At 41.6% G+C, this 57,671-nt stretch carries 36 protein-coding genes and 1 tRNA gene (1 of these 37 running past the window's edge); 11 read left to right on the top strand and 26 right to left on the bottom strand.

The annotated features are described in order from the left end of the window. Window positions 1-19: 19 nt before the first annotated feature. From ACS5PU_RS20505 to ACS5PU_RS20485, 5 genes are all read right to left on the bottom strand, one after another. Window positions 20-667 (bottom strand): NAD-dependent epimerase/dehydratase family protein, encoded by a 648-nt coding sequence (locus ACS5PU_RS20505; protein WP_439461032.1) that lies wholly within the window; start codon window positions 665-667, stop codon window positions 20-22. A gap of 98 nt (window positions 668-765) precedes the next feature. Continuing rightward, the gene (locus tag ACS5PU_RS20500; RefSeq protein WP_439461031.1) at window positions 766-1,431 is read right to left on the bottom strand and encodes a DNA alkylation repair protein; all 666 of its coding nucleotides are present in this window, start codon (window positions 1,429-1,431) and stop codon (window positions 766-768) included. A gap of 286 nt (window positions 1,432-1,717) precedes the next feature. Continuing rightward, window positions 1,718-1,888 (bottom strand): hypothetical protein, encoded by a 171-nt coding sequence (locus ACS5PU_RS20495; protein WP_029275070.1) that lies wholly within the window; start codon window positions 1,886-1,888, stop codon window positions 1,718-1,720. Between the two features lie 34 nt (window positions 1,889-1,922). After that, window positions 1,923-1,996 (bottom strand) — tRNA-Cys (locus ACS5PU_RS20490). Between the two features lie 59 nt (window positions 1,997-2,055). After that, on the bottom strand, window positions 2,056-2,802 hold the full coding sequence (locus ACS5PU_RS20485) for a TrmH family RNA methyltransferase (RefSeq protein WP_439461030.1): 747 nt from the start codon (window positions 2,800-2,802) through the stop codon (window positions 2,056-2,058). Here ACS5PU_RS20485 and ACS5PU_RS20480 point away from each other — a divergent pair. Next, complete coding sequence (locus ACS5PU_RS20480) at window positions 2,793-5,216, top strand: BamA/TamA family outer membrane protein (RefSeq protein WP_439461029.1); 2,424 nt, start codon at window positions 2,793-2,795, stop codon at window positions 5,214-5,216. The two genes, ACS5PU_RS20485 and ACS5PU_RS20480, sit on opposite strands and share 10 nt — an antisense overlap. On the opposite strand, the gene ACS5PU_RS20475 is transcribed toward ACS5PU_RS20480, so the two are convergent. The 6 genes from ACS5PU_RS20475 to ACS5PU_RS20450 form a co-directional block, all read right to left on the bottom strand. After that, window positions 5,217-5,783 (bottom strand): 2'-5' RNA ligase family protein, encoded by a 567-nt coding sequence (locus ACS5PU_RS20475; protein ID WP_439461028.1) that lies wholly within the window; start codon window positions 5,781-5,783, stop codon window positions 5,217-5,219. 666 nt (window positions 5,784-6,449) lie between these two features. Then, window positions 6,450-6,980, bottom strand: a complete 531-nt coding sequence (locus tag ACS5PU_RS20470) for a hypothetical protein (RefSeq protein WP_439461027.1) — start codon at window positions 6,978-6,980, stop codon at window positions 6,450-6,452. Beyond that, window positions 6,977-9,241, bottom strand: a complete 2,265-nt coding sequence (locus ACS5PU_RS20465) for a patatin-like phospholipase family protein (RefSeq protein WP_439461026.1) — start codon at window positions 9,239-9,241, stop codon at window positions 6,977-6,979. The genes ACS5PU_RS20470 and ACS5PU_RS20465 overlap by 4 nt, the downstream gene beginning before the upstream one ends. Window positions 9,242-9,323: 82 nt before the next feature. Continuing rightward, window positions 9,324-9,797, bottom strand: coding sequence for a TspO/MBR family protein (locus ACS5PU_RS20460; RefSeq protein WP_439461025.1), 474 nt, complete (start codon window positions 9,795-9,797; stop codon window positions 9,324-9,326). Window positions 9,798-9,838: 41 nt separating this feature from the next. Continuing rightward, entirely contained in the window at window positions 9,839-11,188 is a 1,350-nt protein-coding gene (locus tag ACS5PU_RS20455) for a M28 family metallopeptidase (protein ID WP_439461024.1), read from the bottom strand. A 137-nt stretch (window positions 11,189-11,325) separates the two neighbouring features. Further along, a complete protein-coding gene (locus ACS5PU_RS20450; RefSeq protein WP_439461023.1) occupies window positions 11,326-11,943 on the bottom strand; it encodes a hypothetical protein in 618 nt (205 codons plus the stop codon). A 249-nt stretch (window positions 11,944-12,192) separates the two neighbouring features. On the opposite strand from ACS5PU_RS20450, the gene ACS5PU_RS20445 reads away from it, so the two are divergent. Both ACS5PU_RS20445 and ACS5PU_RS20440 read left to right on the top strand, forming a co-directional pair. Continuing rightward, on the top strand, window positions 12,193-12,888 hold the full coding sequence (locus ACS5PU_RS20445; protein ID WP_439461022.1) for a LytR/AlgR family response regulator transcription factor: 696 nt from the start codon (window positions 12,193-12,195) through the stop codon (window positions 12,886-12,888). A 10-nt stretch (window positions 12,889-12,898) separates the two neighbouring features. Then, entirely contained in the window at window positions 12,899-13,681 is a 783-nt protein-coding gene (locus tag ACS5PU_RS20440) for a response regulator (RefSeq protein WP_439461021.1), read from the top strand. 2 nt (window positions 13,682-13,683) lie between these two features. Here the strand turns inward: ACS5PU_RS20440 and ACS5PU_RS20435 are convergent, their stop codons facing one another. Beyond that, on the bottom strand, window positions 13,684-14,520 hold the full coding sequence (locus ACS5PU_RS20435) for an alpha/beta fold hydrolase (RefSeq protein WP_439461020.1): 837 nt from the start codon (window positions 14,518-14,520) through the stop codon (window positions 13,684-13,686). A 155-nt stretch (window positions 14,521-14,675) separates the two neighbouring features. Between ACS5PU_RS20435 and ACS5PU_RS20430 the strand changes: the two genes are divergently transcribed. Further along, a complete protein-coding gene (locus ACS5PU_RS20430) occupies window positions 14,676-16,754 on the top strand; it encodes a hypothetical protein (RefSeq protein ID WP_439461019.1) in 2,079 nt (692 codons plus the stop codon). Window positions 16,755-17,107: 353 nt separating this feature from the next. On the opposite strand, the gene ACS5PU_RS20425 is transcribed toward ACS5PU_RS20430, so the two are convergent. The 9 genes from ACS5PU_RS20425 to ACS5PU_RS20385 form a co-directional block, all read right to left on the bottom strand. After that, complete coding sequence (locus tag ACS5PU_RS20425) at window positions 17,108-17,614, bottom strand: hypothetical protein (protein WP_439461018.1); 507 nt, start codon at window positions 17,612-17,614, stop codon at window positions 17,108-17,110. Beyond that, the gene (locus tag ACS5PU_RS20420; RefSeq protein WP_439461017.1) at window positions 17,607-18,875 is read right to left on the bottom strand and encodes a hypothetical protein; all 1,269 of its coding nucleotides are present in this window, start codon (window positions 18,873-18,875) and stop codon (window positions 17,607-17,609) included. The genes ACS5PU_RS20425 and ACS5PU_RS20420 overlap by 8 nt, the downstream gene beginning before the upstream one ends. Beyond that, window positions 18,872-20,161, bottom strand: a complete 1,290-nt coding sequence (locus ACS5PU_RS20415) for a condensation domain-containing protein (protein WP_439461016.1) — start codon at window positions 20,159-20,161, stop codon at window positions 18,872-18,874. Before ACS5PU_RS20415 ends, ACS5PU_RS20420 begins: the two co-directional genes overlap by 4 nt. Window positions 20,162-20,433: 272 nt before the next feature. Next, window positions 20,434-21,636: a glycosyltransferase gene (locus tag ACS5PU_RS20410; RefSeq protein WP_439461015.1), complete on the bottom strand. Its 1,203-nt coding sequence runs from the start codon at window positions 21,634-21,636 to the stop codon at window positions 20,434-20,436. Window positions 21,637-21,646: 10 nt separating this feature from the next. Beyond that, the gene (locus ACS5PU_RS20405; protein ID WP_439461014.1) at window positions 21,647-22,849 is read right to left on the bottom strand and encodes a glycosyltransferase; all 1,203 of its coding nucleotides are present in this window, start codon (window positions 22,847-22,849) and stop codon (window positions 21,647-21,649) included. Beyond that, window positions 22,828-23,625, bottom strand: coding sequence for an alpha/beta fold hydrolase (locus tag ACS5PU_RS20400; protein WP_439461013.1), 798 nt, complete (start codon window positions 23,623-23,625; stop codon window positions 22,828-22,830). The genes ACS5PU_RS20405 and ACS5PU_RS20400 overlap by 22 nt, the downstream gene beginning before the upstream one ends. Beyond that, window positions 23,613-23,912 (bottom strand): acyl carrier protein, encoded by a 300-nt coding sequence (locus ACS5PU_RS20395; RefSeq protein WP_124560137.1) that lies wholly within the window; start codon window positions 23,910-23,912, stop codon window positions 23,613-23,615. The genes ACS5PU_RS20400 and ACS5PU_RS20395 overlap by 13 nt, the downstream gene beginning before the upstream one ends. Continuing rightward, the gene (locus tag ACS5PU_RS20390; RefSeq protein WP_439461012.1) at window positions 23,900-28,135 is read right to left on the bottom strand and encodes a beta-ketoacyl synthase N-terminal-like domain-containing protein; all 4,236 of its coding nucleotides are present in this window, start codon (window positions 28,133-28,135) and stop codon (window positions 23,900-23,902) included. Before ACS5PU_RS20390 ends, ACS5PU_RS20395 begins: the two co-directional genes overlap by 13 nt. 189 nt (window positions 28,136-28,324) lie before the next feature. Beyond that, the gene (locus ACS5PU_RS20385) at window positions 28,325-35,359 is read right to left on the bottom strand and encodes an SDR family NAD(P)-dependent oxidoreductase (RefSeq protein WP_439461011.1); all 7,035 of its coding nucleotides are present in this window, start codon (window positions 35,357-35,359) and stop codon (window positions 28,325-28,327) included. Window positions 35,360-36,157: 798 nt separating this feature from the next. Between ACS5PU_RS20385 and ACS5PU_RS20380 the strand changes: the two genes are divergently transcribed. From ACS5PU_RS20380 to ACS5PU_RS20370, 3 genes are all read left to right on the top strand, one after another. After that, complete coding sequence (locus ACS5PU_RS20380; protein WP_439461010.1) at window positions 36,158-37,486, top strand: rhamnogalacturonan acetylesterase; 1,329 nt, start codon at window positions 36,158-36,160, stop codon at window positions 37,484-37,486. 122 nt (window positions 37,487-37,608) lie between these two features. Then, entirely contained in the window at window positions 37,609-38,610 is a 1,002-nt protein-coding gene (locus tag ACS5PU_RS20375) for a virulence RhuM family protein (protein ID WP_439461009.1), read from the top strand. Between the two features lie 109 nt (window positions 38,611-38,719). Further along, entirely contained in the window at window positions 38,720-41,065 is a 2,346-nt protein-coding gene (locus tag ACS5PU_RS20370) for a beta-L-arabinofuranosidase domain-containing protein (RefSeq protein WP_439461008.1), read from the top strand. A gap of 263 nt (window positions 41,066-41,328) precedes the next feature. Here ACS5PU_RS20370 and ACS5PU_RS20365 read toward each other — a convergent pair whose 3' ends face one another. The 5 genes from ACS5PU_RS20365 to ACS5PU_RS20345 are packed head-to-tail and all read right to left on the bottom strand — an operon-like array spanning window position 41,329 to window position 48,746. Beyond that, window positions 41,329-42,303 (bottom strand): glycoside hydrolase family 43 protein, encoded by a 975-nt coding sequence (locus tag ACS5PU_RS20365; protein WP_439461007.1) that lies wholly within the window; start codon window positions 42,301-42,303, stop codon window positions 41,329-41,331. Between the two features lies 1 nt (window position 42,304). After that, window positions 42,305-43,240, bottom strand: coding sequence for a glycoside hydrolase family 43 protein (locus ACS5PU_RS20360; protein ID WP_439461006.1), 936 nt, complete (start codon window positions 43,238-43,240; stop codon window positions 42,305-42,307). 4 nt (window positions 43,241-43,244) lie between these two features. Continuing rightward, the gene (locus ACS5PU_RS20355) at window positions 43,245-45,182 is read right to left on the bottom strand and encodes a glycoside hydrolase family 97 catalytic domain-containing protein (RefSeq protein WP_439461005.1); all 1,938 of its coding nucleotides are present in this window, start codon (window positions 45,180-45,182) and stop codon (window positions 43,245-43,247) included. A gap of 6 nt (window positions 45,183-45,188) precedes the next feature. After that, complete coding sequence (locus ACS5PU_RS20350) at window positions 45,189-46,730, bottom strand: alpha-N-arabinofuranosidase (protein ID WP_439461004.1); 1,542 nt, start codon at window positions 46,728-46,730, stop codon at window positions 45,189-45,191. A gap of 12 nt (window positions 46,731-46,742) precedes the next feature. Continuing rightward, on the bottom strand, window positions 46,743-48,746 hold the full coding sequence (locus tag ACS5PU_RS20345; protein ID WP_439461003.1) for an alpha-L-arabinofuranosidase C-terminal domain-containing protein: 2,004 nt from the start codon (window positions 48,744-48,746) through the stop codon (window positions 46,743-46,745). A 366-nt stretch (window positions 48,747-49,112) separates the two neighbouring features. On the opposite strand from ACS5PU_RS20345, the gene ACS5PU_RS20340 reads away from it, so the two are divergent. The 4 genes in view from ACS5PU_RS20340 to ACS5PU_RS20325 are tightly spaced (at most 48 nt apart) and all read left to right on the top strand, a layout consistent with a single transcriptional unit that may run on beyond the window. After that, window positions 49,113-51,548: a glycoside hydrolase family 95 protein gene (locus tag ACS5PU_RS20340; RefSeq protein WP_439461002.1), complete on the top strand. Its 2,436-nt coding sequence runs from the start codon at window positions 49,113-49,115 to the stop codon at window positions 51,546-51,548. 1 nt (window position 51,549) lies between these two features. Further along, window positions 51,550-53,961 (top strand): hypothetical protein, encoded by a 2,412-nt coding sequence (locus ACS5PU_RS20335; RefSeq protein ID WP_439461001.1) that lies wholly within the window; start codon window positions 51,550-51,552, stop codon window positions 53,959-53,961. Window positions 53,962-54,009: 48 nt separating this feature from the next. Next, window positions 54,010-55,857: a rhamnogalacturonan lyase gene (locus ACS5PU_RS20330; protein WP_439461000.1), complete on the top strand. Its 1,848-nt coding sequence runs from the start codon at window positions 54,010-54,012 to the stop codon at window positions 55,855-55,857. A gap of 1 nt (window position 55,858) precedes the next feature. Continuing rightward, a protein-coding gene (locus ACS5PU_RS20325) for a rhamnogalacturonan lyase (RefSeq protein ID WP_439460999.1) crosses the window boundary here: on the top strand, window positions 55,859-57,671 show its 5' portion. 86 nt of this gene lie beyond the right edge of the window; the window shows 1,813 of its 1,899 coding nt (coding positions 1-1,813); the start codon lies at window positions 55,859-55,861; its stop codon lies off the right edge, out of view.

Genomic DNA, 57,671 nt, shown 5'->3' with positions numbered 1-57,671 from the left:
TTTTATTAGCGCACTATCGTTATTGTGCGGCCAATGCCTTAATGTCGGCAATTTCTAAAACCTGTTTCGGATAGCCTTTAAGTACCGTATTGATCATTGCCTGGGCAACTTGTTCGAGCGTTAGCGAAATTTTAGGTAAAAGGATTGGGAAAAGCCAGATTAATGGTTTAAACAAAGCCTTCACATTTTTTTGTTGTTTAAAGGGTTTCATAAAGCCCGGGCGGAAATTATACTGAGCCTTAAATGGAAGTTTCATTAAGGCGTTTTCGGTTTTCCCTTTTACGCGAGCCCACATCATTTTTCCTTTTTCAGTGCTATCGGTATGAGCACCCGAAACAAAATTGAAAACCATATTGGGATTCCATTTTACCAATTGTTGGGCAAATGCCATGGTTGTTTCGTAGGTAATGTAGTTGTATTTTTCTTCGTTCATGCCCACAGAGCTGATTCCGGCGCAGTAAAAACAAGCATCATAATTGGATAGTTGATCTTCAAAACCCTCGAGCTTGGTAAAATCGCCCACTATTAATTCTTTTAGCTTAGTGTGCTGAAGATCGTAATGCCTGCGGTTAACAATCAATATTTCTTTTACATCTGGGTTTTCTAAACATCCGAGCAAAACGCCTTCGCCAACCATACCGGTAGCACCTGTGATAATTACTTTCATGTTAATTTCTTAATTTATGCAAAGATGCGTATTAAAATGATCGGTTGCTTTGTTAAAAAGCTCGATTTTAATTGCTGAAAGGCTCAAAAAAAATTGATCTATTTCTGTCTTTTAACCATTTCATTAATCCAAATGGGTGCAAAGGGAGAGGTACAGCCTTTAGAAACCGGATAATCGCGGTATATGCCTAGCTTTTCGCCTATTGCCAAAGCCCTTTCCCTGTAAATGGGATGATTGATGCCGATCTGCGCAAGTGCCGTGTTCATTGTCCATTGCGTTTCAGGAGCAACCTTGGCCATTTCGCCTTCGATACGGTCGAGAATTGCAGGGATATCCAAACCTTCTGCATCCCTTGCTATCCGTCCGCTGGTTAAGCTCCAGCCTGCACGGGCCAACATTTTATCGTTTGCATTCATCCACTTTTGGCGGAACTGTTCTTTACCGGCGTATTCTTTAACCACGTAGTTGTAGAACCAATCGGCAGCCCAGGCAAATTCTTCTGAAGATACCATCTGTTCGATTTCTGCCGCTGATAATTCTTTAGGGTTGAGGATCAGGATGGCCAACATTCTGGCATCGATGTTTCCGGTTTCCCAAAGCTCTAATGCAAGTTGATGATCTGTTTTGATCTTTTTGGCCAAGGTTCTGATATCGCCCATTTTAACGCCAAATAGGTTTTCACGGGCGCCATTTTTAAGGTGCTGCTTGCGTACTTTTTCGTCTGCCAGCGTTTCGAGGGTAGAAAGTGTTTCGGTAAGGTTCATGTCTTCTGCTTAAAAATCTGATAGGATAAAGTTAGGGATTTTAAAAGAAGGAAGGAAGGAAGGAAGGTTGTTAACATAGGTCGTCACCCTGATCCGATAGCTATCGGATTTATTTCAGGGTCGATCTTTCAGGATGGATGCTGAAACAAGTTCAGCATGACGATCGAGTTAGGAAAGAGGCTAAGAATTAACCAATAAATACTTTGAGTAAAAAATACTAATGCATAAAAAAAGCATCCTTTGATCAGAAGGATGCTTTAAATCTTTTAGAAGAATTTTCTAAAAACTATTTTGCCAAAGCAGCTAAAACAGCGTTGTTTTTAGCTAATTGATCGTTTTTAGGTTGTGCAGAGCGGCTTCCTAACTCGATGTTAGTTGCTCTTTTTAAAAATGCTACCTCTTGGTGAGCTGTATTTTTATTTCTTCTGTCTTTTCTTTTTAATCTGGTAACTGCCATGGTAATAACCTTTTAATTATTTTATTTGTACAAATGGAGGTCGAGAGCGGATTCGAACCGCTGTAGAAGGTTTTGCAGACCTCTGCCTAGCCACTCGGCCACTCGACCCTTAAATTCAAGGCTGCAAAAATAGCAATTATTAGTTAGCCCGCAAATAATATCTCAATTTAATTTCGAACTCGCACTAATTCAGCGCAAAAGATTGCGGCACTTACCGCAACATTTAACGATTCGGCCTCACCAATCCTCGGAATGGTTACGGGCTTATTGATTTTTTTGATTACATCTGGTGAAATTCCTTTCCCCTCATTACCCAAAATCACCAATCCTTCTTTGCCCCACTTAGTGTTGTAAATCGATTCGCCATCTAACAGTGCTCCGAACACCGGTATGGCATTATCAGCTAGGAATAGGGGTAGATCGGTCTCAAAAATATTTACCCGTGCCAGCGAGCCCATTGTGGCCTGTACAGTTTTAGGGTTAAATACTTCTACACTATCGGGCGAGCAGATAATATTTTTAAACCCGAACCAATCTGCGGTACGGATAATGGTACCCATATTGCCCGGATCCTGAACGCCGTCCAAAACGAGGGTAAATTGATTTTTTAAATCGTTTAGGTTTAAATCCCTGTTTTTAGGGAGGTGTATGAGCGCCAAAAAACCTTGTGGGGTCTGCAGCGTACTAATCTTGTCTAATTCAGCGTTGTTTACTTCAAATAAGTTTATATTTGCAGGCAATTTGGGTAACAAATTGTGCTGTTCGCTGTTGTAAAATATGGTATGGATCTGGTAGCTTGACTGGATAAACTCTTTTATGGATTTTATGCCTTCAACAAGAAATAAACCATGTTCTTTACGGTATTTTTTTTGATGTAACGACTTTATAAAACTAATCTGTGATTTTGAAAGCATACCAATACTTAATAAATATAAAACTGAAAAGTACTGCAATATTACTATTTATTATTGTTTTAATTCAGGCCTGTTCATCAACTAAGTACATTGCCGATTATCAATCGATCGTGAAAAAAGTTACTATTGATAGCGTTGACGCGAAATTTGAAGAGCAGGCATATAATTATGTGCAGAAAGATCTTCGGCCGGCCTCTAAGCTGAGTATCCAGGTGCCTTTATACAACCTGTTTAATACGAAAGATGGGCGCTACAAAACCAGTGATATAAAGCCTTTTGGTACACCACCGGCTATTCTCGACAGCACATTGGTAGAGATTTCGAGAACGCAGATCCAGAAATTTTTGAAGAGCAAAGGTTACCGCCAGGCAGAAGTTACCTCTGCAATCAAAGTGGCCAATAAAAAAGCAGAAGTTATTTTTAGTGCTAAACCTGGTCCGGCGTATTTTATAGATAAACTTACCGATTCTATTCCGAACGGGAACATCAAAAGCCTTTACGAATCGAACAAAGGCAAAATAACGCATTTGCACAAAGGGATGCAATATGATGAAGATTCGTTAACCTATGAGCGCGAACAGATTTACCGCATTATGAAAGAGAACGGTTATTTTTACTTTTTAAGACCTTATGTAAACTTTGATGTTTATGGTGCTGAGGCCAGCTCCAAAACAAATAAAATTGATTTAAACTTGAATATAAACGATCCCAATGAAGGACCGCATAAACAGTTTAACATTGGTTATACCCACATGATTATTGCGCCAAATCCTGATGGTTTTCCTGATTCGGTGAGGTATAAATTGAGCAAGGATACCTTGAACGGGATTATATTTACCGATTTTTCTAAGCGCTACAGGAGAAATCCGATTGTGCGGTACGATTTTTTAAAGCAGGGCGAGCTTTATGATATCCGCAATGAAAACCTTACTTATGATCGTTTATATGAGCTTAATGTTTTTAAAAATGTGAAGATCGATTATTTCAGAAGGGATAGTACCTCTAATAAAGTTAATGCGGTAATCCAACTCATTCCGCAAAAGGTAATGAGCAACCGGGTAGAGGGAGAGGTACCGTTTAATGGTGGTACGGTTGGTTTTAACTTAAGCAACACCTACACCAATAACAATATTTTTAGGGGAGCAGAGCGCTTTGAATTACAAATAAAAGGTGGTTTGCAATCGCGGATTGGTAATGGGGCCAAGGTGTTTAGCGATATTTACCAGCGCGATTTTTCAATCAGTGCAAGCATTACGGTACCCAGGCTGATGATCCCCTTTTATAATCCCAACTTAGGCGGAAACGGGATGCCGCACACCACTTTTTCGAGCAGTTATATCTACGCCCTGCAGAAAGATGTTTCGGTAAGAAGGATTTTTATCAATTCGATTACTTATGATTGGGTTGAAACGAAATCGAAACTACACTCTTTTACCCCTTTAAACTTCGAATATCGTTTTGGTAATCTGGATCCAAATGTGGATGCTGAAACTATATTAAATAATCTTTATTATTCTACCTTATTGGGTAGGAAAGATTTGACTTTGGGGATGAAATACACTTATACCTTAAATGCCAATAAGCTCAATGAATACCGTTCTTTCGTTTATTTAAGGGCAGGAATGGATATTGCCGGTAACCTGTTGCAGGGTATATCCAGGTTATCAGGAAATAAGTACAATCCGGCAAATGGAGATCCGGCGAAGATATTGGGCTTACCGTTTAACCAGTATTTGCGTCCCGAGGTTGATTTAAGGTGGTATAAACATTTGGGTGGCGAAAGGCAGTTTGTTGCCCGTTTAAATGCAGGTGTGGCTTATGCTTACGGAAATTCAGTGTTAACTGGTATTCCCTTCGAAAAGCAGTTTTTTGCAGGTGGATCCAGTGGGGTAAGAGCCTGGCAGGCCAGAACAATTGGACCAGGTAACTACGATAGGGGGCTTTTAAGAAGCGATACCTTAAGGAGAGCATTTTATGGAGTTGACCAGCTTGGAACGATGCGAATTGAAACCAACTTTGAGTACCGATTTACGGTGGCCAAAAAGTTTTTTGGGGCTACTTTAAAGGGAGCTGCTTTTGTTGATATCGGTAATGTGTGGAATCTGCGCAAAGGCGAATCAATTCTACTTGCCACCCCAGCACTCGACGAACAAACTGTATTTAAACTAGGTAAACTTGCGCAACAGCTTGCTGTTGGCACAGGTTTGGGCTTACGTTACGATGTACAATATTTTGTGTTTAGGTTTGATGTAGGGTTGAAACTTAAAGACCCACAGTTTACGGGTTCTGATCAATGGGTAATCAGTAAATTTTTCTCCGGTGCAAGAGATTTTAAGAACAATTATAACTTAACACATGCTCCAGATACTTACCGCTTTTTGCAATATAACTTCGGTATCGGTATGCCATTTTAATCAATCGAATAGGCTTAAAACTTTGGGTTTGGTATCTGGATTTTTAAATGAAAATTCTCTAAATGGCTGCCATCTTTTATCCTGGTGTTTATAAACGAAAAAAGAATTAACAGGGAACTCCCGTTTAAATTTTTTGTCTTTGAATGCTTCAATAATCGATTTAAAAACTGGTTTTATATCCCTAAATGCCAAGGTTAGGTGCGGATTGAATTTCTCTTTTTTCTCGATCAACTTTAATGGCTTTAATGTTGTTGATATCTGTTTTTCGAGGTTCATAATTCCTTCGTTCTGTTCTGCGTCTAGATAAAAAGTATGCTCAGGAAAGGAATTAAAATTTCTTAATACCTGCGTAAAGGGTGTATTATGGGAAGCGTCTTCGAGTGCTTTGAAAAATCTTTTTTCTGTTTCCATTGAGGATAGCTTTACTGGTGGGTATAGCGTAATGTGGGCAGGCCGTTTTAAGGATTCGTACACATTAAATTTATTTGAGATATAATTCCTGATTTCATCAATATCTTCTACGATAGATATTGGAGGTATCAAACACACCAAAAATAGATTTTCCATAAAACAAATTTACTAAAAATATTAGTATTTTAAAGGGAATCGTTAGAAACGATTGATTATTTCCGCGCCCGTTAGAAACCAGCGCGAGCGTGTAAAACGGATATTTTCATCGCCGTGGTCTGTGTCCTCACAGACAACTTACGGTTATTTTCTTAAGCAAGGTTAAATGTTTACCTCGGAGACACTGGTTAAAAGGAATCATTACAAACGATTGATTATTTCCGCGCCCGTTAGAAACAAGCGCGAGCGTGTAAAACGGATATTTCCATCACCGTGGTCTGTGTCCCCACAGACTACTAATTATAGCTTTGCCAAGCGGAATTACGGGTTTCCCTCCGAGGCACAGATAAACAAGAAGAAACTTAAAATGGTCGACGGTTTGTAACAGCTGTCCATTGTTAAATAAACCCGACCGGCAGCGTTATCCCGATTTAAGTGTTATCTGTTTAATCGGTTTTTGATCGGGATTAAGCAAAGGGCGGGACTATCGGAACCGATGTACTACAGGCATTGCTTTTCAAAAAAAAAAATAGCTATTAAAGTATTGATTAACTTAGTAATCTAGAGTCAGATGGGAACATCTGACACCACAATTATAGTGATCAATTTTACCTTGTAGATTTCTCCATTCCGCTGCGCTTCAGTCGAAATGACGGAGCTGCGGTATCAGACCAGGTTCTTCAGCCCATCAAAAATGCTTTCGAAAAAGGTAGAGATGTTTAGTCCGTTACTGTGGTTGAAATAAACAAATACCAAAAATACGATGACTACAAATATGATAAGTTTGCGGAAAGCGAAGGCGATAATAACCAGCACAATCGGTATAATGAAAAGCCAAAGGCTGTTGATTGCGTAGGGGCTTAAATCGCTGTCTTTTTTATATACGTAAACCAGTTTGCTGTGTGTGCCGTTATCGTTCTGGTGTTTTATGTAAACAAAAGTAGATTTATCGATCGGCAGGGGCAGAACGGCAATACCATCGTTAAATTTTAAGATCTGGGTAAAACCACTTACGCTAAAAGTGTAGGTTCCGTTGATGTTTTCGTTGGGTACGTTTAGCGAATCGGCAGCAATAATGGCCAGTTTGTTGTTTTTGAGCAGGTTTTCTTTAACCAAGAAATTGTTGATCGCTGCGGTTTGTGCAGTGCCGGCAAAACCAATTAAACACAAGGCAAAAAATAGTAAGATCCGTTTCATTCGATAGAACGTTTATTGTAAATTAAATAACCGATATGCAATAATACACCATTTCTTTTAACTGCATCATTATATAAATTATAACTTAAACTTACCGGGCCAAGCGGCGAGTGGTAAACCAAGCCAGCGGTGCCGGCATAACGGATTTTCGTAATGGCCTTTGCATAATCAACCTGCTGAAAATTGTTAAGCTCAAATTCTTTATGCGGTAAAAATAAATAACCTTCCAGTCTAAAATCAAGATTTTTCCTGAAATTATAAATATTTTTTATTCCGCCCGCGGCATAAGTGGTTGCGCGGAACTTATCTAAAAAGAGTGACCGGCTGTCCTGCAAAGGATAAAATGCCGGGGCAACCAAAAGGGTAGAATAATAATTGCTAAACAGCGGCTGGTTAGAAATTACACCTTCGATGATATAGCCGAGTGTGTATTTTTTAATATGTAGGAAATAGTTTTCCTGGGTAAGTTTAATGCTTCCCCAATGGTGTAGCTGGCTACTGCCTGGAATTTTGACAAAGCCAGGTGTATTTCGGAAAATATTGCCCGGGTTATAGTTTTCGCGGCCTGTGGTATAGTTAAAGCTTAAAGAGAAACTTTGTCCGTTGGTGGCGTACTGTTTCCGGTTGAGCGAGTTTTTTTCTAGGTTAAGCGAGCCCCTAAAGCCATTAAATATAGTCTGGTCCAATACATCGCCAAGGGCAAAGGTATTGTTGGGGCTATAGCGGTCGTTGTTGTTGATAAAGGTAGAATGCAGAACGATTTTGGTATTGTAATTTAAGGGCATTCCTATCATCAGGTCGATTTTACGGTCTGACTGTTCTATGTAAATGGGGCGGGGGTTTTCGATGAAAATCTGGCTGGTATTGTAAAAGTTCCAGTGGTTATAGGTTAATTCGGCACCTAAAAAGAGGGGCAGTTTAGTTGGGTAATCAACCCGGCCGTTAACCTGGATAGATTCATAAAAGCGGCCCGAGTAAAAACTGGTGCCAAAAGTGTACGATTTACGGTTAAGGTAATTATACTCTACACCAAGAAAAACATTGCTGATGGGCCTGGTAGATATATTGCCGCCCAGTTCGAGCTTAAAACTTTTTTTCGGCTGTGCCACAACTTCAAAAGTATAGCTATCGGTAGCGGGTTGATAAGAAATTTTTGGGTACACGGTTTCAAAAGTCTGATCGGCAACCAATTTGTAATAACCTCTTTTAATGTCTTTTAAGTCAAAGGTAGATTTGTCGCTTTTAAAAAGCCTTTCTACGTATTTCTTCTGTTGAATGTTAACGCCCGAAACAATGATATTGCTAAACTTTAAATCTGGCTTTTGGGTATTGAATTTTTCCCTCCGCCTGGCCAGTTCCCGATCATCAACCCTTCTACTGATCAAGGCCTTGATGCGTGGCATATCGGCTATGGTAGCATCGTAACCTTTTTTGATCAACTCTTGTACAGGCGCGAAATTGGTTACACTGTAGTTCGCTAAATTGGGCTGGATGTAAACACCATTTTTACCGATCATGGTCGAATCGGATTTAGAAAGAAACATGTAAACCAAAAACCGGTTCATTAAACGGTCGTCGATGTTTTTTGGGTATTCGTTATAGGTTTTAGATGAAACATTTGCACCGATCACATAATCGGGTTTAAAATCCCTTTCCATTACATCTGCGGGAAAGTTGTTGTATAAACCGCCATCAAAAACATATTTTCCATCTAATTTTATCGGACGGTAAATAATAGGTACCGTCATGGTGGCCCTCACGGCTTCGGCCAAACTCCCTTTGCTTACCGTAATGCTTTTTTGCGAAAGTACATCGGCAACCATGCAACGGTAGGGTACAAAAAGATTGTCGAAATTATCTTTAGAAACTGCCGAAGCCTGCGAAAATAGCTCTAAAAAGGCAAAGTTAAGGGGGATGTCGTTAATAAGATTGGAGCGGAAACTGAAATGGAAACCGGTATCTATGGCCACTTTTGCGGTAAGCATGGATGCATTTGGGGCTCTTTTTTGGAAATAGTAAGTGTAATCGCTGGTATAACGCCCGTTTACCCAGTTCTGGAAGTCGTTGCTTAGGGCTATTTTCTCAATTTCTGCCGGACTATAACCAGAGGCATACATAGCACCCACTATGCCGCCCATTGAGGTTCCGGTAATGTAATCGATTGGGATGTGGTTTTCTTCAAGCGCCTTCAAGGTGCCAATATGAGCCAATCCTTTGGCACCGCCACCACTAAAAACAAGACCCACCTTTTGCGCTTGCAATTGGTTACAGCACACAACGAAGAGTATCAGCAAAAATCTTTTAAAAGCTACCACTCCCCTAAAATAAGGTTTTCTTTTAAAATTAATTCAATATGAGGATGTTGTATGTTAAAAATGATGCAAAACTTACCCAAAGGATGTAGGGGATGAAAATTAGCCCCGCCCATTTGTTTATCCGATAAAATATTGTAGCGTTTATGATGATCACGATAAGCAAGAGGATGATTTCTGCCATTGCAAAACCAATTTCGTGCAGGTAGAAGAAAATGAACGACCAGGCCAAATTCAGGATCAGCTGGATGAGGTAAATGGCTACGGTACGGGGGAAATGCACAATTTTATCGCGCCTGATCCACACCAGGTATGCGGCAATGCCGATTAGCACATAAAGTGTAGTCCAAACGGGGGCAAAGAGCCAATTTGGAGGATTAAATGAGGGCTTATTGAGCGTTGGATACCAAGTTTTAACAGATTGTGCCGTTGCCAATCCACCCAAAGCGCCAATACTGAGTGTAATGGCTATATTGATAATAAATGCTACCGGTTTAAATTTCATGCTGTAAATTTGAGTTTAAACAACTATAAAACCTAAAAGTTTTACCTTCCAATTCCCGGAACAATGGGTAAACTTTCATTGTCATCATTACCAACACTTTGTACTGCAAATAAATAATTGTCTTTGCTGTAAGGTAATTTCAGTTCGGTAGCTGTAGTGAAAAATTTCTTTTCCCAAACCGGGCTGCTGGTTTCGCGCATTAACACATAATAGCCTTTCACTGTACCGTTGGCAGGTGCTTTCCAGTAAAGATAGGTGGCATTGCTCAGGTTTTTTACATCTACCGTTATCGCTGTTGGTGCAGCAGGTGCTTTTGCCAGATTGGCCAGCACAGCAATATTTACACCTGTATTCTTACGCAGGTATTCAAAATCCATAAATTCCTGCAGGTCGCCATATTTCACCCCTTTTTCTGTGCGGAGATCTTGGTGCTGGTGGTCAAAGTTTTCATTCATTTCGGTAATGCGCACTGCCGTAAAACCGTTCTCTACAAATGGGGTATGGTCGCCACCGCGCAGAAAGCGGTCGTTCCTGTAAATCAGTTTCACTTCCAGCTGATCTACGTAACGTTCGCCAATTTCTTTTACATAGCGCGCCAATTGACGGCTTTTTCCATCATTTTCTAAACCAAACTGGCGGATGTTCTTCACATTTTTATCCAGTTCATAACTTGGTAAACCTTCGCTAAATACGCGCAGCCTGGTATTATCTATAATCTGTGTTTCGCTGCTGTTGTTGCTGCCTATCATGTCGTTGTTCAGCATGGCATCCACATTCCAGTTTTCTTTCTTCGCTTTTGCAGCCATAAATCCCGAGCCAAGTAACGATTGTTCTTCGCCGCTTACGGCTACAAAAATAATTGTGGCCGAAAACTTATACTGGCTCATAATCCTGGCCGCTTCAATTACGCCTGCTACACCACTGCCATCGTCGTTGGCGCCGGGGGCATCGCTGGTTCTGTTCATTACATCGGTAACACGGCTATCCAAGTGGCCACTTACTACATATACGCGTTTATCGTTTATGTCGGTACCTTTAAGTACGGCAATGGCGTTACCCAAAAGAGTTGGCTGATCTACCCTTTTGCCATCTGGTTTGAAGGTTGTGGTATCTAAATAGGCGGTAAGCTGGCCGTTGCTCTGTTTGGCAAACTGGTTAAATTTGCCCACTACCCAATTTCTGGCTGCTCCAATTCCTTTTGTTTTGCTTTTTATATCGCTTAATGTATTTCTGGTGCCAAATGATACCATTTTTGAGATATATGATTTTAAGGAATCCTGATTTACCGTTTTAACCATTTTATCAATATCGGGATTGCGGTTAACCAGGGTTTGTGCCCGTACGGATACTGTTAATCCTATAAGCAATAATACTGCGTAGCCTTTTTTCATCTCAAAACATTTTGTTAGCTAATATATCGATTGAAACCTTAAGAAACGGCAGGTAAATAAGGTTTTACGTAACATTTTGCACATAAAAAAGCCCCTTGATTTTGTTCAAGAGGCAGTTCTTATTGTATTTAGACGACTTATTTTGCTAATGTTGTGTTTGCATGTTGTTTTTCCCAGTTACCGAAAGCTTTCTTTACTGCAGCTTTTGCCGAGTTAAGTTCAACATTACCGGCAACGGTTAAAAAGGTTTTTTCAGGAGAGATCTGGTTGTAAAAGCTTTGTACATCAGCAAGTGTTAATTCGCCGATTGATTTTTCGTTAACGCTTTGATCGTAATCGTAATCCTGAAGTTTTAAACTGGTAATCAGTTTAGCTTTAGCGGTATTGAAAGTTTTTTGATCTAATGTGGCATGTTGGATCAATGCTGCCATTTTAGTTAAATCTTGATCTAGATCAGCGTTGGCTGTAGCCAGTTTGCCACTGTTGTCTTTAAAATTGATATTCGAGTTTTTAGCAACGCTTTCGTTCAATACAGCGTTCAACAATTCGGCCACCCCGTCTTTTTTATCCGCAAAAGCACTATTATCTAATGTAAAGCTCGAGTAAGCTTTAGGCGATAAGCTGTTTTCCGAAATAATGATGTTCATTCCGTTTTTAAGTTTATAGCTAACAGGTTCTTTAAAAGTTTGTGCATTAGCGGTATAAACGCCTAAAATGCTTAAGGTAAAAAGTGCGATGGTTTTAATTTTGTTCATTTTATTTTTTTATGATTAATTTTTGATTTTAAGTCTGCAAATGTACGTTTGCGCTACTATTTAAACTATTTGTATCCGTTGTAAAGGCTAAAATCCTAGACGAATGGGGGTATATACGGGATGAAATTATAAATGGTTTTCAGAAAATGTAAGATTTGTTCATTTTATTCATTCAGCTGTTCACGCCGTAATTTGAGGCCATATATGCTTAGTTTTAAGTGTAGATGCTAAACCGGATATAAGTGGTATATGAACTGTTTAATTGTAGATGACCATGCTATAGCCCGTAGCATTATAAGGCACCTTTTAAAGATTGAAAAATCGGTAAATGTGGTTGCCGAATGCGAGAATGCAGAAGAGGTGTACAAAAATATGGCCATCCATAAGATAGATCTGTTACTCCTCGATATTCAAATGCCCGAAACATCTGGGATAGATTTGGTAAAGAGCCTGGGCAGCAACAGGCCTCTTATTATTTTCATCAGTTCGCACAAAGACCATGCGGCTACCGCTTTTGATCTGAACGTAGTTGATTTTATAACCAAGCCCTTAATGCCCGAAAGGTTTTTGCAGGCCATAACCAAAGCCAAAGAGATTTATAAAGCCAAAAATATCATTGTTGCTTCCAATAGAGACGAGTTTATATTTATCCGCGATTCTGGAGTTATCAGGCGTTTAAATTTGGCTGATATCAATTACCTCGAAGCGAAAGGCGATTATGTGAAGATTTATCTATTTGACAAGAGTTACTCCATTTATGCTTCCCTGAAATCTGTTGAAGATAAACTTCCAAGCAATACTTTTATCCGTATTCACAGGTCGTTTATTATTAATGTTGGTAAAATAGATACCATTGAAGGCAATACACTGATTATCAATAAAAGCTTTGTTCCGATTTCGGATGCCTATAAAAACGTACTGAACAAAAGAATGCAAATATTATAATAGACCATAAATGATGGCCAATAGAGAAGAGGGTAAAATTTTGAGTACAGCTTTTGATGTTTTAGTGGTTGACGACCATAAGATAGACCGCCAGATCCTTTCCAACTACCTGAAAGAATATGATGTATGTTTCCTCGTTGCCGAGAATGGAGCAGAAGCTATAAAATGTTTGAAAAAAAAAGTATTCAAGCTGGTTATACTCGATGTTGAAATGCCTGAAATGGATGGCTATACGCTTACAGAAGTAATCAGGAAGGAATTGCTGATCAATATACCCATTGTTGCGGTTACGGATAGCCCAATTGAAGTGGTAAAAGCAAAATGTTTTGAAATCGGTATGAATGCGTGCTTTAGCAAGCCAATTTCAAAAATTGAGCTGGTGGGCATGCTTACCATGTTTTTACCAAATGAGCTATTTTCTGTTAAAGGCATGGAAACAGAAAGCAGGAGGGATGATTATGAAGTAATAGATTTATCTTATTTAAGAACAATTAGCCTGGGCGATGCGGGATATGAACGCGAAATAGCCGGTAAGTTTGTAGAAATGATTGCCCTGGAGATAGAACAGTTAAATACGGCTTTGAAAAACCAGCAGATAGAGAATTTGAAAAGTGAAGCACATAAATTGCGCTCCACCATTATGGTTATGGGCCTTGAAACAAAACTATCAGAGCACCTTAAGGCTATTGAATATGAAAACCTATCACTTGAACAGTTAAAAAACAAAGTAAAAATGATCAGTGCCATTTGCAAAAAAGCAAAAGAGGAGGCACTGAAATTTTTGTCCAATTAGCATTACGAAGCGTAAAGATGGCTGGCTGCCGATTTATGCTTGGTATCACCAATAAAATCTTTGATTTCGCGGATCGTTTCTTCTGGTTCGCTAATGTGCGGAAAATGTCCGGTAGCTTTCATTACCACCAAAAAATTTTCCGGTGTGTTTTTATGGATAAATTCGCCTGCCGAGAGGGGAGCCATGATATCGCTGGAACTTTGTAAGGTTAGGCTCGGTATTTCGATGTTTTTCAACCTTTCGCGGCAATCTGTTTTAAAAGTGGCCATGGCAAAGGCCAGTGCCACGCTTGGCTCTGTTGATTCGAAACATTCCTGTAAAAAATCTGCAAGCTCGGGTTTTGAAGGGCTATCCATCACCAACGGCGACATTACCTTACTCCAGCCAACATAATCTTCGGCAATATGTTCATATATCGTTTCTATATCTGCTGCTTCAAAGCCACCAATATAATCCCTGTCGTTCAGGTACTTAGGAGATGGTCCGATAAAGATTAATTTTTTAAAAGCTTCAGGCATCTGTAAAGCCGCTATCATGCCAATCATACTGCTTACCGAGTGGCCAACAAAAATAACATCCTTTAAATCCAGCGCTTCAATAATATCAATTACATCGCAGGCATAACCCTCAATCGTCGAATATTTTTGTTTATCGTATTGGCTCATATCCGATCGGCCAGAACCAACGTAATCGAACAATATTACCTTGTAATCTTCCAGGAAAGCATCAGTTACAAATTTCCATGAACTTTGCGCACAGCCAAAGCCGTGGGCGAAAATAATTACCTGACTGCCCTCGCCAAGTATTTTTACGTTATTTCTGATTAATATAGGGTGCAAAATAGTTTGGTTTTTTTAATGTTTTATTAAGATAAACAATGTTATCTGAACTTTCCAAAAAAAAGAAATAATGAACAATATGTAACGATAATGCATGAACAGGCCATATTCTATTTCTAATTATTATCTTGTCTTACTAAAACGATTAACCAAATATGAAGAATACTATTTTTACATTGCTTATTATCTGTTTTTCAGTTATTTATGCTTGTGGACAGGTAAATTTTAAATCATTCAAAAATAACGGGGCTACCTTTACTTCCAATAAAAATGAACTGGTTTTAACCTGGCCGGTTGGGAAAGGGGATGTAGGAAAAATGGTTTTAAACCTCGATAATGCCAAAGCTTTGTTCAGTAGTTTGCAGTTGGGTAAAAAAGGCGCTTTGAAAGAAATTGCGGCTAATCTGGATCCTGCATTTATATTGAGGGTAGGCAAACGTACGCTAAGCCCTTCGAGCGGCGGCTGGGATGTGTTTTTTGACCGCGTACCTACACGACCATATACTACCAACGCTGTAAAATTTGAAAAGGGAGCAGCCAGCGTCAGCACTCAGGGTAGCCAAACCATAATTAAAATAGCGGGCCTAAGTGCCGAAACTTTTAGAGGTGCTTTAGAAATTACGTTATATAACGGGAGTCCGTTGTTTAATGTAGCCGCCGTAGTTTCTACTGCAAAAGATTCAACAGCAATTTTGTACGATGCTGGTCTGGTTAATAAAAAAGACATGTGGGCTAATATCGCGTGGTCGGATGTGAAAGGACAGCTTCAGGCTGAGAAAGCCGTTGAAACAGATGCGGCTAAAAACTTAGAAGTAAAATACCGTACGGTAATCGGAGAAAATAAGGCTGGTAGTTTGGCTTTGTTTCCGGCTCCGCACCAATATTTTTATCCCCTGGATGAAGCCTTCAATCTTAAATTTACCTGGAAGGGCAGTAATTATTTAAATCTGATTCCAGGTTTTGGTATTGGTATCCGTCAGGATCCTTTGGGGGATAAGCGTTATGTGCCCTGGTTTAATGCGCCACCAAATACACAACAGCGCCTTAATTTTTTCTGTTTATTGAGCACTGGCAAAGCAGGTGCGGTTTTGGATGAAGTTAAAAAGTTTACACATAACGATTCGTATGTACCCTTGGCGGGATATAAAACTATGGCCAGTCATTTTCACAATGAATTTATTTCGGATGTGGTGCTGAGCGGGAAACCTGTACCAGAAAAACCTGAGTTTGTTGATGTACTTAAAAAAGCAGGCTTAAATATTGTTAAACTGGCCGAGTTTCATGGTCCGGGGCACCCAAAAGGCCCAGATTCTGTCCGTTTGAAAGAACTCGATGCGCTGTTTAAACAAACCAAAAGATTATCTGACCCAAATTTTTTACTGTTACCTGGCGAAGAAGCCAATAATTTTTATGGTGGCCACTGGTTGGCCTTTTTCCCGAAACCGGTTTATTGGATCATGTCGAGGAAAAGCGATAAACCTTTCGAGAGCAACGATCCAACCTATGGAAAAGTTTACCGGATTAATGATAAAGCCGAAATGCTGAAACTGCTGGAACAGGAAAAGGGTTTAGCCTGGACGGCGCATGCCAGAACGAAAGCATCAACAGGTTATCCGGATAAATATAAGGATGAAGATTTTTTTAAGTCAGAAACCTTTTTGGGCGCTGCATGGAAAGCTATTCCGGCCGATTTATCATTGCCTACACTAAGTAAAAGGGTATTGAATTTAATGGATGATATGGCCAACTGGGGATTGAAAAAACACGTTATTTCTGAAGCGGATATCTTTACCATTACGGAGCAGAACGAAATGTATGCGCATTTAAACGTAAATTATTTGCAGTTGGATAAGGTGCCGAATTATGCCGATGGATGGCAGCCGGTATTGGATGTGATGCGACAGGGGAAGTTTTTTGTTTCTTCGGGAGAAGTATTAATCCCGGCATTCAACATTAATGGGAAGGGTGCGGGAGAAATCTTGAAAACTGACGCTACCGGTAAAGCCAGCGTTAATATGCAGTTGAAATGGACTTTTCCTTTAAGCTTTGTAGAGATTGTATCGGGCGATGGGCAAAAGGTTTACCGTAACCGGATCAATTTAAATACTACGCAGGCATTTGGTCAAAAAGATTTCAAATGGCCGGTTAACTTAAAAGGCCGTAAATGGGTAAGGGTAGAAGCCTGGGATATTGCAACAAACGGAGCTTTTACACAGATGGTGTGGTTGGAGTAACAATTATTATCGTCCCGATTTGCAATCGGGATGTATGAGCATGGCGATTTTATCGCCGGTTGATGATCTAATTTGCATTAGAAATGCACTTCTCGTTAATGTCATTTATATTGATTTTTTTTGCCGACCTCCATGGACTTGCCTCAGCTCGGTAGATGATCAATTGTGCATTACAAATGCACTTCTCATTAATCCTCGTTACAAACGAGGACTAGGTTGTGGTAATTGATTAAATATTTTAGAAAGGATACACAGATAGGAAAAATACTAGATCTATCTGTGTTTATCTGTGTGCATCCGTGGCAAAGAAAAATAAAGATTCTTCATTACATTCAGAATGACAGCAAGAATTACTACACCGCATCAATCTTAAACTTCCTGATGGCGAGGTAGAAGAAAGTAATTGAATATAAACCGGCCAATAAACCTGCACAAACCGCAGATGGGGTTATGCCAAAATCGTGGTTTGGAGGAAATGAAAAATGCAGGGTAAGCATAAGCGCAAAAACAACGGCAATACTACAGAGGCCATTAAGGCCTGCCTTCTTCAGGATGAACGGATAGCCCGTTATTTTTTCGTCCACTTTATAATGAATGGCTTCCGAATGCTGTAATTCCTTTATCTTCTTCAAAATATCGAGGGTAATCATAAAAGGAAGCAGCAATGACATGGGCAGTAAGAACCGGGCTAAATTTTGCTCGCCACTAAATAAATGTACCGAATTTTGTGTTTTAAAGACAAAATAAGGCACAACAGTATTGAGCACCATATTGGGAATAAGGTGTATTAACAGGTTTTTGCGCACAAATTTGTGCCAGTTTGATACCTTGGCTTGCGCCTCTAATTCTACATCACACATTTGCCAATTCCTTTATATTTTCGCTAATCATTTTCATCGCCTGATCTTTTACCTGCCAGGCATCAAATTCCCTTAAAAAAGACTCGTTAGACATAAACGAGAAATCCATTTCACCATTAAATGTGCTCAGTACCAAGGTGTTTGCGTTGCGCCAGGGAAAAGCAACCGTAGGGCTGTAAATGGTAGCAATGCTAAAGTTTTTATAGTTTTTAGTAATGTTTATAAGCCCCATATTGCTTAGGGTAATATCATGCGTGCCTTTGGTTGTTTTCAAAAAGCCAATCATTTTATTTACCGATGAATGAAAATATTCGCTCATGTTTAAAAGATCGTGAACTTTCATTTCTGCAATCTTAGCTTCCAGATCGTTTTTTAACTTGCGCGCTTTGGTCCAAAAGGTATTTTCCTGCTGATCGAGCTTTAATTCTACAATCGGGGCAAAGGCAAACATGGTATCTTCCTTTATGGGTGCTACAAAGCGCCTGATATCAACCGGACAAATTACCTTGCCATGCGCTTTATCTTGCTGTAACTGTTTAAAGGCTTCCATAAAAGCTACACAGATTGCAGCATGCACCGAGGTTTTTTCAGCTTTACATTTCAGCAACAGGTTTTGGGTGTCTGAAGCATTTATTTTCCAGCTAATGGCATAGTTAAGCCGGTCGCTATTGTTGTAAGAAGTAGATTTAAAGAAGAAAAACAAGCGGCCCAGGGCTGCAAAAATTTTTCCTTTAAAGTGGCTTGTCTTGCTGGTATTAAAATCATCGGGAAGCAGTTCTTTAACTGAGGTAAAAGATTGGTAGGGAACCAGATCTTGTTCAGGGTTATCAATCAATGTCATTAACTCGCGCATTAAATTTAAAATGGTGGTTCCATCGCAAATACAATGTGGGAGTACCAATAATAGATCTGATTCGGTTTCGCCCTGTAGCCAAACCACCCTCGCCAAAGGTTCGTTAATGGAATTAAAGAGTTTATACCATTCTACTTTCGATTGCTGTAGCCAATCCTGATCTGATGAACGCACCGAAACCCTCACCGGGATTTTACCTATGTTTTCGTTTAATACAAAATAGGGCTCCTTGCCACTATTATCGATATTCATGCGCAGCAAGGGATGTTTTTGCTGGATTTTATAAAGTGCCTGATGCAGGTCTTCTTCGCCGATTTTGCCGGTAATTTTAGCTCCAAAAACACAGTTTAAAGGTGTCTTGGCATCAACGTGCATAATTCTTTCACCTAAAATTAATCTTCTTTTCATGCGCTTGCGCTTAAAATTTCAATGGGTTGTACAATCTGGCTTTTAAGGATGGATATTAACTGCTGTTTAATGGCTTCGGCTTCTACAAAAGGCACATAACCTTCGCTGGCCACAAAAGTAAAGTCCATCTGGTTGCGGTAGGTAGAAACAATCATGGTTGTGGTGTTGCCCAAAGGACCCATTACCGAAGGACTGTATATACTTTCTACTTCAAAATGCTGGTATTGGTGAGGGATGTCGATTTTTCCCAGGTTAGAAAACATGCAATCGTTACTCGATTTACCGTATTTTAAGAAATTGGTGAAGTTCTTAAGCGCCGGGTGACAGGCTTCCATCATCATCATCAAGCTGTATGGATTGAGTTTGGCCGATTTATCGTTCACCTCTTTTTGCAGCGTCTTCACATTTTCGAGAAAGTCTTTTTCGGGCAACAGGGAAAGCACGATCATTAAACCAAAGGCAAAAATATGGTCTTTTTTAATGATCGGATTAAAGTTTCTGATATCAACCGGAAGCGATATTTTATTGAATGCTTTTTCTTTTCTTACCGTTTTAAAGGCGGTTAAAACGGCAGCACTAAGCAGCGTGTTAACGGTAAACTGATTGGTTTTGCAGAACGTGATAATGGCTGCGGTAAATTCCTGATCAAACCGCCAGCGGATCATAAAATCTTTTTTACGTTCGACGGCTACTTTTTTAATCGGGATCATCCAAAGGGCAAGTGTGGCAATTTTACCGATCAGGCCGTTTTTGATGCGGTTGCGGTAACTGTTCAATACCCTTGCCGGTATTACATCTTTTACGCCCATAATGGGGATTTCCTTCCCAATATCGGTATCGGGATCATCCAAAAGCTGAAGCAACTCGGTTAAAATAGAAAGCGCTGCGGTACCATCGCAAAGGCAATGGTGGTACACCATCAGGATTTCTGAAACATGATCCCCTTTAATCCAGGTAATGCGGCAAAGCGGTGCGGCTGAGGCATCGAAAACTGTTTTCCACTCCGCCGTAGATTCCTGTTCCCAATGTTCATCACTTAAACGCTCTATAATGCGTACCGGAATTTTAAAAACCTCGGTAAGATTGGTTACAAACCAGGGCTTTTTATCTTCATCAAAACGTATGGCTGCAGTTAACCAGGGATGCTTTTTCTGGATTTTGAACAAGGCAAACCTTAAATCGTCTTCCTTTATTTCTCCTATGATTTTAAAAGGAAGTACAATGTTAAACGGGCTTTTGCCGTCTCCGTATAACATCCTTTCGCCAAATAGCAGTTTTCTTTTCATTTAGTTAGTGTTGTATTAGGTTCGTCATCCTTTTTTATGTGTTTCGTCATCCTGAATTTATTTCAGGATCTTTCCTGTAAGATAGACCCTGAAACAAGTTCAGGGTGACGGTCGCGGGGAGGACGATTACATCCAGGGTTGTCAACTTTTTTAATCGTCTCGTCATGCTGATCCGATAGCTATCGGATTTATTTCAGCATCTTTCTTACGAGATAGACCCTGATCCCGATGTTAAAATCGGGACAGGATGACGACCGCGTAAGGTAACTCCATTAAACTGTTTCAACAGCCTGTGCTGTTTTTGCAAAATCCTCCAGCAATTGCACCGCTTTATCATTGCCACCAGCTTCGATAAATGTTTCTTTTATTTTTTGTGCCGCGTTACGGTATTTCGGGTTTTCCAATAACTCAAAAACAGTGTTTCTCAAATCGCTGATGCGTAAACGTTTGTAGCGGATGCTCACCCCACAGCCTGCGTCTTCAATTAATTTAGCCGTATGGAAATGATCGTAGGCAATAGGTGTAATCAACATGGGTAAACCGTTGGTGAACGTATCGTTTACGGTATTAAAACCTCCGTGACAGATTACAGCATCCATGTGTGGCATCAGCTCCGACTGTGGTACAAAACCATTTACAATAAAGTTATCGGGCCATTTTTCAAAAATATCTGGGTTGGTTGCCGCCACAATGGTTACAGGTTCGTTTTCGAAAGCGGTAATCAGTTTGTGGAAAAATTCCTTACGGATATCAACCAACAATGTACCTAACGAGACAAATACTTTAGGTGTGGTGGCCTGGCTTAAACGTTCCCAATCGAATGGTGTTAAATTCGGCCTGCCTTTTACGGGGCCAACAAAATGCATGTGTGGGGGTTTTTCTTCAAAACCGGCAAAAGCCTGAGAGGTGAAAACCATGTTCAGCTCGTGCGAATGGATGTGGATATCATCACTGTAAATGCCTACTTCCCTTTGTAAACCTTTGATCAGGTTTTGTTGCCATTCGAATATTTTAGGTGCACTATTAGCAGTATCGCCCATCACATCTGGAGGAACAGGGGTAGTGGTAACCGATGGAATACCTTTTAAATGTGCACTTAATGCACCGGCAAAGGTAATGCAGTCGTTAATGATCACATCGGGTTTCCATGCATCTACAAAGTTGTTCAGTCCTTTCATCATCATTTTAGCAAAAGGCACATAAGTTTCTTCGAGGGCCAGTTTCATCACCTCCGGACCAGAACAGGCAGGTCCATCATCCTGACGTTTTAAAATGTGTTGTATTTCATCAGCATATTCCACCAGGTCTTCTTCGGGGTAAATAAATTCGCCCCCTTCGGGCAGATGCACCTGTGCAAGCGGAGTAATGCCAAGCCATTTTACTTCATGGCCGCGGGCCAGTAAACTTGCGCCAATACTTAAAGTTGGACTGATATGGCCAAAAAAGGGCGGGACAACGAAAAGGAATTTTGACATATTGTATAATTTAACTGATGAATACGTTTGAGGTTTTGTTGCTTAAAGCTTCCAGTAAATCGGCAGCACTTTCTGTTCCACCGGCCTGGATAAAGGATTGTTTGATCTGCTCTGCGGCAATTTTGTAGCTGTCGTTTTGCAGCACTTTGTTTACGGCTTCTTTAAGGTGACTGGCTTTAAAACGGTTAAAGTTTAAGCGTTCTCCGGCACCAACCCTGAAAACACGTCCGGCTACATGGCTTTGGTCGTAGGCAATCGGGATTACCACCATGGGTAGTCCGTTCATTAAAGTTTCGCAAACGGTATTGTGGCCGCCATGGCAAACCACGGCATCAAGGTGTGGTAAAAGTTCCAATTGCGGTACCTGGCGCTGCACGGTAAAATTAGCCGGCCACTCGTCAAATAAGGCAGGATCGGAAACCACCACGACATGCAGTTCTTCACTGGCAAACGCCTCGATTACCTTGGCAAAAAAAGCTTTTTTATGTTCGTGATCGAAGGTGGTACCAATGCTTACCAGTATTTTTGGCTGGGTAATGTTCTTAAATGCTTCCCAGTTAAAAGGAATAGCTGTTTTGCGGCGGTTAAAAACAGGACCCACAAATTTAAAATGTTCGGGTAGATCCATCTCGCCAAAGAAATCGCGCGAGGTAAACACTAATGTAGCCAAATCAGAGCAGGCAATAGAACCGCTTGCCGTAATGCCGAATTCTTTCTGCAGTTCCACAATCTGGTTTACTTCCCATTCGTGCACTTTTGGCAATTCGTCCATTACTTTTATCGCTGCCGGAGCCGTAACGGAAGTAACGTAAGGGTAGTTTTTGTTGGTTGCGGCAATGGCACCGGCAAACATCTGGTGATCGGTAATTACCAAATCTGGCTTAAACTGATCAAGCAGACCGGCAATACCTTCGTAACTGTGCCTGTTTAGCGGAATCAATACTTCTTCGTACAGAAATTTGATGCTATCGATGCCGTAAACAATCTTTTTGGTAATGATATCGAGGTATTTTTCTGAATCTTTTTTTTGCTGGTCGTTCTGGTCGTAGCTGATCACAAGCAACTCGCCTCCTTTAGGAAGTTTATCGTCCAGCGATTGATCTAAAGTAATCCACGCTACACGATGACCTCTTTCCAGTAAAGCTGCCCCCATACTCAAGGTTGGGTTGATGTGGCCGGTTAGGGGAGGAACTACAAAAACGAATTTTGCCATCTGTGTTTAATTTTATTTTTCCTGAAGAAGTTTAATAAGGTTTCTGCAATAACTAATGGTTGCTGGATCGGAATATTATGATCGCCCGGAACGGCAATTAAATCTGTATTTTCGATCAACCCATCAAGGTGTTTACCTGCGTTTAAACAATTTGAATCGGTGCCATATAATAACAGGGTAGATTTTTTTATGGTTCTGATTGCCGGGCTGCCGAAAAAGTCTTTTTCGAGTTCCATATCGGTTTTGATTGAGGTTTGATAAAAGAGGTACTCGTACATGCGGTGGTTACGTTCCATCTGCCTTTTACCCATTTTCACTTTGGTGGTATCGGTGAAATTTTCGACGTAATGCTCCAGAAACTCGCGGCTGTACTCGTCAATAATACCCCTTGTTTTATCATCGTTCGGATCGGGTGCCTCTATTACAGCCAGCTTGTTTATGCGCTCCGGAAAACGGATGGCCATTTTTAAAGCAATCAATCCGCCAAAACTATAACCGCCCAAATGCACTTGCTGCAGGTTTAATTCCTTCATAAGCGCAAGCAGGTCGTTGGTCATGCTTTCGAGATCATAACCGAGCAATGTTTTTTCGCTCATGCCATGGCTTTTCAGGTCGTAAAGTACCACATGGTATTTTGTGGCCAGCAGCGGTGCGATATTAAAATAATAGACAGAAAGGTTACTGAACATCCCGTGAACGAGCACGATGGTTTCAGCAGCCCCTTTGTTGAGCTCCTGAATGTGAACCGATTTGCCGTTTACCGTTATGACTGGCATTCTTCGATATAAGAAATGATCATACCCAGGTTTAAATTGATCAGCTGATCTAAATCCATTGATGATAACCAGCCTGTGAAATCGATTTGCTCACCAAAATGTGCCTTGATTTTTTCAGAAAAAGATACGATTTCGATGCTGTCCATTTCGAGGTCTTTGGTGAAAGAACTTTCGGGGGTGATATCCATTTCTTCAACAAATTCTTCGCCGATTACTTCGGTTATAAATTTTTTCATGAGGTCGAAAATTTCTTCGCTGCTCAGTTTCGTAGTTGCTATAGTGTCCATCCGATGATATAGTTTTTATGTTTGATTGTTTTAATTGTGATGTTATTGATGCGTAATTCTTCGCCATTTACCTCTGCTACGGTATAGGCTTTTGGGTTGCCTTTTAAGCCCTTACCCAGGTATTTTCCGTAAGCTTCCTTAGCTACCCAGAAACGGGTTGCCCATTCAATTTTATCGCGGTTTTGGAGCAGGGCCATTTCGTGATTGTTAAAAACGAGATCAAAAAAGCCTGCGCTGCGTTCTTCTATATGTTCGATATCGATTCCAACAGGTTCGTTAAAGCGGGCTATGCCAACGGCATCAGTGCCTTTATGCGCAATAGAAATGTTGATATTGTCGGTTAAACCGCCTTTAACATAAGGTTTTCGGTGTTCGTCTGAATAAATTTCGAAAGTAATAGGGTAGCAGGCCTGGTTTTTCTGCGTGTTCAGTAAATTCCTTACCGCATCTTTTGCAGCCACCCTGCTGATCATCCAGGTTCTTCTTTTATTGGGCAAAAGGTTGTTGTGGTGTTTCTTTTCCGTTTGGTTGAAATATCTTTTCAGGATGAAATCCCAGGACACCACACGTGTGTAGGCATTACCGAAAAGAAAAACACCTGGCGCAACCTCTTCCGATAAACGGTTGTGCAGTGGCGACATCGATACATTCCAAAGTGGTTCGTCGATTTCGAGTCTGCGGTTCTGCCAGCCTGAAATAATCAGCCAGGTTAGGCCATCCCTTTTCATCACGATATCGGCTGTGGCAAATTCATCATTGATTTCAGTAAGCACGCAGGTACATTCGAAGGTGCCTTTCTGATCAACCATATCGCCGAAAAATTCTATCTCCTGGATTTTAACCGGGAAAGCAATCCGGTCTTTTTCTAAAGTAAGTTGAAGCCATAAACCGAATAACTGGCCGGCATTATCCAGTAAAGAACCTTTTCCGCCTGCAGCTTCGATAATACCGGTAATTCCTTTATCACCAACTGCAACCAGTTTTTTGATGCCCTGATAATCCGGTCCGTGGAACATGTGCGCGTCGTAAATCTGCTCAGATGTACGGTCGATATCCAGTAACTTTCCGATATCGAAAGTGCGGTTTGGAGCAGGGCTTAACTGCGCTGCAAGCTGTACTTCTGCATTGGCAAAACGTTCGAGGTTGAGGTAAACCCTTTGTTCGTCTTTCCACTCGCCGGTTACGGTTTCCTGAAAAGGTTTAACCACATTCATCCATTGGAAAACGCGCATATTCATGATTTTTTGCACTTTTTCTCCAGGCGATTGGGCATTGGCTATTTCAGCAAACACCTCAAAAATCATGGTCATCGGAATCACCGGGTCCATATCTTCTACGGTTGGCCAACCTTTTGGCTGCCTCAACAACGAGTGATCGATGAGGTAAGGGCAGTTCTCCAAACTCACATCCAGCGTTTTACTAAAGGCTTGTCTAACTGGTTTTACCGGCGCAGCTGGTGCCCTGTTAACTGGCTGATCAACCTGCAACTCGGCATTTTCAAAAAGCCCGATCATTTCGCTTTGCATGTTGATCATTTCCATTACATTTTCGTTAAAAGCCTGTAAAACCGGATGTTTGGCTTCTACAAAAGTTTTGGGCTGCACAGGTTGATTTTGCTTAATGGTTAAACCTTTAAGCGTTTGCAGGTTATGGATAATCGGCGAACCGAGTTCGAGTTTAATGCCTTTGTTTTTTTGAGGTGGAGTTGACTTAATATTGCCCAGGTAATGAAGCCCGATTTCCTTTCCTTCAACAAAAAGTGCGGCCAAAACCCTTTGCAATTGTGTAATGCCCGAACGGATGGGCACGTTGGCGCTAATGGTGCTAAAATCTTTTCCTCTTAAAGTATCGTCGATAAAGCCTACCAAACCACCAGAACCTACCTGGATAAATACACGTGCACCCTCGGCATACAGTTTTTCGGTAAGCTCGCGGAAACGCACCGGTTTAATCAGGTGTTCTGCACTTAACTGGCGGATGGCCTCAAAACCCTCGGGATAAGTTTCGAGGGTTGTAGCCGACCAAAGTGGCGTTGTGGTTTTCCTGAACTGCATGTCCTGCATGCCTTCGAGGATCAATCCCAACTTATCGGCCACAAATGGTGAGTGGAAACCCGATTGAAAAGGCAGGATCTGATGAAAAATCTGTTTTGCTTTTAATATCGGTACTAGCTCATCGAGCGCATTTTTACTGCCACAGAGAATTACCTGTTGCGGACAGTTATCGTTCGATAGGTATAAATCAGCGATACTTTCTATAATGGGTTGAAGGGTAGCTAAACCTGCACCAACGGCAATAAAGCGCGAATCTTTGAGCTCAAAAGTTTCGGGGTTAAGTACATTCAATAAATTCATTACCGAACTTTCTTCGGCAAGTTCTGAAGATCTTGCTGCAAGCCATTCGCCAAGACTGTGGCCTGCGTTCATGTCTGATTTAACACCCAATTGTTTTAAGGCCTGGTCTAAAACGCTGCTTTTGTTCAGGATATTGAGCGCCTCGCTTAAAAGGCCATCCTGTTTGTTGTTTTCATCGATATTGATGTTGAAATAATCGGCTACCGATTTAATTTCGCCACTTGCAAGCCCATCTAAACCGGGGAAAACGAAGGCTATTTTGCCATCGTTAGCCAATAAAGGTGAATTGGTATACCAGATATCCTGTTTATTTCTCCAGGGAGTATTTTTAGCCACAATTTTTAGGGCTTTTTTAATCCTTTCTTCACTCGGATTAAACAGTACCAAACGGAAATTACCCTGCCCGATGCTGTAATCACCATTTTCGAGTGATTGAATCAAACCTTCATGACTAGGCCGAGCAAGCACCAAAACTTCGTCTTTTTTAGGACGATCGTAAGCGCTTAGTACCACGTGGGCATTGATTCCCCCGAAACCAAAGGCATTTACAGCAGCAAGTTTTGGTAAATCCGATTGGTTCCAGTCGGCAGCTTGTTGCACGGCTGAGAAGCGGGTTTCTGCTAGTTGGGCAAGCGGCTCATCACAATGTAAAGTAGGAGGGATGATGCCGTGATAAAGTGCTAAACTCGATTTAATCAGACCTGCAATTCCTGCTGCAGGCATGGCGTGACCAATGTTTGATTTAACCGAACCAATACCAGCTTTTGGCAGGTCTGTATCCTGACCAAAAAACTGTTTCAGGGTTTCTACCTCGGTTTTATCGCCAAGTGGTGTGCCCGTGCCGTGGGCTTCTAAATAACCAATATTTTTACTTTCCAATCCGGCATTTTTCCATGCTTCGGTAATGGCTTTTAGCTGGCCTTTAACCGAGGGACTCATTACACTGGTTCCGCTGCCATCGCTGCTAATGCCCACGCCTTTAATCACCGAATAAATTTTATCCTGGTCGCGGATGGCATCTTCGAGGCGTTTAAGCACCACAAAACCACAGCCTTCGCCAATAATCAGGCCATCGGCATGCTGATCGAAAGGTTTGATTTTTTCCTGTTTGGATAAAGCGCCCAGTTGTGAAAAAATACTCCAGAAAGCCGCATTCTGACCCAAATGTACACCTCCGGCAATAATCATATCGCAACGGCCGCTATTTAGTTCCTGCACACCGTGATCAACCGCAATGAGCGAACTGGCACAGGCTGCGTCTAATGTAAATGCCAAACCACCTAAATTAAGCCGGTTTGCCACTAACGAGGCCACTAAATTGGGGATCAGCCCCATTGCGGTATCGGCGCTGAAACGGCCTTTGCGCAATTGGAATTCGTGTTTTACTTTTTCAATTTCTGCCTCGCTCAATTGGGGCATCAGGTCTTTCAGTATGCTCGAAATCTGCTCGCCCGTGCGTACAATTTCGATGGCACGTGTTGCCCCGGGGCCAACGTAATTTCCTTTTCCGATAATGATCCCTGTTTTATCAAGGGAATATTTTTTTTCGAATACCGATGCATCTTCAAGTGCCTGGTGAACCAGATCGAGGGTTAACAGGTGATCTGGTTCGGTACCTTCAACCGCTAATGGTAAAATGCCGAAGCGCTGCGGATCGAACTGATGATCGGGGATAAAACCACCCCGGTTGCAGTAAAAACGATCAACGCCGCTTAAATTTTTGTCGAAATGTACCGGATCAATCCGATCGGCCGGAACCTGTTGTGTGGCATCTACCCGGTTGATGATATTCTCCCAAAAGGTCTGCATATCCTTCGCACCCGGAAAAATGCATGACATTCCAATAATTGCTACATCGCTCTTCTTCATCTTGTTCGCTTAGGGGATCTTTCTTAGTTCCATTAATATCTATTTGTACTAAAACTTTTAGGCTGCTTAATTAACGCGGTCGTCATGCTGAATTCATTTCAGCATCTTTCCTGCTAGATAGACCCTGATCCCGATGTTAAATCGGGACAGGGTGACGACCATGGGCTAAAAATATCAACATCGATCTTTCTATGTCCAGGTGTTTCCAGCCATGATCAATACCTGGCTTTCTTTACCATATTTTAGTTCGTTAAGGAAAGTTTCCATTCCATCCTGTAGTGGAATCAGTGCAATTCCCCTGCGCTGGTATTCTTTCTCCAAAGTTGGCGAAACCATACCTGCACCTTTCCAGGGGCCCCAGTTAATCGCCATTACCTTACCCTGTATTTTCTGTTTCAGGGCCCAGGCATATTTATCCATTACACTGTTTGCAGCTGCATAATCGGTTTGTCCACGGTTTCCATAAACAGAAGCAATGCTCGAGAAAAGGATTACAAACTGGGTTTCAGGTCGTAATTGCTCTGCAAGCACCCTTAATGGGGTTACTTTGGTATCGAAAACGCGACCAAATGATTCGGATGTTTTGCTGTGGAAGAGCTTATCTTCCAGTAAACCTGCACCGTGTACCACACCATCAATACGCCCGTGTTCTTCGTAAACCTGGTTAATGAGGCGGGTTAAAGCTTCTTCATCTTTAAGATCTAGCGATTCGTAAACCACGGTAGAACCGCCTTCTTCTAAAGTGGCAATGCAACGTAAAATCTGGTTGTTTTTATAAATCCTATTGGTTTCCTGTTCAATTTCTGCAGGTTTTTTAATTTCTCCCTGTTTAATCAGGTATTGCCTGATCTCATCTTTGGTTTTTAACGAAGCACTAGGCTCATTTGCAGAGGCAATCGGATTTGCCGAACGGCCCACCAGGATATATTTACAAGGATAATCTTTGGCAAAATGGATCGTTAGCTCGGCTGTGATACCTTGTGCGCCGCCCAGTACCAGTACCACCGCATCTTTATCCAAATGGATATGTGCATCGGTTTCGGTGCTTAGCTGGGTTGGGATCAGCTCCATAATGTGACGCTTATGGTCGTTGTAGATAATCTCTGAAGGTTTATCCGGGTTCAAAATTTCGTTCAGCGCCATGTTGGCAATTTCATCGGCCGACATTTTGGTTTCCAGACTAATGAAGCGGCATTTGGTATGCTCGTACTCCCGGTCCAGACTTTTAAAGAAACCCGAATAACCCTGGTAATTCCTTAAGAAAGAAATGTCAGATTGATCGTTAAAATAGCGCTTGGTATCAGCAATCAGGTACACCCATTTAACCGTGTCGAAATTGAGTTTTTTAATGGTTGCAAAATGATCCAGGATGCCCGATTTCTTTTGTGCTTCGAACATGTTCATGATGATGAGTCCCTGATAGCCATCCAAAGGATCTTCGAAATTGACTACATCGGCAATGGCACCATGTTTTTCTAAAAGCTTTTTGATTTTGACGGCTTGTCCGCCACCATCATCAGTTAAGGCAAAACGTTGTCCTTTTAAAATGGCGGCTTCGGTAACGGTTAAGGCCGCAGGAGTAAGCTCAAATCTCAAACGCGATAATTTTTCTTTAACGGTCTGATCGTCGATGCTCTCCTCAATAAGCTTTTTTGCTTCGATAAGCACCTCCGAGCTTTCAGCTTCTACATCTGCAATCCAATTTACCAGGCTGCTTAAGGTTTTAATCGCGGCCAGTTTTTCTGTTAAATCATCAGTCTGTTCGCTTGCACTGCCAAAATCAATTTTTTCTTTCAGGGAGGCAATAATTTCCATTCTTTTAATCGAATCGATACTCAAATCGGCTTCAAGGTCTAAATCCATGCCCAGCATTTCTTTAGGGTAACCGGTTTTTTCGCTTACCACATCTAAAATAATCGAGGTTAAGTCGTTTAAAGAAAGCTTAGCCGGTTCGGTTTGACTAACTGCATGGACAGTTTGTGGAGCGGCTGTTGCAGTGGTTTTGGATTGCGAATTTTCAGTAATCCAATTTACCAGACTGTTTAAGGTTTTTAGTCCGGCCAGTTGCTCCATTATTTTATCTTCAGGCAAATTAAGCTGGGCAAAACCACCCAGTTCGGCGCGAAGTGCACCGATAATTTCTACCCGTTTAATCGAATCGATACTTAAATCGGCTTCGAGGTCCATTTCCATACCGAGCATTTCCTGTGGGTAACCGGTTTTATCGCTCACAATTTGCAGCAACACCAGTTTCAGGTCTTTTTGCTCCGTAACCGGGGCAACCGGCTGGATAACAGGAGCAGGTTGTGCGATTTGTTGTGATACGGGAATGGCTTCTATATGGATGGGTTGAGGAGCCTGATAAGTATTTAAAGGCTGTTGGTAATGTGCTGGCAGGGCAGGTACCTGACCTAAAAAAGAAAGCATTACATCGCGTTGTGCCTGAATCATGGCTTTCATGCTTTGCAGGTATTCCTGCATCATCAGGTCTTTGGCAGAACCAAGAGCCTGTTGATTTTCTGTTGGGGTAATGGTGTTATTCATAAGCGTGATAGGTTTAGTAATAGGAGATGCACCGTAAGCCGGGAGCTTGCCGGTTGATGGAACAGCATGCTGGCCGTTTACCTGCCAGATGGCCGGGCTTTTTTTGTATAATGCAGGCTCATCGATTTTAATCAGTTTAGCCTCGCGGCCTTCAAAAAGTTTTTCGATCAATATTTCGCGACCTGTGGCCATATAGCCTGCCAGTGTGCCGAGCAGATGACTTAACTTGTTCTGTCCCTGATCTTCGGTATGTAAAATTACCTCATCCTGACCAATACAGGCTTTAGTGAGTCCACTTAACACTTTACCCGGGCCAACCTCAATAAAAATACGTGCACCTGCTGCATACATACCTTTTAATTCATCTACGAAAAGAACAGGCTGGATTAAATGATCGGTTAACCTTTCTTTAATGGCTGCAGCTTTGGTTGGATAAATTTTGGCTGTGGTGTTAGACCATACCGGAATTTTAAGATCGTTAAAGTTTACACCCGAAAGCACCTGTTGGTAAAGCACTTTCGATTTGCCAACCAATGGGCTATGGAATGCGCAGGCTACTTCGAGCGGACGGAAAGATATTTTAGCCGATTTTAAAACCGCTGCCAGTTGGGCAATGCCCTGAGTACTGCCTGCAATTACACATTGTGTTGGGGCATTAAAGTTTACGGCATAAACTCCCTCAATATCGTTTAGATATTGTGCAAGGTTTTCCTGTTTGGTACTTACGGCAAGCATGGTACCCGGATCGCCGTTTTCGACCGAATTTAAAATGGCTAAAGCTCTTTCGGCACTCAGGTGCACCAAAGCTTCTTCTTCGAAAGCACCGGCAAAACAAAGTGCAGGTAATTCGCCATAGCTGTGGCCGGCAACCATATCGGGTACAATATCCAGCGAGCGTAAAAAGTTGGCAATGGCCAGATCTACAATACCCAAAAGTGGTTGTGCCATGCGGGTATCTTTAATCTGTTCTTTTTGTGCTTTGGCATCAGCATCATTAAATACCGTATTAGGGAAAAGGACTTTTTCGTATTCCGGATAAGCTTTCAATAGTTTTCTCATCTCAGGGAAAACCACAAAAAGATCCCTTGCCATATTTACCCTTTGGCTGCCCTGACCAGGGAACATAAACGCCACTTTACCCTCCTGCTTCTTGGTGAGGTAAGTATCTTTGCTTTCTACGCCCGATAAAACAAGATCGATTTTCATCACCAGGTCTTCGGCATGGTTGGCCACAATACTCAGTTGAACCGGTTTTGCATCGGCAGTGGCTAAGCTAAAAGCAATATCTTTCAGCTCGATCTGATCGTTCAGTTCTAAAAGGTTTTTTACCGAAACGAGGCGATTTTTAGCTTCTTCGTAGGTGTCGCCCCTGAAAACAAAAAGTTCTGATGGCCACGATTTTAAGATCGGATTTTGATCTGCTGTATTTTTCGCACTTTCTAAAACGGCATGGAAATTTGTGCCGCCAAAACCAAAAGCGCTAACACCTGCGTAACGTTTTTCTTCCATCCATAAACCTGCTTCGGTATGGAAAGCGAAAGGACTGGTTTGTGCATTGTAAAAGCTATTGGGTGTTTTTAAGTTAATGGTTGGAGGTTTTATCCCATGGTAAACCGATAATGAGGCTTTGATTAAACCCGCAATACCAGCGGCACATTTGGTATGGCCAATCTGCGTTTTTACAGAGCCTAAATGCGTTTGTCCTGCTGTTGCACCCGATTGGTTGAGCATATCGGTTAGTGCGCTGATTTCAGTTTTATCGCCAACTACGGTACCTGTACCATGTGCTTCCACCAAACCGATTAAAGAAGGTGTAATTCCGGCCTGGCTGTAAGCTCTTTCGAGCGCATTTACCTGTCCGTTTTTACGTGGAGCGGTTAAACCCAGGCTTTTTCCATCGCTCGACCCGCCTACACCTTTAATAATGGAGTAGATGGTGTCGCCATCGCGTAAAGCGTCGTCATATCTTTTCAGTACAATCATGGCAACACCTTCGCCAAGGGCAATTCCATCTGCTTCGGCATCAAAAGTGGCACAGCGGCCTTTTTTAGAAAGGGCATGCGTGCTCGAAAACATCAGGTAATCGTTAATGCCATTGTGGAGGTCTGCTCCACCCGCCAAAACCATATCCGATTTTTCTAAAAATAACTCCTGGCAAGCGAGGTCTATTGCCGCAAGCGAAGATGCACAAGCTGCATCAACGGTATAGTTTCTACCGCCAAGGTTCAATCTGTTGGTAATCCTGCCGGAAATTACGTTGGCTAAAATGCCGGGAAAAGAATCTTCGGTGGTTTTAGGCAAAGCAGCATCAACTTCGGCAGGCATTTCGCCAAAAACCTGTTTGTAATAGCCCCTAAAGCTATAGCTGTTGGCCAGATCGTTTCCGCCTTCTGCACCAATAATAACCGAAACATTTTCGTTATCCATGCCTCCATCGGCATAACCTGCGTGTTGTAATGCCTGTTTGGCCACCAGTAAACTAAGGAGTTGTGTAGGCTCTATTGCCGCTAACGATTGCGGTGGAATACCAAATTCGAGCGGATCGAAATCGATGGTTGGGATAAAACCGCCCCATTTGGAGTGCGACATATCACCGGCCGTTGAATCGGGGTTATAATAAAGTGCTTTGTTCCATCTTTCATCGGGTACTTCGGTTACCGAATCTTTACCCAAGATGATGTTGCGCCAGTATTCTTCGAGGTTTTTAGCCCCAGGGAAAATACAGGCCATGCCCACAATGGCTACATCTAATGCCTGCGTCTTATTTTCGGGAGGAGCAGGAAGTGTTGCCTTTAAGATATGCTTATAGTTTTGATCGGCTACATCCTGGTGAAGATCCAGTAATGATACTATTTCTTTTTGCATCGGGGCCACCTGGCCTATCATATACATACCCAAATTAGTTTGCCCGGCCTGATCAATTTTAACCAGTTCGTTGCCGCGTCTTTCAATTCCTTTAGCAGCAATACGCAAACGTCCAACGTTTAGGGTTTCGAGTTTCGACCAGATTTCTTTTTTATCCAGTCCGGCGGCCTGCATTTTTTGCTTTTCTTCGTTGAAAAAAGTGGCGAAAGGAGAGTTTAAACACCGGGTTTCGTGTCCTGGAGCAGTTTCGAGCAATACGGTTTCGCCGGCATTCAGGGCTTCCTGTTGAAATTGATCCAAAATGGCGCCTGAGCTTACGGCTTCTTTGGTGTATAAATAGGCTGTACCCATCAAAACACCGATTTGCATTCCCTTAGCGGCCAATGGAGCAGCCATAACCGAGATGAAGGCGGTAGAAAAAGCATCGTGGATTCCACCTGCAAAGAAAACGCTGATGCTTTCCGGATTTTCTTCCTTTAGCAAACGTTCTATTTGTTTTTCCCACAATACCATACTGGATAAAGGCCCAACATGACCACCGCATTCGCGGCCTTCAAATACAAAACGTTTGGCTCCTTCTTTCAAAAACATATCGAGCAGCGAGGCTGAAGGCACATGTAAAAAAGTTTTGATGCCTGCCTTTTCGAAAGGTTTGGCCTGCGAAGGCCGGCCACCTGCAATTAGTAAAACAGGAGGCCTGGCATTTAAAATGTATTCCTGCTGTTCATCCCTGAGTTCCTGTGGAGCAAAACCTAAAATACCAACGCCCCAGGTTTTTTCGCCGGCCAGTTTTTTGGTTTCTTCGATCAGGTTTTTGGCCGATTCGCCTTTTAATAAGGATAGTGCGATGAAAGATAATGCACCAGCTTCCGAAACGGCATTTGCAAATGGTGCTACATCGCTCACCCGGGTCATAGGTCCCTGGGCAATAGGGTAGGTGATGTTTAAATCCTGGGCAAGCGAATTGTGCGGCTTGATCACATTGATGGCCTTTGCTTGTTTAATGTGTCCGTAAATGGCTTCCTGAAGGCCAAAAATCAGTTTGTTTAGCTTTTTATATTTGTTTACAATATCTGCTGATAGGGCAATGTCCTGTCCCATTGGGAGGTAATGCTTTTCTAAATCGTAACCTTTAAAGTAATGCTGTAAGGCAAGATAGCCAGTATCATCAGCCAATGCAGGTGAGTTTGGTCGCGCCAGCACGCGGCAGCCATCAATTAATTTGGTTTCGGTGCCACTTAATTTTCCGAAGATGTTTTTTAAAGCTGCAGGTGCCGAACATTCTGGAAACATGGCCAGTTGACTGTCGAGAATAATGCCGGCAGCTCCCTGTGCCATTAAGGATGCCGCTGTGTGGATGCCTACACCACCCTGAACCCAAACCGGAATGGTGATGGCTTTGATAATCCTTTGAAAAAGTATGAAAGAAGACTCATAAGCAACACGGCCAGCACCTTCATTTCCTTTTACAATAATGCCATAGGCGCCATTTTTTTCTGCTGCCAGTGCTGATTCAAGGTCGAAAACCTGATAAATGATTTTTGCTGTGGTTTTGGTTTTTAAGGTAAGATCAAAAGGTGTTATAACCAAACTTACTTCAATGGGGAGCTTAATGCTAGCCAAGTCAGCAGAGTTGATGCTTACCCCAAAATCGGAAATGCCAGTGGCGATAACCGAGGCGATTGCATCTTGAGCTTCGATTATGCTGTGTCCAAGACTTAGAGCCGGAAAGCAATCTGCTTTTTGTAAATTGGAAACCAATCTACTATCAGGGATTTCGAAGGGAGTTACTCCAATAATGGCGTATTTGTTCATGGCTTTAGTTTTAATCTTCTAATCTGTTTGGTGGATTTTTCTAAGCGAAACATAATGGTTCTTTATGCCTGCCGTAATACACAATAAACCAGCTTTTTAGCGCTGCTATTAGTGTGTATGATTAATAATACCAAGGTACGAATTGCCTAAGTCAAATTGTTTTAAATCAGTCGGAATGAATGAACTGAACATACTTTTAAAACAGATCTTTTATTTGAATAAAAAATGAATTTTATGAACAGATAAGTGCTTTGAAATTTGATTTTTTATACTTTTTTATCATGAATAGCTTTAGAAATTGCTAAATGTTAGCTGATTATTAAAAGTTGGTTAATTTTTGGGTAAGAATGGGTGGTAATGATGTGTTGAGCTGTGTTTTAAGACTATTAAATATTAATTTGGACTTTTTGAATTTCTTTTTAAAGTTTCGTTTCGGATAAATTAAGCTGTAATTGCTTCGTTATGATTGCTTTTGCCTTTTTCTTTCTTATTGAAATCAGTTTGGATAATAAATGTGAATAAAACTTGTGTATTTTAAAATGTTTATTAATGTATTTTTAATTAGTAATTAAAACATATGTTTTGCCTGTTTTTTGTGCAAAAATTAATCCAGTGCTATGTTAAATTTTTAAAATTTTCTTGGTAAGGCGAATAATCAAGCAGATTGAGAATTGTTTTTAATATATTCGTGTTATAATCGTTATTAAGACGTTTAATTAACCAAATTTCAAATTTTATGAGAAACGGTCTTAGTGGAATAAAAATCCATTTAGAGATCGTAGGCTAAATCTTAACCATATGCACATTCAAAAAATCATTAAGCCGCTTATTTTTATGGGCTTAATTGCTAATCTATCACAGGCACAGGAAAAAACTGATTTCAAATTTGATTTTGGTAGCGGAAAAGTGGCCAAAGGTTATACTGCAGTTTTACCTGGTGATGCCTATAGTAAAGAAAAAGGATTTGGCTTTGATTTTGATTCGAAAGTTGAAGGCGTTGATGATGGTGGAAAGAATTTTTTAACTTCAGATCTGGTTAGGAGCGATAAACCCTTTTATTTCTCGGTAGCCGTGCCCGAAGGCAATTATAAAATAACAGTCACTTTTGGCAACCCGAAAGCTGCTGCATTAAGTACGGTAAAGGCCGAATCGCGGAGGTTGATGCTCGAAAATGTGAAAACTGCACCTGGACAATCGCTCAGCAAAACCTTTATTGTAAATGTTAAGGATAAACATATCGCAGGTGGGCAAGTTGTTGCCTTAAAGCCGCGCGAAGTGACCAAACTTGATTGGGATGATAAACTGACTTTAGAATTTGATCACCAAACTGCCCTGCAGGCCATCGAAATTACCAAAGTGGAGAATCAGATTACGGTTTTCCTGGCCGGAAATTCGACGGTTGTGAACCAGGACGATGAGCCCTGGGCTTCTTGGGGGCAAATGATTCCCCGCTTTTTTAAACCCGGTGTGGCGATTGCCAACCATGCCGAATCTGGACTTACATTGGGTTCATTTCTGGGGAGTAAACGCTTAGCTAAGATTTTAAGTGTAATGAAACCCGGCGATTACCTGTTTATTGAATTTGGCCACAACGATCAAAAAGATAAAGGACCAAATGATGGCGCCTATAAATCGTATACCGAAAGGTTAAAAACCTTCATTTCGGAAGTGAAGCAAAAAGGCGGAATTCCTGTTGTGGTTACCTCAACCAGCAGGCGGTCTTTTGGTTCGGAAGGAAAAATTGTAAACTCTCTCGGCGATTTCCCTGATGCGGCACGTAAGGTAGCTGCCGAAGAAAAAGTTGCCTTGATTGATCTTAATGCCATGACAACAACTTTATTTAATGCCCTGGGCGAAGAACCATCAAAAAAAGTATTTGTGCATTATCCGGCCAATAGTTACCCTGGGCAGGATAAAGCTCTGGCTGATAATACCCACTTTAATCCTTATGGAGCCTACGAAATTGCACAATGCATTATTTTAGGGATCAAGGAGCAGAAACTGGGCATTGCGAAATACCTGGTTGGTGATCTGCCGAAATTCGATCCGGCTAAACCCGACGACGTAAACAATTGGCACTGGCCAGAGAGCCCTAAAAGTAGTGTGGTTAAACCAGATGGGAATTAAGATGAAAAAACACCCAAAAATTGAATCTTTTTAAAAAACATGCTTTTTAGCTTTAATGGCAAATAAAGTTAATACTTTACCTTTAACCAATAAATAATATAAAGAAGTTTAGGCAAAAGGTAATGATGGAAAACACGAAAATTATTATATACCAAACTGAAGATGGAATTACAAAAATAGAAACCCGTTTAGAAGATGAAACGGTTTGGCTAACAATCGAACAAATGGCTGAACTATTTCAAAAATCTCGTTCTACAGTTAATGAGCATATACTCAATATATATAATGAGAATGAACTCACAAGTGAAGATTCTATGAGAAAAATCGGAAATTCCGATTTTTCTACTAAACCAACAAATTACTATAACCTTGATGTAATTATTTCTGTGGGTTATAGGGTAAAAAGTCTGCAAGGAACAAAGTTTCGCCAATGGGCAACTGCTAGATTAAGGGAATACATTGTAAAGGGTTTTACAATGAATGATGATGTGTTAAAGCAGGGAAGTGGTGGAAACTATTTTGAAGAATTATTAACGCGCATCCGTGATATTCGTTCTTCAGAAAAAATATTTTGGCGAAAAGTTCTGGATATTTATGCTACAAGTATTGATTATGATCCCAGGTTAGAAATATCCATTCAGTTTTTTCAAACTGTGCAGAACAAAATGCATTGGGCAGCACATGGACATACAGCTGCTGAGATTATTTATCAACGCATCGATTCTCAAAAGCCAAATTTAGGTTTAACAAATATTAAAGGAATTAAACCAACAAAGCAGGAAACAGAAATTGCTAAAAATTACCTGAATGAAGATGAATTGAATGTCTTGAACAGAATGGTAACAGCTTACCTCGAAGTCGCAGAATTGCAGGCCTTGAATCGGAAGCCAATGTATATGAAAGATTGGATTGAACGTTTAGATGACTTTGTAAAAATGACGGGCAATGATGTTTTAAAAAATAAAGGAACTGTTAGTCATCAACAAGCTTTAAAAAAGGCGAGTGAGGAATATGAAAAATACAAGGAAAAAACAAAGAACGAGCTTTCAATAGTAGAAAAGGATTTTATAAAACAGATAGAATTAACAGCAAAAGAACTTGGTAACAAGAAAATTAAAAGGTAATTGTACATTTCTAATTTTCTTTTAGACAGTAAAGTAAATATTCATTTTATTGAAAACATGACATATTTATTTTTTAATAGCTAAGTTCTACAGTTTAACAGGAGATTAAATGAAAAAACTAATAATACTTGCCCTGATCAGTGCATTTTGCAATACTGCTTTTGCACAAGCCAGCTTGCAGGCCTTTAAATTAAACGAAGTCCGCTTGCTTGATGGACCTTTTAAGCAGGCGCAGGAAACCGATAAAAAATATATGCTTTCGCTGGATGCGGATAGGCTTTTAGCGCCGTATTTAAAAGAGGCAGGATTAACACCTAAAGCCTTATCGTATGGCAATTGGGAAAACACAGGGCTTGACGGGCATATTGCAGGCCATTATTTGTCGGCATTGGCTTTAATGTATGCTTCAACCGGTGATGAAAAAGTTAAGGAACGGATGGAATACATGGTTGCCGAACTGGATAAATGTCAGCTAAAAAATGGCGATGGTTATTTGGCGGGCATCCCTGGTGGAAAAGAAATCTGGAAGGAAATTAAGGCAGGTAACATTAAATCATCTAGTTTCTCGCTTAACGGCAAATGGGTGCCTTTGTACAACATCCATAAAATTTATGCAGGCCTTTACGATGCTTATGCAGTTGCGAGGAATGCAAAGGCGAAGCAGATGCTTATTAAACTGACAGATTGGTGTGTTGATCTGGTCTCCGATTTATCCGATCAGCAGGTGCAGGAATTGTTAAAGAGCGAGCATGGTGGCCTAAACGAAACTTTTGCCCATGTTTACGCGCTAACTGGCGATCAAAAATACCTTAAATTGGCAAGGCGGTTTTCAGATCAATCTATTCTTAAACCGCTCTTAAAAAATACGGATGCGCTAAATGGCTTGCATGCCAATACGCAGATTCCTAAAGTAATTGGTTTTGAGCAGATTGCTTTATTGGATAAAGATACGGCCTGGGCGAATGCAGCCAATTTTTTCTGGAAAACAGTGGTACAACACCGCACCGTAGCCATTGGCGGGAACAGTGTAAGGGAGCATTTTCACCCTGCCAACGATTTTTCATCGATGACGGAATCGCGTGAAGGACCCGAAACCTGCAATTCCTACAACATGTTAAAGTTAACCAAACAGTTGTTTTTGGCTGCTCCTGCTAACACTTATCTCGATTATTACGAACGCACACTCTACAACCATATCCTTTCTTCGCAAAGGCCAGCAGGTGGTTTCGTGTATTTTACACCGATGCGCCCAGGGCATTACCGCACCTATTCGAGTCCGCAGGAGAGTTTTTGGTGCTGTGTGGGCTCTGGCTTGGAGAACCATGGCAAATATGGAGAGCTGATTTATGCACATCACGCGAATGATGTATTTGTAAACCTTTTTATTCCTTCTACCTTAAACTGGAAAGAGAAAGGCCTTCAACTTACACAGCAAACACTTTTTCCTGATGCAGAAAATACCACACTCAAATTTAAGTTGAAAAACAAACAGCATTTTGCTTTACATTTCCGTAAGCCGGCCTGGTTAGGGCAGGAAAAAATGACGGTTTTGGTGAATGGGAAAAAGGCAGCTATAAAAAACGACGTTAACGGTTATTGCAGTATCGACCGTATTTGGGTGAGCGGTGATGTAGTTAATATTGCCTTACCGATGCATACCACAACTGAGTTTATGCCGGATGGTTCGGATTGGGTTGCTTTTCTTCGTGGTCCGATTGTATTGGCTGCAGCACTCGATACCTTAAGTGAACCCAATTTAACAGCCGATGATAGCAGAATGGGACACATTGCCTCAGGCGCTTTATTTCCGATTAGCGATGCACCACTGGTTACAGGAAGTAAAAATGCTTTAGCAAAAGAAATTACGCTAACGGATCGGAGCACTTTAACTTTCAGTGCGCAAAATGCCATTTATCAACCTAAATATAAATCGCTAAAATTGGTGCCGTTTTATACTTTAGCCGAAAAGCGCTATGTGGTTTACTTTCCATATAGCAGTGCGGCAGAATTGCCTGAACGTGCGAAGGCGATTAAACTGGCCGAAGAGGAAAAGATGATATTGGAGCAGAAAACGGTCGATTTGGTCAATACCGGCGAGCAGCAACCAGAGTCGGATCATCATTTTAAAGGTGAGCAAACCGATAACGGTACTTTTAAAGAAAGACATTTTAGAAATGGAAAAGGGTGGTTTAGCTACTCGCTTAAAAACAAGGATTTACTGGCTACGAAGCTGAGCTTAATTTATTACGGAAAGGAAAAGAACAGAAATTTTTCGATCTGGATTAATGGCATTGCTATTGAAAATGTAAAATTGGATGGAAGTAGAGGGGAGGCTTTTTACACACAGGAGTACGAAATTCCAAAGGCATTGCTAAAAGCAGATTTGGAGCTGAAGTTTGTTGCGGATAGTGGTTCGGCAATTGCGAATGTATATGAAGTGAGGTTGGTGAAGTAGGTTTGTACAAGATGGTCTGTGAGGACACAGACCACTAGAAAAGAGATGCTGAAACAAGTTCAGCATGACGTACTGGAATGATTTATTTCCTGTCCGTAGAGCCCTTCGGAACGCTACGGACAGATTGATTCAGATTGCTCCTCTTATGGTATCGTCATTTCGAGCGGAGAGTAACGAAGTCGAGAAATCTTTATAGATAGATTTCTCCGTTTCGCCAACGTGCGAAAAACCGGTTGGCTCCAGTCGAAATGACGATCCTATCACTACTTAACTTTCTTAACCCCTTCGCTGGTCATTACCACACGTTTCATTGTTCCATCGCTGTTATAATTCAGGTAATCGATACATACCGAGCGCCTGTAGCTTCCGCCATCGGTATTGATGGCGCCGTTGTGGTAAATGAAATATGATTTGCCTTTAAAATCAATAATAGATTGATGATTAGTATTCGAATTTCCGGCAATTTCGTTCAAAATGCCTTTATATTCCCAGGGACCATTGATGTTTTTACTCATCGCATACACAATTTTTTCAGGGAACTGTGAGGCGTAGGATAGATAATACCATCCTTTTCTTTTGTGAACCCATGGGGCTTCGGTAAATTCAGGTACCTCTACTTTCTGGATAGGCCCATCCAGTTCGATCATGTTTTTTTTCAGTTTAGCGTAATAACATTTTTGGTTACCCCAAAATAAATAAGCCTGACCATCATCATCAATAATTACCGTTGGGTCGATATCATCCCAGCTAATTTTTACATCAGTGGTCATATCATTGGTGATTAAAGCTTTCCCGATGGCATCTTTAAAAGGGCCCCTGGGGTTATCAGCAACTGCTACGCCGATAGATTTGCCATGAATGGTGCCATGGGTAATGGCCACATACCAATAAAACTTGCCATCCCTTTCAATTACCTGCGAAGCCCAGGCATCATCTTTCGCCCATGCAAAATCTTTAACGTTGAGCGGCGATTTGTGTTCTTTCCAGGTAACCATATCGGCAGACGAATAGCACAGCCATTCGTGCATTTCGTAAGTATTTTTAGGCTTTGGCGGTACATCGTGCCCGGTGTACAGGTAAACCGAATCGCCATATACAAAAGCAGCGGGATCGGCAGTATATTTATCGGTAATAATTGGATTACCCTTGGCTACAATAACCTGCTCTTGCGCTCTAACCGTGAAATACGTACACGCAAGCATCAAAACAGCGCCCCATTTTTTAAAATTCTTGATCATATTATTGTTTTAATAATTTTTTAAGTTCTTTTTCTTTAATGTTAAGGATGGTGCCGTGCCTCAAACCTGTTGGCAAGCTGATTTTATCCGAAACATCAGTCCAGTTTTTTAAATCGGTAGATTCAATCGCACCGTATTTATGATCGCGGTATTTATCGAAATATACCATCCAATTGTTGCCGGTTTTCAGGGTAGTTGGTCCTTCGGCCCAGTAATTTCCTGTAATGGGGTTTCCAGCTTTGCTGTAAGGACCAATTAATTTATCGGCATAGGCCATTTTAATGTTTTTTTGTGCAGGCTGGCGGGTTTCATCTTTTAAAAACATCACAAACTGTTTATCATCTTTAACAATGGTAGCATCAATTACATTAAAGCCAGGATCATAAAGGAGTTTAGTTTCCGAAAAGGTTTTGAAATCTTTAGTCGTAACATAATACATCCGGTGGTTGTAGCCGCTCTCCTCTGTCGAAGCCGTTTCGTTAAATTTACCGGTTATGGTAGTAGCCCAATAAATCATGTAGGTTTTGGTCTGGCTATCGTAGGTAATTTCGGGGGCCCAGGTATTGCGTGCGCCCGCTTCTTTTGCCATAACGGGTATAAATTGTTGTTCGCTCCAGTTAATGAGATCTTTAGAGCTGGCATAACCAATTCCTTTATCTTTCCAGCTAACCGTCCAAACCATATGGAACAGGCCATCAACACCACGGATAATGCAGGGATCGCGCATCAATTTGTCGTTACTTACAGTAGGGCTAAGGAAAGACTGATCGTTCTTTAATGCTGTCCATTTATAGGCATCGGTGCTGTAGGCCAGGTGAAGCCCATCTTCGCCATTGCCCTTAAAGTAAGCGAAAAGATAAATTTCGTTTTTAGCCTGTGCCTGTACATTTAAAACAGCCGAAATAAGCAGTAAAGCGATATAGAATATTTTCTTCATGATTTTATTTTTGCGTTACAACAATTACAAAACCACCGTATGGTTTCATCTTGATAGGAGGGGGAGATTTAATGTCGATGTCTCCGGTTATAAAATCAGCACCTTGCTCGGCATCTGTAATAATCTCTGCTGATTTTGCATTGAATTTTGAAAAATCAAGATAGACTAGCTTATCCGAATTTTCGCCATTTATACCGGCGATATACCATTTCGAACCTGCTTTGCGTGCCATCACCACAAATTTGCCCGGATAACCATCTATAAACCTAGTATCATCCCAGCTTGCCGGAAAAGTTTGCAGAAATGCTTTAACATAAGCAGGTACCGTTGCCATACCATCAGGCGATTCGGCCAGATGCTGAACACCTGATTGGAAAATCACAGGTAGGGCCAGTTCGAATGCGGCAGTAGTTTTACGCTTGATATTTGGGATTTTAGACAGATTCATGGGGGTAAAATCCATAGGATCGAAGATATTCCTGGTAAATGGAATAGTTGTGGCGTGTAAAGGCTCTTCGTTGGCATTGTTTTGATCGAAAGTGATAAATTCCATGCCCTTGATCGATTCCATAGTAACTAGATTCGGATAAGTGCGCTGCCAACCTCTCGGCAAAGTTGCACCGTGGCAGTTTACGCTTAAGCCAAATTTTGCGGCATCTTCAAAAAGCTCAAGGTAATAGCGGATCATCGATTGACCATCGCCTCCAAAAAAATCAATTTTTATACCCTTAATGCCCATTTTTTGGAGCAGTGCAAATTCTTTTAAGCGACTTTCGCGTGTGGTTAATTTGTTCTTGGGCGTATACTTTACTGTGTTCCAATCGCCGGCAGAATTGTACCACAACAGCAGGCCCACCTTTTTTTGTTTGGCGTAATCGGCCAGTTGCTGCATTTTTTCATAGCCAATTTTAGTGTCCCAGTCCACATCAATCAAGCAGTATTCCCAATGCATGTCGGAAGCGAAATCGATATACTTTTTCTGAACATCGTACACAATCGAATTGTCTTTCAGCATAATCCAGCTCCAGGAAGCTTTGCCTAACTGAAATAAATCGGGATTGATAGCTGTTTTTGCCGGAGCGGCCAAATCAGTCCCTAAAGTAGATTCGGTTACCTTTGTAAGGCTGCCAACAGCAATTACCCGCCAAGGTGTGTACCAGGGCAAGGTAGATTCGGGATTTACATTTTGGTTGGTAAAAGCTTCTCTGGCATCAGGAAAGCCCACTTGGTAAATTCCTCCAGCTGAATTTTGCTTTAACCGCGTGGCGCAATATCCTCCATCTAAACCAACTTCGGTAACCAACAACCAGGTGTCTTTATAATTAAACAAGGCCGGATAAACCCAACCTGCTTCAGTAGGTGCAGGGGTGCCCACACTGATTTCTTTTTTATAATATTCCTCGTACGATGGATTGGTACTTTCCCAGCCAGTTTTAGCAACGGACATGGGCTGCATCCAAGCTTTGGTACTTTCGAAAAAATGAAAAGCCGTTTTTTCTTCGGTAATTATTTTCACCTGTGTATCGGCATCCGGAAAATAGTAACGGAAAGCCACGCCATCATTGGAAACCTGAAAAATAACATCCATCTTTTTTGCCGATGCATTTTGCAGGTGTAAAACCCGTTTATTGGCCAGGTATTGATTATTTAGCCTTTTGCCGTTTTTTAAGGTATAGTTATCCTTAACCAGCTCGTTTTTAGAAACGGAAAGTAGCGCTAGGTTTTTAGCAAAATCTGCATCTTCACGTATCATACCTAGTGATGAATTGGCCATTACAGGCACTGATTTTCTGTTAACGGAATAAAAAATCTGTTTGTTTTTAAGAAAAACAGAAACATTCAATTCTTTATTGGGACTTGAAATTTCGTATTTGGTTTGTGCTTTAAGTGTTTGACTGCCAGAAAGCAACAAAAATATAAGGCTTGCGATTTTATAGCTCATCTTTAATTATTTTAATTCTAATACCACAACAGATTGTGCGGGCAGCTCTACCTTAAGGGTACTGCCCGATTTTTTTGCACCGGTAAATTTGGCATTGTGCACTTTGTCGGTATTTGCAAAACTATTTATATCGGTTAATTTAGCAGAAGTTAAGATCTGCCCGGTAACCGAGCTCCATTTCAAGCCATCTAAAGCTGTACTTAAAGCAATTTTCTTGTTTGGATCTAAATTCACCAAGGAAATGTGGATGGCACCGCTTGCATCCTGCGAAGCAGAAACATTCAAAGCCGGAATTTGTTGGTCGCCTACCGTGTAGTCAGGACTGGTAAAGGCAATTGGTAAGTATTTAGCATCCTGGTGCACCTTGTACAAATCAAACACATGGTAGGTAGGGGTGAGGATCATCTTGTCTTTTTCAGTTAAAATTAAGGCCTGCAATACATTAACGGTTTGTGCCAGGTTGGCCATTTTAACACGGTCAGAATGGTTGTTAAAGATGTTTAAAGTTGTTCCGGCAATTAAGGCATCGCGCAAACTGTTTTGCTGATATAAGAAACCAGGGTTTGTGCCGGGTTCTACATCTGTCCAGATTCCCCATTCATCAACCACCAAGGCTACTTTCTTTTTCGGATCGTATTTGTCCATAATGGCCGAGTGTTTGGTTACCAGTTCTTCCATTTTTAAGCAGTTTTTCATGGTCGAGAAATACTGGGCTTCATCAAATTTGGTAGCCGATCCTTTTACACCCCAGTTTCCAGTTGGAATGGTGTAATAATGCAGCGTTAGGCCCCACATCTGGTTGCCTATGTTTTTCATGCAGGTTTCGGTCCAGTTATAATCGCCAGAGTTTGCGCCGCTGGCAATCTTTTTTAACGGAGCACCCGGATAGTTGCGTGCATAAGTAGCGTATCTGCGGTAAAGATCGGAATAGTAAGCAGGCGTCATATTGCCTCCGCAACCCCAGCTTTCGTTACCCACGCCCCAAAAAGCCACTTTCCATGGTTTTTCTCTTCCATTTTGGCTGCGGATGGCCGTCATTGGGCTTACCCCATCAAAATTTAAGTATTCTACCCATTTAGCCATTTCTTCAACTGTTCCACTGCCCACGTTGCCTGCAATGTAAGGTTCGCAATCCAGCATCTGGCAGAGATCCAGAAATTCGTGTGTACCAAAACTATTGTCTTCAGTTACGCCGCCCCAATTGGTATTGACCATTTTTGGGCGCTGGTTTCTTGGTCCAATACCGTCCCTCCAATGGTATTCATCGGCAAAGCAGCCGCCCGGCCAGCGCAGGTTAGGCACTTTAATTTTTTTTAAAGCCTCAACAATATCGAGTCTGATCCGCCCTTTATTTGGAATAGTTGAGTTTTCATCCACCCAAAAACCATCGTAAATACAACGGCCCAAATGCTCAGAAAAATGACCGTAAATGTGTTTGCTTACCACCTGATCGCCGGCCGGTTTAATGGTTAACTGCGTTTCGTTTTGTGCCTGTGCAAAAATGGCGCAGCAGAGCAAGGTGGCAGAGAAGAATAGTTTTTTAATCATGATCTCTTGAATCTATTGGTTAAACGGGATTTTGATAACGTTGAAAGAATATGGTTTTAAGGCAATATTCAGTTTTTTGCCTTTTAGGTTAATGTTATGCTTTTGTGGACTTACTGCTTCCGGATTATCGAAAGAGTTGAGCTGGTTTAAATTGCTACTGGCTATTTCCTCGTTGGTAGCCTTGCTTTTGAGTTTCAGTTTTCCTTCCAGATCCAGGTCAATGTTTTGTGCCTGATCTGAGTTATTGGCAATTTTAATGATCAGCTCTTTTTTGCCTTGGTCGGTTACAGCCGAAGCATAAAGCCCATCCTGACCGGTAATGTTTTTATCGCCCAAAGTAATGGCTACCACATCGGTGCCTTTATTGGTCGAAAAAAGTTTTTGTACATAATAATCAGGCGTGCCATACGATTTCAGGTTATCCACCCAAATCATATCCGGCGCCCATTGCCAGGCATCGATATGGGCAAAAAGCGGGGCATAAGAAGCCATTTGTACCACATCGGCATTGCGCTCCAAACCCGTCATTAAGGAGGCAGATGCCAGCGCACTTTGCCAGTTGTTTTTATTGCTACCGGTAATATTGCCGCTGGCGTGTACAGCATACTCACCTACAAAAACCTTCGATCCGTTACGTGGATAATTGTCGTAGCGGCCAGCATTTTTTAAAAACCAATCGGCCGGGCGATAATAATGTTCATCTATAAAATCAGCATTGTTGCTTCTTAAAGTATTGTTTAACAGGTTAAAGCGATCGCCTTCAGGGTCGGTACCCGAACTGTTGATGAGTTTAAAATCAGGGTATTTGGCTTTGATGGCTTTGGTAAAAATCGCTACCCTTTCTAAATATTGAGGTCCCCAGTTTTCGTTGCCCACGCCCATCATTTTTAAATTGAAAGGTTTCGGGTGACCTAAATCGGCGCGCATTTTACCCCATTTGGTATTCACATCGCCGTTGGCAAATTCAATCAGGTCTAAAGCATCCTGAACATAAGGATCCAGTTCATCAAGAGAAGCCACCTCGGCCGAGTTAAACTGGCAGGCCATACCACAGTTTAAAATCGGTAAAGCATCCGAACCAATATCTTCGGCCAGTTGAAAATATTCGAAAAAACCCAGACCAAAACTCTGGTAATAATCGGGTGCCGGACGGTGGGCAAATTCGGTGTTCCACCGGTTCATAATCAATTGCCTGTTTTCAATTGGGCCAATGGTTTTCTTCCACTGGTAACGGTTGGCCAGATCAGTTCCTTCTACAATACAGCCACCTGGGAAGCGGATAAAGCCGGGTTTCATATCGGCCAGTAACTGTACCATATCGGCCCTTAAACCTTGCGGACGGTTTTTCCAGGTATCGCCCGGAAACAAAGAAATCATATCCAGATCGATGTTCCCATTGCCCTGAAACAAAATAGAAAATTTGGCTTTCGGATCAGTTTCGGTAGCCGTAAAGCTAGCCGATTGCTTTTTCCAGTCGTTTCCGGTTTGATCGGGCGTTAAGCTTCCTTGTCCAATTACCTTGTTGTTGGCATCTTTGAGCAAAAGTACCAGTTTAACACCTGGTTTAGCTTGACGGAACATGACTGAAAAATCGTATCGCAGGCCTTTTTTTACACCAATTCCTTTAAAACCTTCATTAATGAGTTCAAAATCGTCTGTTTGTTTTTTTACCTGTAAATAACGGGGATTGGCAGTATTCACCTCTTTACGGTTTACCACCAATATTTCGCCTTCCTGCGGCCTTTTTCTTTGAATACTCCAGCCCATTAATGGTTTGGCAAATTCGAACGAACGGTTTTTGATGAGTTCGGCATAAATACCCCCATCGGCACCAAAGTTAATATCTTCAAAAAAAACACCCCACATGTTGGGTTGAACTTTGGCAATAGATTGGTCGGTTTTTACAGTAATTACTTTTGCAGTTTGCGCTTGTACTTCGGATATGAACCCAATTCCAATGGTAGCATACATTATGCATGCAGAGAACACACTCTTTACAGGGTAATTTAATTTCATACGGTTTAATATTTGGAAGAATCTAATCGTAAAAGTAAAATATTTAAGATAATAAACGTTAATTTAACATTTATTTTTTTTGTCTTATTAATTTTGTTGATAAATTCTAGCATATTAGCATTTAAAGGAATGAAGTGATGGCAGTAGATATGGCCAATAGTAGTAAAAGGGTTTAGTAAAGTAACTTTTTACTTGATGTTCTGGATTTATTTTAGCGAAACCTTTAAAATCTTTCTTGTAACATATTGCCATCGCTAAAAAGCAGGATACTACAGGATGCGCGTTAAAAATATACTGGTTACATTCGGCTTGGAACATTTAACCGTTGCTTTAACGCTTCTGTTAAAATCCGCTAACCAATTACACATGATGAGCCTTCGTTTTTTCAATATTTTAGTATTGACCGCGTTTTTTTGTGTACCGGTTTGTGCGCAAAAAAACACAGCTGCCAGCAAAACTTTATGGTATAAAAAACCGGCAAAAAACTGGGATGAAGCGCTTCCGATTGGGAACGGACGTTTAGGTGCTATGGTATTTGGCCGTGTTGATGCCGAGCTGATCCAATTGAACGAAGAAACATTGTGGACAGGAGGGCCTGTTGATGAAAACCCCAATCCCGATGCGCCCAAATATTTACCCGAAGTGAGGAAACTGCTTTTTGAAGGACAGAACGGCCAGGCTGTAAAACTCATGCGCAAAATGCAGGGGCCAAATACCAATATGTACCAACCTTTGGCCAATATTTTTTTAAAACAGCAATTGCATGGAACCGTAAGCAATTATACCCGTAGCCTGAACATTTCCGATGCAACGGCCTCAACAAAGTTTTCAGTTAATGGGGTAAACTATAAACGCGAAATATTTTCTTCATTCCCCGATCAGGTGATTGTGATGCGCCTAAGTACTGATGGGAAAAAATCATTAAATGTATCTTTTGGTTTAGGAGATGAACTGGAACACCAGGTGGTTATCCAGAACAATAATGAGATCGTTTTAAAAGGTAAAGCAAGGATTTATGCTGATGAACGCAGAAACCCCAAACCCATTATTTACAGCGATAGCTTGCGCCACAACGGAATGCGCTACCAAGCGAGGCTAAAAGTGATCCGTACTGATGGCAAATTAGCTTCAGATAGTGTATTGCATGTTACAGGCGCATCTGAAATTTTAGTGCTGATTAGCGGTGCAACCAGTTATAATGGCTATAATAAGTATCCTGACCGTGATGGTTTAGACGAAAATGCCAAGGCGCTAAGTTTAATCAAAGCGGCAGAAATTAAACCTTTTGAGGTGTTGAAAAAAGCACATGTTGTAGATTATCAGCAATATTTTAACCGGGTAACACTTTCCATTAACCAAACGGGCGATGCATTGGCCGATACTCCAACCGATGAGCGGTTAAGTAGTTACAAAAGCGGAAAAACCGATTATGGACTGGAAGAGCTGTATTTTCAGTTCGGCAGGTATCTGCTCATTTCCTGTTCCCGTCCCGGTGGTATCCCTGCAAATCTTCAGGGAATCTGGAATCCATTGATCAGGCCATCGTGGAGAAGCAATTTTACAACCAACATTAATTTACAAATGAATTATTGGCCTGCAGAGGTTACCAATCTGTCTGAACTTACCGAACCGCTGATTACCCAGATTAAGCACCTGGCCGTAAATGGCGAAAAAACGGCGACCAATTATTACCATGCCAAAGGCTGGGCAGTACACCATAATTCGGACATCTGGGCGCAAACCAATCCGGTAGGCGAAGGCAATGGCGATCCGAAATGGGCTAATTGGTCGTTGGGTAGCCCTTGGCTATCGCAGCATCTGTATGAGCATTATCTGTTTACCGGCGATAAAAAATATTTAAAAGATACAGCTTACCCTTTGATGAAAGGCGCGGCACTATTCTGTTTAGATTGGTTGGTAGAAAAAGACGGCTATCTGGTTACTGCGCCCTCTACTTCTCCCGAAAACAGTTATTTATTGCCCAATGGGAGCAAAGAGGTGGTTACCATTGCCTCTACCATGGATATGTCGATTATCCGTGATCTGTTTGCAAACCTCATTGATGCCGCTAAAATACTGGGCACAGATCAGGATTTTACGAAGCTCCTTCAAGCAAAATATGCCAAACTCCGTCCTTTACAAATAGGTAAAAAAGGTAATTTATTAGAGTGGTACGGCGATTTTGAAGATGTAGAACCTCAGCACCGTCATGTTTCGCATTTGTTTGGTTTACATCCCGGCAGGGAAATTTCGCCATTAATTGATACCCTTTATGCCAATGCCGCCATTAAAACACTGCAGCTTAGGGGCGATGAAGGAACAGGTTGGAGCAAAGCATGGAAAATTAATTTTTGGAGCAGACTGCTCGATGGCAATCATGCCTATAAAATGTATCAGGAGCTACTAAAAAACTCGACACTTAACAACCTTTTCGATACGCACCCACCATTTCAGATTGATGGAAATTTTGGTGCTACAGCCGGTATTGCAGAAATGCTGATACAAAGCCATTTAGGTAAGGTGCAGCTTTTGCCTGCACTGCCAGCCGCATGGAAAACTGGTAAGGTTACAGGGCTGGTTGCCCGTGGTGGCTTTGTAACAGCTATACATTGGGATAATGGAAAATTGACTAAAGCCAGCGTGTTATCCAAAAACGGCGGTATTTTAAACCTTTCTACAACTGTGAAGCTCAAAGTGAACGGGCAGTCAATAAGTAAATTTGATAAAACTAGCCATGCCTACGAAAGTTCGATTAAAACTATTGCAGGCAAAACATACAATATTATAGGCTCAAACGATTAATATGGATTTCAAAAAATACCTCTTACTTACACTCTTAAACGGACTTGCGTTTGGTGTTTTGGCCCAGCAAAAAACGTTGCCGGTTGCTTCCGATAAAGCAGCTATTAAACTGTTTTTTGAGAAATCCTATTTACAGCTCGACCGCAGTTATTACAGCACTGGCGAAGATATTTGGTTTAGCGCCTATCTGGTAAATGGAAAAAGCAGCAGCTTAACCGCCACGAGCAATAATTTATATGTAGAACTGCTTTCGCCCAAGTCGGAAATTTTAGACCGGAAATTAATCAGGTTAAATGGCGGATTGGGTAAGGGAGATTTTAAACTGAAAGATTCTATCCCATCGGGCTGGTACGCCATAAGGGCATACACCAATTGGATGCGGAATTTCGGTGCCGATTTTGTTTTTCAGAAAAGGATACACATTAGCAATAACATTATTGAAAATGCTTCTTACTTCACGCGCAAGCCAGTTAAAAAAACCGATCCTTTAGCCTCAAAAAAATCGATTTCCTTTTTCCCTGAAGGCGGTTCGTTGGTTGAAGGTTTAACCAGTTTGGTCGCTTTTAAAACCAATGATGAAGAAGGGAACGGCGTTAAAGCCCTTGGTAGTGTGATTTCTTCCAAAGGAGATACTGTTACCACATTCCAGAGTACTGAGGCGGGTATGGGCCTTTTTGCTTTTACGCCCAAAGCCAATGAAAAATATAGGGTAGAGGGTTTTTACGGGAAAGAAAAGTTTTCGGCAGCAATGCCTGAAAGCCTTCAAAAAGGACTTTCGCTGCACGTTACTACCGATTCTTTAAACCTTAAAGCTACCATTAGTGCCAACGAGGCGATGTTTGGCGAGTTGAAGGATAAGACCATTTCGATCGTGATTAAACATGCGGGAGATAATGTGTATTCCGGATCGATCAAACTGAGCAAGGCAAGCGCTTCGGTAACCATCCCCACCAAAGGTTTTCCGAGTGGAATTTCGGTAGTTACCCTGCTCGACGAAAGGAACAGGCCAAACTGCGAAAGACTGGTTTTGATACAGGATGAAAATAAAATGAATTTCGCTGTTACCCCTAATAAAACCCTTTATAAACCAAGGGAAAAAGTAATCCTTAAGGTTAAAGCAACTAATTTTCTCGGTCAGCCTGCTAAAACTTCATTTTCATTGGCCGCGGTTGATGCGCTTGTTCCCGATGATGGAAACGATATTGTTTCTTATTTAATGCTTCAATCGGAGGTAAAAGGAGAAATTAAAAATGCTGCACAATATTTCGATGCTAAAAATCCTGCGCGCTTAAAACAGCTCGATTTATTGTTGCTTACCCAGGGCTGGAGAGATTACCTTTGGCGAAAACTGGCCGATTCGGCTATAAAAATCAGCTATTTGCCCGAGCCCGGCATTACCATAAAAGGTTTGGTAAGAGAGAAATTAGGCCAAAAACCTTTGCCCAATATGAACATCACTTTGTTTGGCTCTAATTTTACGGGCGATAAGCTGTATACCACCAGAACAGATCAGGAAGGGCATTATTTCTTGGATGGATTAAACTGGACAGGTAATCAGGCCATCAAAATTTCATCAAAAGATGATAAGGGTAAAAAAGGCGGTTGGCTGCAGATCGATACCTTGACTAAACCCTTAAGTTTAGCACCTTTTAAAACCATCGAATCTGGAATTTCTGATGCTTTGAACGTAGAAATCGGTAAACGGATGGATTATAACCGTACCTATAAATTCGGCGATTCCATTTCCTTGAACGATATCGAAATTAAGGCCAATGCAAGTAAAAGATTGGTGCTGTTTAACCAAACGCTGTCAACCTTTGGCTATCCCGATCAGGTATTTAACATTACCCAGGCCGATTATTCTTTCAAAGGTTTAGAGCATTTTCTGTTAACCAAGGTAAATGGGGCACAAAATATTGATGACTTGGATAGCACGGGGATTGAAGGTGTTGCTTTTTTATCGAACGGGAAAAAAGTGCGGCCACGTATTCTGATCAATAACCGCGAAGATCTTTTCGAACGCCTTGATTATTACAGCCTAACTATGGATCAGATCAATCAGGTAACGGTGCGGCATTTGGTTGATAATGAGGCCAAAGATGTATATGTGATCAGCCTTAATTTAAAAGAAGATGCCCTGCGTGGATCAAACTTGGATCTGCTGAACATTAATTTGAACGGTTACTATAACGCCAGAACTTTTTATTCGCCCAATTACAATAATCCGGCCACGCAAAGTAAAGATTTACGTACCACTATTTTTTGGCAGCCGGTAATAAAAACAAACGAAAATGGTGAAGCTACAATTAGCTATTTTAATGGCGATAACAAAGCGCAGATTTTGATCAAAGCTGATGGAATTACCGATAAAGGCGTTGCTGTTTCGGCCCAGGGAAGCTATAAAGTGCAATAACCAAACCAGATACAAGTATGAACCATTTATATTTTCAATAAAACAGTTATGAACATCAAAATCTTCATTTTCTGTTTAATCGGCATTACATTTTATTCCGGAGCCATTTTTGCCCAGCGCCAGATGGAGAAGCTGGGGCGCGGGCTAATTGCCGTACGCCAGCATAAAGATTCGGTTTATGTAGGCTGGCGTGTATTGGGCACCGATCCCGATGATATTGCTTTTAACCTTTACCGTAAAACCGGAACCAGCGAAGCCATAAAGCTGAACCACGACCCAATTACCCAAAGCAGCAACTTTATTGATGCCGGCGTTAAGTTTGGTCTGGCCAACAGTTATTTTGTTAAACCGGTTTTAAAAGGCCATGAAGCTGAAGCCAGTAAAGCTTTTACTTTGTCTGCTAACCAACCTGTTCAGCAATATTTGACTATTCCTTTGAAGACGCCTGCTGGCTATAGTCCAAACGATGTTTCGGTGGGCGATTTGGATGGCGATGGTGAATACGACATTATTGTGCACCAAACCGGCCGTGGCCGGGATAATTCTTCAAACGGATTAACAGACCCGCCAATTTTTCAGGCCTATAAGCTGGATGGCACTTTCTTGTGGGAAATTAACCTGGGCAAAAATATCCGCGAAGGGGCGCATTACACCCAGTTTATGGTGTATGATCTGGATGGTGATGGCATATCCGAAATGGTTTGTAAAACAGCCGATGGCACGGTAGATGGGAAAGGAAAAGTAATTGGCGATGCCACAAAAGATTACCGCAACAGCAATGGTAAGATATTGGATGGCCCCGAATTTTTAACCGTTTTTAGCGGTAAAACAGGCGAAGCCCTGGCCACTACCGATTACATTCCTGCCCGTGGCGATATTGGTGCTTGGGGAGGTAAAGGTGGTAATGGCAAAAACGACAATACCGGTAACCGCGTAGATCGGTTTAATGCCTGCGTAGCCTATTTGGATGGCATTCATCCCAGTGTGGTAATGTGCAGGGGCTATTACGGACGCACAGTTTTGGCTGCCTGGGACTGGCGCAATGGCAAATTAAGTTCGCGATGGGTATTTGATAGTAAAAATGGACAAAATCCCTTCTCAGGTCAGGGAAACCACAATTTAACCGTTGCCGATGTAGATGGCGATGGTAAAGATGAAATTATTTATGGTTCGATGTGTGTTGATGATAATGGAAAAGGTTTGTACACCACGGGTTTAAGGCATGGCGATGCCATTCATGTTTCAGATCTTGATCCCGAACATCCGGGTTTAGAAGTTTTTGGTGTACATGAAATTGAAGAAGGTACAAAAGGTCCGGGGGCAGCAGTGTATGCCGCCAAAACCGGCGAAATATTATGGAAAGGTTCGGATGATGAAGATGTAGGCAGAGGCGTGGCCGATAATATCGATAATACCCGTTATGGCGCACAGATGTGGTGGTCGGGATCGAACGGGTTATATGACATTAAGGGGAACAGGATTGGCGATCAGCCGCGGTCTACCAATTTCCTGATTTATTGGGATGGCGATTTATCGCGCGAACTTTTAGATGGCAACCACATTGATAAATACAATGGCGGGCGGCTTTTTACGGCCGATGGCTGCGTATCGAACAACGGAACCAAATCTACTCCAGCTTTAAGCGCCGATTTATTTGGCGATTGGCGCGAGGAATTGATTTTGAGAAGCTATGATAACCAGAGCTTACGCATTTATACCACCACTATCCCAACCGAACACCGCAATTATACGCTGATGCACGATCCGCAATACCGTTTAAGTATTGCCTGGCAAAACGATGGCTATAACCAGCCACCACATACCGGTTTTTATTTCGGCTATGGTATGAAAAAAGCCCCAAAACCCAATATTGTACTTGTAGAACCTAAAAAATAACATGCGTACCATTAAACAAGCTTTAATTTTTTGCTTCGGATTGCTTTTACCGGCAGCAGCAATGGCCCAGCGCCAGATGGAAGCATTGGGCAGGGGCGTGGTAGCTGTACACATGCCCGGCGACAGCGTTTTTGTAAGCTGGCGGCTGCTGGGCACCGATCCTGATGATATTGCCTTCAATCTTTACCGCAAAACGAATCGTAGTGAGGTAGTAAAACTAAACGAGACACCCTTAACCGGTGCCACAATTTTTACCGATAAAAAAACAGATTTTACAATGGATAATGAATGGTTCGTAAAGCCGGTTATTCATGGGAAAGAACAGAATGAAAGTGCTGCTTTTGCCTTACCAAAAAATACCGCTGCCAAACCATATTTGTCTGTCCCCCTAAAAACTTTGGCTGGTTATACACCTAACGATGTTTCGGTTGGCGATTTGGATGGTGATGGGGAATATGAAATTGTTTTACATCAGGCAGGCATTGCGCATGATAATTCTCATTCTGGTTTCACCTCCGAGCCTTTGCTGGAGGCCTATAAACTGGATGGTACCTTTTTATGGCGCATAAACCTGGGCAAAAATATTCGCGAAGGGGCACATTATACCCAGTTTATGGTGTACGATCTGGATGGCGATGGCAGGGCAGAAATAGCTTGCAAAACAGCGGATGGAACAATTGATGGAAAAGGAAAAGTGATCGGCGATTCGACCAAAGACTGGAGAAATAAAAGCGGGTATATTTTAGCCGGTCCGGAGTTTCTGACTGTTTTTGATGGTCTAACCGGCGCTGAAATTACGACCACTAACTTTATTCCTGCCCGCTCTCCTAATCTCAATCCTTCGCCCGAAGAACTAAAAAAGACCTGGGGAGATGCTTATGGTAACAGAATGGACCGTTTTTTAGCTGCTGTGGCTTATCTCGACGGAAAACACCCCAGTTTAATTATGAGCAGGGGATATTACACGCGTACTTTTATAACGGCCTGGGATTTTAACGGAAAAAGCCTTCATAAAAAATGGACTTTCGATAGTGGTGAGTCTGGCAATAAGCGATATGGCGGTCAGGGAAACCATAATTTGAGTGTTACCGATGTAGATGGCGATGGCAAAGATGAAATTATTTATGGTGCCATGACCATCGATGATGATGGAAAAGGATTATATACCACCGGTTTAGGCCATGGCGATGCTTTGCATGTTGGCGATCTGGATCCCGACAGACCCGGATTGGAAGTGTTCGATATTCAAGAAAGGTTTTCGGATGCTGGGGCAAACTTCAGGGATGCCAGAACCGGAGAGGTTTTGTGGAAGAAGGCTTCGGTAAGTGCCGGGGCGGATGGCGAAGGACCGGGGAGAGGGCTGGCATTAAACATCGACGCCAGATACCGGGGATCCGAGTGCTGGGTGGCCGGGGCAGGAATCACAGGTATGTTTGATGCCAAAGGCAACAAAATTTCGAATACCACCCCAAGCGTTAACTTCGGTATTTTTTGGGATGGCGACTGCCAGAGCGAACTTTTAAACAGCACTTCGATTGATAAATGGGATTATGAAAATGCAAAAACTGTTCGGCTGCTGAATGCCAGGGCCTACAACTGTTTATCCAATAATGGAACCAAATCTACCCCCGCATTATCGGCCGATATTTTGGGCGATTGGCGCGAGGAAGTGATTTACCGTACTGCCGATGCCAGCGAGCTGAGGATATTTACCACAACCATTCCAACCACGCACCGTTTTTACACCTTTATGCACGATCCGCAGTACCGTTTAAGTATTGCCTGGCAAAATGTAGGCTACAATCAGCCGCCAC

The organism is Pedobacter sp. GSP4, assembly GCF_051857575.1.
In the GTDB taxonomy this organism is placed as follows: Bacteria; Bacteroidota; Bacteroidia; order Sphingobacteriales; family Sphingobacteriaceae; genus Pedobacter.
Note: the sequence above shows the minus strand (reverse complement) of the source record. Positions and strands in the feature narration are given on the sequence as shown.

Excerpts from the sequence above, each read along its gene's own strand:
- ACS5PU_RS20405 (WP_439461014.1), bottom strand. The coding sequence starts at position 22,849 with ATGGCAAAATTCGTTTTTGTAGTTCCTCCCCTAACCGGCCACATCAAC.
- ACS5PU_RS20485 (WP_439461030.1), bottom strand. The coding sequence starts at position 2,802 with ATGCTTTCAAAATCACAGATTAGTTTTATAAAGTCGTTACATCAAAAA.
- ACS5PU_RS20505 (WP_439461032.1), bottom strand. The coding sequence starts at position 667 with ATGAAAGTAATTATCACAGGTGCTACCGGTATGGTTGGCGAAGGCGTT.
- ACS5PU_RS20350 (WP_439461004.1), bottom strand. The coding sequence starts at position 46,730 with ATGATTAAAAAACTATTCTTCTCTGCCACCTTGCTCTGCTGCGCCATT.
- ACS5PU_RS20410 (WP_439461015.1), bottom strand. The coding sequence starts at position 21,636 with ATGTCAAAATTCCTTTTCGTTGTCCCGCCCTTTTTTGGCCATATCAGT.
- ACS5PU_RS20440 (WP_439461021.1), top strand. The coding sequence starts at position 12,899 with ATGATGGCCAATAGAGAAGAGGGTAAAATTTTGAGTACAGCTTTTGAT.
- ACS5PU_RS20395 (WP_124560137.1), bottom strand. The coding sequence starts at position 23,912 with ATGGACACTATAGCAACTACGAAACTGAGCAGCGAAGAAATTTTCGAC.
- ACS5PU_RS20445 (WP_439461022.1), top strand. The coding sequence starts at position 12,193 with ATGAACTGTTTAATTGTAGATGACCATGCTATAGCCCGTAGCATTATA.
- ACS5PU_RS20400 (WP_439461013.1), bottom strand. The coding sequence starts at position 23,625 with ATGCCAGTCATAACGGTAAACGGCAAATCGGTTCACATTCAGGAGCTC.
- ACS5PU_RS20380 (WP_439461010.1), top strand. The coding sequence starts at position 36,158 with ATGCACATTCAAAAAATCATTAAGCCGCTTATTTTTATGGGCTTAATT.
- ACS5PU_RS20430 (WP_439461019.1), top strand. The coding sequence starts at position 14,676 with ATGAAGAATACTATTTTTACATTGCTTATTATCTGTTTTTCAGTTATT.
- ACS5PU_RS20475 (WP_439461028.1), bottom strand. The coding sequence starts at position 5,783 with ATGGAAAATCTATTTTTGGTGTGTTTGATACCTCCAATATCTATCGTA.
- ACS5PU_RS20460 (WP_439461025.1), bottom strand. The coding sequence starts at position 9,797 with ATGAAATTTAAACCGGTAGCATTTATTATCAATATAGCCATTACACTC.
- ACS5PU_RS20340 (WP_439461002.1), top strand. The coding sequence starts at position 49,113 with ATGATGAGCCTTCGTTTTTTCAATATTTTAGTATTGACCGCGTTTTTT.
- ACS5PU_RS20360 (WP_439461006.1), bottom strand. The coding sequence starts at position 43,240 with ATGAAGAAAATATTCTATATCGCTTTACTGCTTATTTCGGCTGTTTTA.
- ACS5PU_RS20470 (WP_439461027.1), bottom strand. The coding sequence starts at position 6,980 with ATGAAACGGATCTTACTATTTTTTGCCTTGTGTTTAATTGGTTTTGCC.
- ACS5PU_RS20335 (WP_439461001.1), top strand. The coding sequence starts at position 51,550 with ATGGATTTCAAAAAATACCTCTTACTTACACTCTTAAACGGACTTGCG.
- ACS5PU_RS20425 (WP_439461018.1), bottom strand. The coding sequence starts at position 17,614 with ATGTGTGATGTAGAATTAGAGGCGCAAGCCAAGGTATCAAACTGGCAC.
- ACS5PU_RS20420 (WP_439461017.1), bottom strand. The coding sequence starts at position 18,875 with ATGAAAAGAAGATTAATTTTAGGTGAAAGAATTATGCACGTTGATGCC.
- ACS5PU_RS20375 (WP_439461009.1), top strand. The coding sequence starts at position 37,609 with ATGATGGAAAACACGAAAATTATTATATACCAAACTGAAGATGGAATT.
- ACS5PU_RS20345 (WP_439461003.1), bottom strand. The coding sequence starts at position 48,746 with ATGAAATTAAATTACCCTGTAAAGAGTGTGTTCTCTGCATGCATAATG.
- ACS5PU_RS20370 (WP_439461008.1), top strand. The coding sequence starts at position 38,720 with ATGAAAAAACTAATAATACTTGCCCTGATCAGTGCATTTTGCAATACT.
- ACS5PU_RS20495 (WP_029275070.1), bottom strand. The coding sequence starts at position 1,888 with ATGGCAGTTACCAGATTAAAAAGAAAAGACAGAAGAAATAAAAATACA.
- ACS5PU_RS20390 (WP_439461012.1), bottom strand. The coding sequence starts at position 28,135 with ATGAAGAAGAGCGATGTAGCAATTATTGGAATGTCATGCATTTTTCCG.
- ACS5PU_RS20355 (WP_439461005.1), bottom strand. The coding sequence starts at position 45,182 with ATGAGCTATAAAATCGCAAGCCTTATATTTTTGTTGCTTTCTGGCAGT.
- ACS5PU_RS20415 (WP_439461016.1), bottom strand. The coding sequence starts at position 20,161 with ATGAAAAGAAAACTGCTATTTGGCGAAAGGATGTTATACGGAGACGGC.
- ACS5PU_RS20330 (WP_439461000.1), top strand. The coding sequence starts at position 54,010 with ATGAACATCAAAATCTTCATTTTCTGTTTAATCGGCATTACATTTTAT.
- ACS5PU_RS20385 (WP_439461011.1), bottom strand. The coding sequence starts at position 35,359 with ATGAACAAATACGCCATTATTGGAGTAACTCCCTTCGAAATCCCTGAT.
- ACS5PU_RS20500 (WP_439461031.1), bottom strand. The coding sequence starts at position 1,431 with ATGAACCTTACCGAAACACTTTCTACCCTCGAAACGCTGGCAGACGAA.
- ACS5PU_RS20455 (WP_439461024.1), bottom strand. The coding sequence starts at position 11,188 with ATGAAAAAAGGCTACGCAGTATTATTGCTTATAGGATTAACAGTATCC.
- ACS5PU_RS20450 (WP_439461023.1), bottom strand. The coding sequence starts at position 11,943 with ATGAACAAAATTAAAACCATCGCACTTTTTACCTTAAGCATTTTAGGC.
- ACS5PU_RS20365 (WP_439461007.1), bottom strand. The coding sequence starts at position 42,303 with ATGATCAAGAATTTTAAAAAATGGGGCGCTGTTTTGATGCTTGCGTGT.